Consider the following 57671-nt stretch of genomic DNA (forward strand, 5'->3'; position numbering starts at 1 on the left):
AAAAAAGGCTTTTCCGAATTATATACAAATGTTTGATGATAAGCACGGTTTTTTACCAAATTTATCAATTTTAGATCTTCTTTTTATGGAAGGCCCAAATACCATCTCTTATTTGTAAAAATTTTAGTAATTTGCAGTATCCTTACTTGTTGAAAAAAATCCCCCCAAATATACAAGTAGGTAGTAGTTTATGGAAACTTTACTTAACCTTCTAGATAGTTTTGGTGAAATACCAAATACATCTAAACAAAAATTAGCATCTCTTGTAAACTCAAAAAAGTTTAAAAAAAAAGAGATTATAGCCAAAGCTGGCGAAATTCCTGAAAATGTATACATTTTAAAATCTGGTCTAGTAAGGTCGTATTTTACAGATGACAAAGGAAAAGAATACATAAGAAACTTTATAACAAAACACAGAGCTGCTGGTGCTTTAGGATCATTAATTTTAAACAAACCTTCAAGATTTTCGTACGATTGTTTGTCTGATTGTGAAGTATATTTTTTAAATTTTAAAGCTTTTAAAAAATTAGCAAAAGAAGATAAATCTATAGCCTATTTATATGCGAGTGTTTTAGAACAAATATTTTTACGATTAGAAGCTAAAGTTTATGATTTATCTCTTTTAAACGGAACAGAAAGGTATTTAAAGTTAAAAAAAGAAATACCAGATATCGAGAACTTAACACCACTATATCATATTGCTTCGTATTTAAACATTACAGCTGTTCAGTTGAGTAGAATTCGTAAAGAAATATATTCTAAATAATTACATTACTAAACATAAGTTTAGCTTAATTATTGATATTATGAGTAAATTTGTGTTAGTATTATTTCCCCCAAATTTATTCTAAATTAATTAAGAAAAGGCTTATTGTTTATATAATAAGCCTTTTTTAAATATTGCATGACTTTAAAATTTAGCATACATTATAGTTTGCATTTTATTGCGCCTTTTTTTATTGCTTTTTTCTTTTACAAGAAAAATTGGAAAAAGGTTTACCTTATTTTTATTGCAAGTATGCTAATTGATTTAGATCATCTTTTGGCAACTCCTATTTTTGAAGAATTTAGATGTAGTATTAATTTTCATCCACTACATTCTTATGCTGCTATTGCTTTTTACTTTTTAGGTTTATTTTTTAAAAAAACAAGAATTTTAGCTATTGCACTTCTATTGCACATGGCAACTGATTACTTAGATTGTCTCTTATAAAATTTTTGTAGCAATAAATCAAACTCGTTAGAAATATTTAACTTGAAGATTAAATACAAATAAATAGAAGTAATTAAAATACTCTTTAAAATAATATTAATAATTGGGTGTATAGGAAACTTCCATAAATAAATATTAGAAATTGGAAAATCCCAAAAAATAAAACCAAAATACAAACCTGCAATTATAAGTATCATTTTAAAAGTTTTATTGGTAAAAGGTGTGATTGAAAATTTCTTTTTTACAAAATACAACTTAAAAGTATTGGCAAATACTATAACTATTAAAGTTGCTAAAGCCAAACCATTCGTACCCATGTTCCATTCATAATAAAACAATTTGTTTAATAAATATACAGAAATTGCCATTATTAAGCTTGCTGGTAGTGTTATTTTATAAAATTTAGAATTGTTTATAATAGCACCATTATTTCCTAAAAAACCATTGTACATCTTTAAAAAAGAAATCATTAAAACTACCAAAGCTCCACCTGCATATTCTTTTGGCAATAAATTAAATAATTGATTTACATTCGCATTTACCAACACAAAAAACAAGCCACTAATTAATAATAAATTTATAGAGCTTTTTTTGTACAATGAAGCAACCTCTTTATGATTTTCTTCATTTAAAGTTTTAGATGTTAATGGTTGTAAAATATTTAACATGGCTCTACTTGGTGCTTCAATGAATGAACCAATAAAAACTGCTACTGAATAATAAGCAGCCTTTTCTATGGCTTCTTTTCCAGGAATCATAAATTTATCAATATCTAAAATTATAGCTCCAGCACTACCTGCCATAATTATATATAACGAAAAACGTAATACTTCATTAAAATTTTTAGGTTTTGATAAACTGAATTTAGGAAAGTATAATGAAAATGCATAAAACATCATTACAAACATTCTTAAAAAATAGGCACCTGTTAAATAATAAATAAATTCTGGTTTGGTTATCCACTGAAAATAAACAGCAAATAGTAAAATCATAACCACTACTCTATTCCATAATTCTTTTAAAATATTGCCAAAAACCGATTGAAATTGAACTTTTGCCCAAGCATAAAAAACCTCGAAATAAGCACATGTAAAAGCAATCAAATAAATGATATACGTGTAATTTTTAATGATTGGGTTTTCAACAGAAAGGTAATTGCTTATTTGCTCATAAAAATAGTTACCTATAAAACCAATTGGTAAAGCTATTAATAATGGCAAAAATAGTACTGCAGATAAAAACTGATCTTTTTCTAATTTTGTAAAATAACTCGAATAAAACTTTATGATTGTATGGTGTATACCAAAAGCAATAAAGGGCATTAATAAATTAGAAGTTGATAAAAGAAAGGTAACCAACCCATAATATTCATCTTCTAAAAAACGCGTGTATAAAAATAATGTGTTTATACCTCCGAAAGCAAAACCTAGATAAATAAAGAGTGTATTTCTAAAAGATTGTTTTAATACAATACCCATTTATGTAATTATTTTTTTAATGATTTTTGCTAATTTTCTAGTTAACTCTTTACGATGATATTGTTGAATGTTTTCAGGGTTTACCTCCAATTTTCCAGATTTATATTTTTCATACAATCGTAAAATCTCGGTAGTAAGTTTTTTTTCATTTTCGTAATTTACAACAATTCCAGCGTTTGTGTCTTTTAATATTTTTGACAAGTCACTATTTTCATTTCCAATTGCTAAAATAGGACGTTTTGCTGTTAAATACTCAAATAACTTTCCTGTTAAAATACCTTCATTATTAGGTACATTTGGAATTAGCAATAATAATACTTGTGATTTTTTTTGATATAAAATAGCTTCTTGATGAGAAACATATCCTTTAAAATCAGACAAAATTTCTAAATTATACTTTTGAATTTCGTTTTTTACACCTTCAGAAATATCGCCTATAAAATTTAATTGCAAATCATTTTTTAACTCTTCATTTTCTTTCAATAGCTTTTGCAAAACTTTAAATAACACTTTTGGATTACTTTGTTTTGGCAATAAACCAATATAAGAAATTGTAAATTTATTATCTAAAGCAATTGATTTTTCTAATAAAACCTCATCATCAAAACCATTGGTAATTACTTTTACATTTGTGCTATTTTTCTCAAAAGCCTTTTTTAATGAATTACTAACTGTTAAAATACAATCTGCATTATTTAAAACCTCTTTTTCTAGTTTTATATTTTTTTTAAGTGCAAATTTTCCTTGATTAAAATCTTTGGTATAATACAAATCTGTCCATGGATCTCTAAAATCTGCTATCCATTTTATATTGTTTTTAGCACGTAGTTTTTGAGCAATCAAGTGCATGCTGTGTGGTGGTCCAGATGAAATAATTACATCAATATTATTTTCTAAAAGAAAGTGTTGAAGAAACTTTACAGAAGGTTTTACCCAAAATATTTTTGGATCAGGAATAAAAACATTTCCTCTTATAAAAGACAAAATTTTATTATTACTAAGGTTTGAAACTCCCTCTTTTTTTTGATTTTTCTTTTTCCAAAAAAATATATTTTGAGGATTCCAAATAGGTTGTTTTAAAACTGTTATTCCTTTTGGAATTTCATTTATTAAAGAAGCATCTTCTTTCGGGTAATTCTCATTATCTACTGTGTAAACAATAGGTTCAATATCAAAATCTTGTAAATACTTTACAAATTTCAGCCAACGTTGAACACCAGAACCACCTGCAGGAGGCCAATAATATGTAATTATTAAGACTTTCAATTTTCTAAGTTATCGTATAAATCGATTAATTTTTTGGAAGTTTGTTCCCAGTTTAAATCTCCATTAAAAGCAATGTCAAAACCTATTTCTGCTTTTTTGGTTGCGTATTCGTAATCTTTATGAATATTAATTACCTCTTCAGCAAAACTTTCCGCTTTTCCTGCTTTGAAAATCGAACCTATTTCGTGTGTTTTAATAATTCTTTTTAAAGGAGCACAATCTGAAACTAAAATTGGTTTTTTAGATAATAAAATTTGAAATAATTTATGAGGAATTGTACTTTCTGTGTGCAAATTAGATATATGAGGAATAATATTTATTGATGAGCTTTTCATGATCTCAACAACTTTTTCAAAAGGTTGACTTCCATAAATAACAACATTCTCTCGAACATTAAATTTATCAATTAAATTTTCTAAATATTCTTTTACATCTTTATTTGCAGGGCCAATTAAAGCCAATAATACATTAGGAATCTCTTTAGAAACTTTTTGTATACCCTCAATAGCAGTTTGCAACCCTCTATGAGGACCAAAACCACCAACGTAAGAAATTATAAATTGATTTTTAAAATCTTTAAAGAAGTAATTTTCTACAGAAGAGAAAATGGTTGCGAAATCCTTTTTTTCTGAATTGGTAATTACTGTAATTTTTTTAGAACTAATAGAAGTATCTTTAATAATTCGTTCTTTCATTTCCTCTACAACAGCAATAATATGATCGTACTTTGTTATAATATTATTCTCATAATTTTGCCATCGATTATAATTAAAAAACAATTTATTTTTTAATCTAATAATTGGATTTTTTCTCCAAGAAAACCAAGTAAGTAAAGCAGCTGCATAGTTTTCATGCAAATCTAAAACTGATTTTAAATTGTATTTCTGAGCTGCTAACATTCCTGTTTTAGCTAGTGGCAAATCATGCACGTGCAAAACATCAATTGCTTTGTTTTTAATAATCTCTGGTAAAATTTGATGAAATTTTGGATGGATAAAATTAATTGCAATTCTAATATCTATAATTCCTTTTTCGGCAAAACTTTTATAATGTATTTTCCTTAAAACAGAAACTTTATTAATAATTTCTTCTTGTTCATCGTTATTTTTTCTAACACAAAGAATATATACATTATGTTTTTCCGCTAAAGATTCGGCTTCCTTACGAACTCTAATATCAGCTGGATAAAACCCATCTAACAAAATTAAAATAGTATGTTTTTCGTATTTATTTTGTTGCATATACAGCGTAATATCTTGGGATAAACTTTCTTAAAATTGGTCTAAATCCTATTTTATTAATCGGACTTGTCCACTTTTCTTTTTCCTGAATTTTCCAACCCGTTTTTACTAAAAGCCAGTCGAACTGCCAATCTTCGAATTCATGATAATGTCTATCCCAAATATCAGTTTTACTTTTATATGCTTTTGCGAACCACAAATTTAAAGGAATTGTAGTTATTAGTTTTGTCGCTTTAATTTCTTTTAAAACACTAAAAGGCGACAGTAAATGCTCGAAAATTTCGAAAGCTGTAACTGCATCTACATCATATCTATTTACAAGTTCTGGCAATAAATCTAAATCTTCTCCCTCAGTATTAATAACAATATAGCCATTTTGTTCCATAATTTCAGAAAAAGGATTTCTAATACCCAAATCTAAAACTGTAGCTGGACTTGGTAGTGTTTTTTTTAAAAAAGCTAATGTGTGCTCGTATCTTTTATGAGGTATTTTAGTGTACATTTAAAATTTTATAGAAATTAGTTTGATTAATATAGTCTCAAAATATTTGAAGGAATTTATAATATTATTTTCTTAATAAACTAAAATGTCCTCTTATAAATAAAGCTTTGTTACTTAAATCCAAGACTTCCAGAAGATACCAATAATCATCAGAAGGCATTTTTTTATTCATATAAGAACCATCCCAACCTATTAATGGATTAACTTTTATTAAAAATTTCCCATACCTATTAAAAATGGAAATTTTAACATCTTTGTAATTATCTATTCCTTCTATTAACCAAAAATCATTAATATTATCTCCATTTGGTGTAAAAAAAGAAGGTATATCTAAATCAATTCTTTCTATGATTTTTATATTACTAACAAAAATGCTTCCACATGATTGATTAGGAGTAAATATATATTTAGATGTTCCAATCAGATTATTATTAAATTTCGGAAACCAATTCCCTGAAAGCCCGTTATCTGAAACTTTAGGTAAAACATAAACATCACCTTTAAATATCTCTTTTGGTAATGATGCAAAATTTGGTTTTAATTCTTTAACAATCTTAATTGAATGTGTAAAATTATTTCTACATTTTCCTGAATCTGATATAAAAGTGTAAACAGTGGTTCCTATTAAGGAATTATTAAATACTGGAGACCAAGTTCCTGTTATTCCGTTCGTAGAAGTTGTAGGTAAAGAAAAATTAGAGTTTTCACAAAGTTCTTTAGGTAAATCTGAAAAATTTGGAGCTCTGTTAACTGTTACTTCTATAGAATGGTTAAAACTATTTGCGCATTGTCCTGTGTCTGGCTCAAATGTATAATTTTTAGTTCCTAAAGTAGTAGAATCAAACGCTGGAGACCAAGTTCCTGTTATTCCGTTCGTAGAAGTTGTAGGTAAAGAAAAAGTAGAGTTTTCACAAAGTTCTTTAGGTAAATCTGAAAAATTTGGAGCTCTGTTAACTGTTACTTCTATAGAATGGTTAAAACTATTTGCGCATTGTCCTGTGTTTGGCTCAAATGTATAATTTTTAGTTCCTAAAGTAGTAGAATCAAACGCTGGAGACCAAGTTCCCACTATTCCATTCGCAGAAGTTGTTGGTAGAGAAAAAGTGGAGTTTTCACAAAGTTCTTTAGGTAAATTTGAAAAACTTGGGGTTAAATTATTTGTTATTTCAATTGAATGATTAAAACTAGTTGCGCATTGTCCTGTGTTTGGCTTAAATGTATAATTTTTAATTCCTAAAGTAGTAGAATTAAACGCTGGAGACCAAGTTCCCACTATTCCATTCGCAGAAGTTGTTGGTAGAGAAAAAGTGGAGTTTTCACAAAGTTTTGTAGGTAAGTTAATAAAAGTTGTATTCTTAACAGTTGGAATAATTTCTCCTTTATAGTATTTAAAATCATCCAAAACACCTTTAAAATAATAACTTGCTATTCCACTACTATTTTGATCATGCCTTCCTAAAGAGCCAGGGTTAGAGGAATAACTTAGTTTTGATCCAAATCCTGAATATGTTCCACCAGTTTCTACACAATCTAAATATACTTTTATATTATTACTCGATAAGATAACAATATGAATTTGATGCCAAGCATTAGACTTTATAACATTATTACTAAGATAGCCTCTCCTATTAGAACTTGTAAAGCTTGATGACCCATCTCCATAACCAACAGCAAGTTTACCTGTAGAACTTTGCGATGTTAAATAAACTCCTGAATTTACATCTTCCTTAAATGATGTATTAAACACAACTCTATCTTGAACATTATCGCTTTCATATTTTATCCAAAAAGAAAAAGATACTGGTAAGGTTGGTTTTAATTTTAATACATTTGGGAAATCAATAAAGTCATTAATGCCGTCAAAAGAAACTGCGGAATTAGCATTTCCATTTCTATCATTTACATAAGTTACTCCACTTGGATTTCCATTAAAATTATTACCACTTACATCATTTACATTTCCATCAAAAGTATAATGAAGTAGCAATTCTTGACTATAATTCTGAATACTAAAAAATATTATTATTAAAAAAAAATTTTTCATGACTTCTTGTTCTTTTTCTCGTCATAAAAACACCACCCAATTGTGATTAAAAATAATAATCCGTATGAAGAAAGTGAGATAATTTTACCTTGCTGAATAATTTTTGGCTCAAACTTAAATTCAATTTTATGATTTCCAGCAGGGACTTTTAAACCTCTTAAAACATAATTTACGCGATAATGAGGTGTTAATTTTCCGTCAATATAAGCATTCCACCCGTTTTTGTAATAAATCTCAGAAAAAACTGCAAACTGTTCATTATTGGTATTAGCTTGAAACGTTAATTCATTTAAACTATATTTTAAAAGTTTAATGGTTGCTAAACTATCTTTTTGGATAGATGTATCAATTTTAATTTTCTCAAAATCTTCTTGTCTAATAACAACTTCCTTTTTAGTTTGTAAACTATCTAAAGCTTTTATTTCATCATTTGCTGTTGCTACTGGAATGATTTTATTTACAAACCAAGCATTACCATTTGCATCAGGATTTTGTTGTGCTTGTAAACTTCCTTTATCGTCTGCAAAAATAAAATACTTGGTATTTAGCATGTTTAAAACCTGCATATTATTTTTAGCTATTTGATATTCAAAAAGTTCTTGATAACGCATCATTTTTGCTGCATGATAACCTCCAATAGAATTGTGAAAATAAGAAGTACTTCCATCGTTTATAGGATTTACTGCAAAATTTGCCACTCTGTAATGACTCTTGTCTTGGTTTATTAATTTATCTGCCTCAGAAGCAATAAACGGTTTTTCTATTTTTCTTGCAGGTTTAAAATCATCTTCATTTACATACTTTTTATCAACTGAAATTAAATCAAAAATCACAAAACCTAGTAAAGCCAAAATAGCAAAATTTTGTTTTAACTTTCCTTTTAAAAACATCCATAAAATTCCACCAGAAATAATTACAAGTACTAAAGATCGTAGAGTATCCATTAAAAGCAATCCTTTTCTATCAGCAATTACAGCATCTAAAAAACCAGGAATTTCGTTATATTGTTGTGCATCTCTTAAACCTTCAAAAGTTCCAAACAAATGTGCGAATACAAAACCAGTAAGTATCAATCCTCCAAAAGTAATTACTGCTTTTTTAAGTGCTTCTTCTTTTTCTTTTGAAGATATTTTAGTTGAGAAAAAAGCTTTTAAAGCTAAAATACCTAAAATTGGCACACATAATTCTGCAATTACTTGTATAGATGAAACTGCTCTAAATTTATTGTATAATGGTACATAGTCAATAAAAAAATTAGTGACTATTTCAAAATTTCTTCCCCAACTTAAAATTATCGAAAAAACAGTTGCTGCAACCAACCACTGTTTTAATCTTCCTTTTACAATAAAAAAACCTAGGAAAAACAGAAAGAAAATTACAGCTCCAATATAAGCTGGTGCTTCTATTATTGGTTGATCTCCCCAGTAAGTAAATACTTGTTGCGAATAATCATCTGCAACTTTTTTTCCTGCTTTTTCTTCAATAAATTGATGAAAGTTTGAATTTTCACTCAACTTTTCCACAGTTCCTCCACCCATAAAACGTGGAATAAAAAGATTAAATGTTTCTAGTTTTGCATAACTATATTCAGTTATATATGCTTTATCTAACCCTTTTGTTGCTTCTTTTTTAGTTCCATTTGGAGTAATTGTTAATTCAGATTTACCTCTAGTACTGACTTCAGAATATTGCTTCATTGCCATTAAACGTGGTGCGTTGGCTCCAATTCCTAAAACAATGGCTGCTAAAATTACAGCTGCTTTTCTTATAAATGTTGGCAAGCTTTTTTCTTTAAGAGCATTTATAAATTCTACAATTCCTAAAATTAAAATACAAAAACCAAGATAATATGTCATTTGAATATGGTTTGCATAAACTTCTAGCGCCATTGCCAAACCTGTAACAATAAAACCGAGTACATATTTTCTTTTAAAAATCCATATAATACCTGCTAAAACCAAGGGCATGTAAGCAATTGCATGTGCTTTTGCGTTATGACCAGCTCCAAAAATTATAATTAAGTAAGTAGAAAAACCAAAGCCTAAAGCTCCAAAAATGGCCAACCTCCAATTCACTTTTAAAGCCATCATTAAAACAAAAAAGCTTAAAAAGTATAAGAAAGTATAATCTGCTGGTCTTGGTAAAAAACGTAAAAGTTGATCTAAACTTCTTACAAAATCATTTGGGTAGTACGTACTTATTGGATAAGCTGGCATTCCACTAAAGGAAGATCCTGTCCAGTAAGGTTCTGTATTATTTTCTGCTCTAAAATCATTAATATCTTTCACCATTCCTCTAAACTGAGTAATGTCTGATTGATTTAACTTTTCACCTTTTAAAACTGGATGAAAATAAATAATAGAAGCCAATACAAAAACAATAATTGCAATTGCAAATGGTAATATTTTTTTGATGTTCATGGTTAATCTATTTCTTCAAAATCCACATATTCACCAACTGTTTTTTTACTTTCTTGCTGGCTTCCTGGTTTTTTATCTATAATTGTTTCTCCTTCTCTAACAGTAGATGATTGTTGCCTTTGTTGACCTCCAAATTGCTGCTCCGCTTTTTTTTGCATAGTTTCTGCAGCTTTTTTTATTAAAAAAGGCGCAAAAAGTCTTGCTAAAAATTTTAATCCATAATAAACTGCTAGTAAAATAAATAGTGTTCTAAGTAAACCCATTTTAAAATCTTTGTATAAAAATAAATCAAAAATAACAATTTGAGTACAATTGGCACGTTAAGTACTTATAAAACTTTCACAAACCTAAAAAAGCAATGAAAGCTTTTAAAAAATAGCTTTTTTACAGTATGTTTGTGTTATATGCTAAATATAAATTGTAAAAAAACTTCATCTTTTATGAACAACTGGCAAAAAGCACTTTTTTTTATATTTTTTCTAGTTAATTTCACTTCTTTACATGCGCAATATACAGACGTTATAAACTCTAACAAACCTGGTTTTTCTGAGAGTCCATATAGTGTTGGAACTGGTGTTTATCAATTTGAGAGTAATTTATTTTTTAGAAACACTAGTATTGAACCTACTTTTTCTAGACCACAATCTTTTGGAGTAGATTTACTTTTTAGAACTAGTTTTTTTTTAGAAAAATTAGAAATCAACACTCAATTTTCTTACCAAAACGACAAGGTTGCTTTTAAAAATATATATACCTCTCATTTTTATGATGCTGGTTTTAGCAGAATGACAATTGGTGCTAAATACCTAGTATATCAACAAGAATATGAAGATAAATCTAAAGAAGTTAGAAGCTGGAAAAGAAGAAATGCTTTTGATAAAAAAAGATTGATTCCTTCTGTGGCAATTTATGCAGGAATGAATACAGATTTTGTAAATGAATTTTATAAAGTTGGAGGAATAACACCTAAAGTTGGTATTTTATTGCAAAATAATTTAACTAATGATTTTAACGTAATTACAAATGTATTTTATGATAAAATAGGAAGTGATTTTGCGGAATTTTCCTACATAATTACTGCTACTCAAAACTTTAGCAATCAGTGGTCTGCTTTTTTTGAAAATCAAACCATTTATGGTAAAAACCAAACAAACACAAATTTAGGCGCTGGTTTTGCTTATCTTTTTAATAGAGATTTACAAATAAATACTTCTGGTAGGTTTTTAATTGAAGGCGATGCAAAAGGCTTTTATGCAGGTTTAGGAGTTTCTTACAGAATAAACAATCATGAAGATTCTTATATAGAATTAGGTGAAAATGGCGAAAAGTTAAAAGACACACCTATTTCAAGATACAACAAAAAACAAAACAGTTTTTTCAATCGTCTTTTTAGCATTTTTAAGAAAAAAGAAACAAAAAGAACAAGACCTAAAAGAACAAGACAATCAGAAACTAAAAATAAAAAAGGAGGCTTTTTCTCACGTTTATTTGGCAAAAAAGAAGCAAAACAAAAGAAAAAAGAAACCGAAGTTGAAAAACTAGAAAGAGAAATAAAAGAGCTGGAAGAGGAAATGGAAAAGGAAGAAAAGAAAAAGAAGAAAAAAGGGAATAATTAGTAGCAATTTTTAAATGATTACACTAAAAAAAATAACATCAAAAAAGGAAATGAAGCAATTTGTAACATTTCCTTTTTCACTTTATAAAGACAATAAATACTGGGTACCACCAATTATTAAAGACGAAGTTGACAATTTCGATCCAAAGAAAAATCCTGTTTTCGAAAATGCAGACGCTCAATTTTTTGTTGCTTTAAAAAATGGTGAAATTGTAGGTAGAATTGTTGCGATTATCAATTGGTTTGAAGTAGAAAAACAACAAATTAAAAAAATGCGTTTTGGTTGGTTTGATGTGATTAACGATATTGAAGTAACCAAAGTCTTACTTGAAAAAGTAAAAGAAATTGGTTTAGAAAATAATTTAGAATATATAGAAGGCCCAATTGGTTTTAATAATTTAGACAAAACAGGGGTTTTAATTGATGGTTTTGATCATTTAGGAACCATGATAACTTGGTACAATCACCCTTATTACAAAGAGCATTTAGAGCAATTAGGTTTTGTAAAAGAAAAAGAATATTTAGAAAATAAGTTTAAATTCGAAAACGTAGATGCAACGTATTATAACAGAATTGCAAATATTCTAAAAAGACGTTTCAAACTAAAAGCTTTAGATTTTACCAAGACAAAAGATATTTTACCTTATGTAGATGAAATGTTTAAAGTATTTGATAAAGCTTACTCTAAACTTTCTAGTTATGTACCTATTTCTGATGCACAAATTGCTTTTTTCAAGAAGAAATATATTGGTTTTATAAATCCTGAATACATAAAGTTTGTAGTAGACGAACATAACAAATTAATAGCTTTTGCCATTGTAATGCCTTCATTTTCTGAAGCTTTGCAAAAAACGAAAGGAAAATTATTTCCTTTTGGTTTGTTTCATTTATTAAATGCCAGAAAAAATGCAAAAGATGTTACCTTTTATTTGATTGGTGTAGATCCAGAATATCAAAATAAAGGTGTGCATGCAATTATTTTCGACCAATACACAAAAACTTTTGAAGAAAAAGGCATTGTAAATTGCATTAGAACTCCAGAATTAGAAGACAATGAAGCCATTAAGAAAATTTGGGAGAATTTCGATCCTGTAACGCATAAAAGAAGAAGGACTTATAAGAAAAGTATTTAAGTTGGGAGTTGGAAGATGGAAAATGGCAGTAAAGTTTTCAAACAATTGTCATTTCGACTTTTCCCGAAATTTCGGGAGAGAAATCTTAACCTTGAAACCTTGAAACTTTGAAACTTTGAAACTTTGAAACTAATTTCCCTAACTTTGAAATTTAAATAAAGAACTTTGAATAAACAGCATGCAACTATTTTATAATTCAGAAATTTCTACAGAAACAAAACAAATTACTTTCGATAAAATTGAGAGTAAACACATTGTGCGTGTTTTGCGTAAAAAAGAAAATGACGTTTTAAAAATAACCAACGGAAAAGGTTTTTTATTTGATGCTAAAATTATAATTGCAAATGATAAAAAATGTCTTGCCGAAATTATTTCTTTTGAAGAAAAGCCAAAACCTTGGTCTTACTACTTACATATTGCAATTGCACCCACAAAATTAAACGACAGAACAGAATGGTTTTTAGAAAAAGCCACAGAAATTGGTATCGATGAAATTACGCCAATTATTTGTAGCAATTCCGAAAGACGTGTGGTAAAGCAAGAACGTTTCGAGAAAATTATTCAGTCTGCCATGAAACAATCTTTAAAATTCACCTTACCAAAATTGAATCCAGCAGTAAAATTTAAAGATTTTATAAATAACGATTTTGATGGAAAAGTTTGTATTGCACATTGTGAAGATCTCCTAAAAAATCATTTAAAATCTGTTATAAAACCTTCAGAAAAAACTACGATTCTTATTGGTCCTGAAGGTGATTTTTCCATTGAAGAAATTAAAAAAGCGTTGGATAAAAAATGCATTCCTATTTCTTTAGGCGAAAGTAGGTTAAGAACAGAAACTGCTGCATTGGTTGCTGTGAATATTGTTTCGTTTGTAAATCAATAATTCTTATATTGCAAAAAAGCTAAATCTTGAATACAGAAGAAATCTTCAATTTATTCTTACTAATTAGTGCTTTACATGGTTTTTTATTCTGTTTTGTTATTTTATTTTCCAAAAACGGAAGAGAGAAAAGTATGTTATTTATCAATTTATTGGTATTAATTATTTCTTTAAACAACATGCAATCTTGGATTCTCGCCAAAAACTTTTTTATTGAATATTTCTTTTTAGATTACATACACATTCCCTGGCATTTCTTAATTGCTCCTTTCTTTTATATGTTTCTAATCCATTATTTAGAGATAGAAAAGCGGAGTAAAAATCTGCTAAAAATAATTTTACCCGTTTTTGTATTAATTATTACCATAAGAATTGGTTTTGTTTCCTTTTTTAGTGATAAAAACACGACAGACGTTGCTTATCTTTTTGAAAAATATACATCCTTTGAAGAAATTTTCTCTTTAATTGTTTCGTTAATTATTTTTGGATATTCCTTTAAAATACTATCAAAAAAAGAAAAATTATTTATCAAAATACTATCTTACGATAATTTAAAATGGATTTATACTTTCTTTAAATTAGGTTTATTAACCTACATTTTTTGGATTATAGCATTGGCAATAACAGTGGCATTAGATTTTAAAGAATTTATATATTCTTACTATCCATTAAGAGTTTTAACTACAGTTTTAATTTATTGGATTGGTTATCAAGCGTTATTGCAACTTCGTTTATTAAAAGAGCGTAAAGATTTAAGAAAACAATTAAACTTCGCTCCTATTACTGATGCAAATAATATTATCAAAGAAGAAAAAGATGCTGATAAAAAAATAGTTTTCGATAAAATACAATCAACTATACAAGAAAAAAAGCTTTTTATAGAACCAAAGTTAAATGCCGAATTTTTAGCAAATGAAGTAGATATCAGTTCTACCAAATTATCTACCATCATAAAATTATTTACCGATAAAAATTTTAACGACTATATAAATGAATTTCGAATTGATTTAGCCAAAGAACTTTTAGCACACCCAGAATATAAAAATTATACAATTACTTCTATTGGATTAGAATCTGGCTTTAATTCGAAATCCACCTTTTATTCTACGTTTAAAAAACATACTGGTGTAACTCCTGCTCAGTATCAAAAATCGTTAAATAGATAATCTTTAGCTTCTAAAAAGAGGAATCGTAAATTTTAGTCATTCGATTTTTTTTTAAAATAATTTTAGATTTAAGATTTCTCCACAAGATCAAAATGACAGTTTTGTTACTATAAATTAGTCCAGAATTTCACAAATGAGTCCAGAATTTCACAAATAAGTCCAGAATTTTCTAAAAACGAGAAATTCTGGACTCTTTTTTTTACCTAACGATTAGTTTAGCAAAGAACTCAAAAAGATAATTCGAAATGGATGTATTCAATAAATTTAAAATATCTAAAGGGCCAATTGGAGATTTTCAAAAAATAGTTGAGGGTAAATGCGCTTTCCCAAAATTTTCAGGAACAATATCTAATAAAATCAAATTTAATAATGAAAAAGTAATTACCTGGAGTTATAATAACTATTTAGGTATTGCAGGTTCCAAAGAATTAAAAATGATAGATACAAACTCTCAAAAAAAATGGGGAATGACTTTTCCTATGGGTTCTAGAATGATGACTGGAGATACATTATTACATGAAAAATTTGAAAACAATTTTGCAAAGTTTGTAAACAAAGAAAGTGCATTGTTATTAAATTTTGGTTATCAAGGAATGTTATCAATAATAGATACTCTTCTTGATAAAAATGATGTTGTTATTTCGGATGAACAATGTCATGCTTGTATAATTGACGGAATAAGGTTACATAAAGGGAAACATTTTATTTTTAAACATAACGATATTTCAGACCTAGAAGAAAAGTTAATTTTAGCTACAAAACATATTAATATTTCTAAAGGTGGAATTTTAGTAATTACTGAAGGTGTTTTTAGTATGTCTGGAGCTCAAGGTAAATTAAAAGAAATTTGTAAATTAAAAACAAAATATAATTTTAGATTTTTGGTAGATGATGCCCATGGTTTTGGCGTTCTTGGTATTAATGGTTCTGGAACTTTATCTGAGCAAAAAATCCAGAACAAAGTAGATTTATATTTTACAACCTTCACAAAATCTATGGCTTCTTTTGGTGCTGTTATAGCTGGTGAATCTTACCTAATAAACTATTTTAAGTACAATTTAAGGTCACAAATTTTTTCTAAATCTTTGCCAATGCCAGTTGTAAATGGATTGATTGAACGTTTAAAAATTATAAGAAAAGCAAATAGCAATAGACTAAGGTTATTTAAAATAACAGCGGAGTTACAGCATGAATTATTAAAACGCAAGCTCATTTCTAAAAATATTAAATCGCCAATTACTCCTGTTGTTTTAAAAATGAGTTCAAAAAAAGCTATGGAACTACAAGCAGAAATGGTTCGTGACTACAAAATATATTGTTCTATAATTATTTACCCTGTTGTTCCAAAAAATACTGTAATATTTAGACTAACTCCTACAAGTTTACATACCTCAAATGATATTGAAAAAACTCTATTAGCATTTGATATTCTTTTTCCTAAATACGTGCAATAACATGAAAAACAAAATTAGTTTTCCTAAAGAAAAAGATGCATTTTTAAGAACTTTAAATAAAAATGTTGAAGATTATTTTAAAATAGAAAACAAGAAAAAATATGGTAACATGATAATTATTAAAAGATACTTAATTCTTAAAACTTGTATCATTATTTGTTACTTAATAATCTTATTATCTAAAAATGTATTTTTATCATTTGCCTTATTTGCTTTATTAGGCCCACTTTTTATTATTCTATTACTTAATGTTTCTCATGATGCAATTCATGGAATTGCACATTCAAATAAAAAAATAAATACTTATTTAAAATTTCAAATGGATTTATTTGGTGCAAATTCTTATGCATGGAAAAAAAGACATAAAAAAGGACATCATGCTTTTCCTAACATTTTAAATAAAGATCCAGATTTAAAACAAACTGTCATAGTAAAAATTTTTCCTAATGCAAATAAGCTATCTTTTCATAAATATCAACATATTTATGTTCCAATACTTTATTCTTTTTACACCATAAACTGGGTATTCGTAAGAGATTTTAAAGATTTTTTTACAAAATCTTTAATTGGTAAAATTCCTTCAAAAGAATTTTTGAAGTTCTTTATTTGTAAATTATTATATGTGATTATTTTTTTTGTTATACCTATAAGATATAGCTTTTTATCTTTCAGTGAAGTTTTATTGACAAATATACTTATGCACATTTTTGCAAGCTATTTTTTAACAATAGCATTAGTTCCTTCTCATGTTTCAGAAAAATCTATTTTTCCACTACCCAACAATGAAGGTTTAATGCCATATTCTTGGTCAGATCACCAAGTAATAACAACAAGTGATTTTGCCACAAAGAATAAAATTACAACTTGGTTATTAGGTGGTTTTAATCATCATATTACTCATCACCTATTTCCTTCAGTTTCTCATATTCATTATTTTGAATTAACTCCAATAGTAAAAGCGGCTATAGTCAAATTTGAACTACCATACACTCATGTAAATAGTCTTTTTGAAGCCTATAAGTCTCATTATAAACTCTTAAAAAAGAACGGAAGTGAATAAACTAAATCTCTCAAAAGAAGATAAAAAGTTTTATGTAAATTTAATTACAGAAAGGTTTCTATCAAACCCAAGAATGATTTTGTTTTTTGAAAACAAAAACAAAGAAAAGTATTTTAGGAATGTAAAAAACCTAGTGAAATACTGCTTCAATTTGGCTTCAAAACTAAACGGATTATACATTTCAAAAAATAAAAAAACGATTGTATTGTTCTACGAAAAAAAGCTTTTTAAGCAAAGTTTTAAAGATTATATCAGATACCTACAAATTCTTTCAAACATTAAACTCAAAAAAATAATTACAATTCTAAGAAATGAAAAAAGAATTAAAAATAGTAGAATGAAAATTGATAATTATATTTATGTATGGTTTATTGCGCAAGAAAAAAACTATGGGAAATTAGATGGTTTAATAGAAATAAATAAAATACTCATAAATTATTCAAACAAAAAAAACTTACCAATTCTTTTAGAAACCTCAAACATAGAGGTTTTAAATTTATATAAAAGAGCAGGTTTTAGAATATATAAGACAAAAAAAAGTAATGGAGAAATTCTATATTTTTTTACTAATAAATTAATTACTGAATAATAAAAGGTAATGGCTGTATAATGTACAGAGTAAAATACTTGAAAAAGAGAATGTAAATTCCGAAAAACGTCATTAAATTTTTTAATGGCGTTTTTTAATACTCAAATTCTATTTTATTATCTTGCTTCAAATTCTATTGAGAATAATTTATGAAGCAAATTCTAAGTATTTTTTTTACTTTTTTATTTTTTACAATAAATGCGCAAGATGTTGCGATTTTAAAATACAATGGTGGTGGAGATTGGTACTCCAACCCTACTGCAATTCCTAATTTGGTGGACTTTGCCAATACAAACATTAAAACTAATATTTCTAAAAATCCGCAAACGGTAGAAGTTGGTAGTCAAGATATTTTTAACTTTCCAATGGTTTTTATGACTGGTCATGGAAATGTATATTTTTCTGATGATGAAGCCGAAAACCTAAGAAACTACTTAATTTCTGGGGGCTTTTTGCACATTTCCGACAATTATGGTTTGGATAAATTTATTAGAGCCGAATTAAAAAAAGTTTTTCCAACATTAGAGTTTCAAGAAATTCCTAGCAATCATCCTATTTATAACCAGACTTTTAAATTTCCAAAGGGAATTCCGAAAATTCACGAACATGACAAAAAACCAGCTCAAGGTTTTGGTATTTTCTACGAAGGAAGGTTAATCGTTTTTTATGATTACGAAACCGATTTAAGTGATGGTTGGGAAGATGAAATTATACACAACAACCCTAAAAGTGTTCGAGAAAAAGCCCTAAAAATGGGTGCGAATATTATTGAATTTGCTTTTAAGAATTAGTTGGAAGTTGGGAGTTGGGAGTTTGAAGGTGGAAGATGGAAATTAGAAGCTGGAAGTTGGGAGTTTGAAGTTGGGAGATGGGAGTTTGGAGCTGTTAGTAAAAAATTAAATGAAAAGATAAATGTTATTTCGAAATGAGCTTTTTAAAGCGATTAAGAATCCTCAACTTTGAAACTTTGAAACTTTGAAACCTTGAAACCTTGAAACCTTGAAACCTTGAAACTTAAAAAAACATGCAAAACCAAATAGATATAGACTCCATAAAAATAAACTTCGATTCTAGTGGTTTGTGGGTTTTAAATATTGCGATTGCCATAATTATGTTTGGTGTGGCTTTAGGAATTTCTGTAGAGGATTTTAAAAGGTTGATAAAAAATCCTAAAATTTTATTTGTTGGAGTTTTATCTCAATTTATATTATTACCCGCATTTACTTTTTTAGCAATTTTAATTATAAAACCCCACCCAAGTTTTGCTTTAGGAATGATGATGATTGCAGCATGCCCTGGAGGAAATGTATCTAATTTTTTCAGTAAAATGGCTGGTGGAAATGCAGCATTATCTGTAAGTTTAACTGCTTTTGCCACATTAATTTGCATTTTTATGACGCCTTTTAATTTGCAATTTTGGGGAAGTATGTATGCACCAACAAATGAAATTTTAAAAACGGTAGAACTAAATTGGGTAGATTTATTAAAACTCGTTTCTTTAATTTTAGGAATTCCACTATTTTTTGGAATGTTGATAAAACATTACCATTCAGAAATGGCAGATAAAATAGAAAAGGTTTTAAAACCATTATCTATGTTGGTTTTTATTGCATTAATTTTTATTGCTTTTTCTCAAAATTTAGATGTTTTTGTAAATCATATACATCATGTAATTTTCTTGGTTATCTTTCACAACATTTTTGCTTTTATATTAGGCTTTTTTACTGCAAAATCTTTTAGGCTAAATAAAAAAGATACCAAAACAATTGCTATGGAAACAGGAATTCAAAATGGTGGTTTAGGCCTGTTGTTGATTTTTGGCTTTTTTGATGGTTTGGGCGGAATGGCTTTACTAGCAGCTTTTTGGGGTATTTGGGACGTTTTCTCAGGAATTCTTTTAGCTACTTATTGGGGTAGAAAAAGTGTTCAGACAACTCAAATTAAACAAAACGTATAATTTATGATTCAGAAAATTTGGTTCAGACTAGTTTGGTGTTATATAAAATTAGGATTGTTTTTTTACACAAAAAAAATTACAGTTTTAGGGCGTAAAAATATTCCTAAAAAAGGAGCGGTTTTATTTGCTGTGAATCATCCAAATGGACTGATAGATCCTTTATTTGTAACCACAACAAACACAAGGCAAAATCATTTTTTAGTAAGAGCTGCATCTTTTAAGAAACCTTGGGTTAAAAAAATTTTAGAGTCTTTATATTTAATGCCTATATACAGAATTCGTGATGGTATTCAGCAGTTGGCAAACAATCAAGAAATTTTTAATAAATGTCATACTATTTTAAATAAAGGAGAAACTTTAATGATTTTTCCTGAAGGAAGTCATGATAAAAAAAGAAGCATAAGACCTTTAAGCAAAGGTTTTACAAGAATTGTTTCTGGCGCACTAGAAAAATATCCGAATATAGATATTCAAGTGGTTCCTGTAGGAATAACCTATCAACATATTTCTGATTATCCTGCAAAAGTTTGTATAAATTATGGAAAACCAATTGCAACAAGATCAATTTTTGAAGCAAATACTTCTGCAAAATCAATTAATATTTTAAAAGCAGAAGTTACTGAACAACTAAAAAAATTGGCTGTACACATTCCTGATGATGAAAACTACGAAGCTACTTTACAAAAATTAAATAATGCTCAAGTAGATTTTACAGAGGTAAATAAAGTAAATGCGATGATTGAAAATAAGGTGTTTCCTGCTGAAAAACCACCGAAAAAAAACTACTTACAACCACTGCTATATTTAATTATTTTAAACAGTTTTGTTCCTTTTTTAATATGGAAAAAAGCTGAAAAAAAAATTGATGAAATTGAGTTTTTAGATACGTTTCAATTTAGTTTAAATTATGCAGCTTGTTCTATCTTTTATTGTTTACAGGCATATATAATTAGTCTTTTTTACGGAGATTTAATTGGTTTTTTCTACTTAACAGTTGCTGCTTTTTTAATTGTAGTTTACACGAAACTTGCTCCTACAAATGCAAAAAAGCATAAAGAATTAGCGGAAGTTAGCAAACAAGTTTAGCCCTGATTGAATGGCATGTTTGAGCTCTTTTTTATTTTATTTCAAAATAAAAAAAGCGAGTAATGAAAGCAGGAAACAGCTACTCATTTATAATGGCATCTTGTATTGCTTGCTGAATTTTTGTACGCATATTGCTTTTTATTAAGCCTTTATTATCCATATGCGGAAAAACTCTGTTAGATAAAAATACATATACAATTTGACTTTCTGGATCTGCCCAAGTATAGGTTCCTGTAAAACCAGAATGCCCAAAACTTGTATCGGAAACACAACCACAGGTTGCTTTTACATCTGGATTTAGCTGGGGTTTGTCAAAGCCTAAACCTCTACGAACTTTTTTATCAGCGTAATAACGTGTGTTAAATTTATTTATAGTTTCTGGTTTTAAATAACGTTTTCCGCCATAAAAACCTTTCTGCAAGTACATTTGCATAATTTTACCAACATCGTTTGCGTTTGCAAATAAACCTGCATGACCTGCAACACCACCTAACATTGCTGCGCCCATATCATGAACATATCCTTGTAAAAGTTGGTTTCTGTAATAATCGTCTATTTCTGTAGGAACAATATCATTTCTGGTAAATTTTTCTAAAGGTAAATATGTGGTTCTGTCTGCTCCTAAAGATTGATAAAAAGTTTCATCTACCAATTTATCTAATGGTTTTTCGTATTTTACTTCTAAAGCTTCTTTAAATAAATAATATCCTAAATCACTATATTTATACCCTTCTCTTTCTCTTTGGTCTGCATTTTTTATGTATTTGTATATGCTATCTTTATAACTTTTGGTGATAAATAGTTTTTCGGCAACTTTTATTTGAAATTTGTTTGTTTTTTTATTACTGTAAAATGTTGGTAAATTTTCACCTGTTATACTATCTTGTGTATCAACATAAAAAGGTATCCACGCTTTTAAACGACCGTAATGAGATAAAATTTCTTTTACAGTTATGGTTTCTTTATTTGAATTTGCAAAACTTGGTAAAATGTCTCGTAAACTTGCTGTTAAAGGAATTTTCTGTTCTTCTTCAGCTTTCATAATTAACGGTAAGGATGCTAAAATTTTTGTTAGTGAAGCTAAATCATACAAATCAGAGTTTTTCACCTGAAATGTTTTTTCATAAGTATGATATCCATAGCTTTTTTGCAATACAACTTTGCCTTTTCTAGCGACAAAAACCTGAAAACCAGGTGCCATTTTTTCTTTTAAAATTGTATCGGCAAATTGGTCTATTAATGCTAACTTTTTTGAAGATAATCCTACCTCTTCAGGAATCGTATATTCAAATCGACTTAATTTATTGGTAATTAAGCCATGATTTACCTTAAAATTCTCACCAATTGACACTGGTAATTTTCCTTTGGCATCAAAAGCACCAAATAATAATTGTGCTGATAGTTCTTGTGAAAGTTTACTATTTTGATACGAAACTACAATACCTTTTATATTGGTAAAACTTTTTAATTGCAACAAACTATAAGGACTTGTGAATACATTTAAAATAATTTCTTTTTGACGTGCAATTTCCTGTAACCAAACCAACTCTTTGTTGGTAAACTTATAACTTTTCCAAGGATGATCATTCGATTTATGAAAACCTACAATAACAAGGTTATAAGGCTTTAGTTTTTTTGATAAATTAGCTAAATTCAAATCTGAAACCACATCTACTTTTGTATAATTTTTCAACATATTTACAAACGCATCGTTTTCAGCATCACCCAACTTTACATATGCAATTTTTCTATTTTCCAAATTTGTAACAGGTATATTTCCTTTTTCATTTTTAACTATTGTAATGGCATTTTTAATTAACTTTCTATGCAATAATTCATCTTCAACTGCATTTAAATCTTCATGAATATGTTCTTCTTCAATTGGTTTGTAGTTATTTAAACCTGCCCAATATTTAGCTTTTAAAATTTTTCTGACAGAAAAATCTATACGCTCTTCTGTAAGTGTGTTTAATTCTAGTGCCTTTTTAAATAAAGCTATGGATGCTGGAACGTTTTGCGGAATTAACAACAAATCGTTTCCTGCTTGTATGGCTGCCAAATCTATCTCTGCTGAAGTTGCGTAGTTGGTTGCACCTTTCATGTTTAAACCATCAGTGATAATTAATCCGTTAAAGCCCATTTCTTGTTGCAGCAATTTTGTTACTACATTATTAGAAAGTGAAGTTGGTAAACTAGTATTTGGCTCTAAACTTGGTATGTTCAAATGCGCAGTCATAACACTTGCTACACCTGCATCAAAAATTTTTCTGTAAGGATATAATTCTATGGAATCTAAACGCGCTTTATCAAAATTTAAAACTGGTAAAGTGTGATGAGAGTCAGATGCTGTATCTCCATGTCCTGGAAAATGTTTCGCATTTGCCATAACTCCATAACTTTGCATTCCTTTTGTAAAAGCTATTGCTTTTTCTGTAACGTTTTCTTTACTTTCTCCAAAAGAACGGTTTCCTATAATCGGGTTTGCAGGATTTACATTTACATCTACAACTGGTGCAAAATTTACGTGAATACCTAATCGTTTACAGTGTTTACCAACTTGCGCTCCAAATTCTTGAATTAAAGAATCGTTACGAATTGCTCCTAAAGTCATGTTCCAAGGAAATTTATAGGTATTGTCTAAACGCATATTCAAACCCCATTCTCCATCAAAACCAATTAAAAGTGGAACTTTAGCAGCTTCTTGATATTTATTGTTTAGTGCTGCTTGCTTTTCTGGAGTTCCTTGCATAAAAATTAAACTACCCACATGATATTTTTCAATCATTTCTGTAATAAAATCTTCATGTTTTTTATCTAAATTAGAATAAGCTTGCACCATAAATAACTGACCAATTTTCTCATCAATCGACATATTTTTTAAAATACTATCCACCCAAATATTCTGTGCTTCCACATCTTTTGCTAAAAGTGGATCTACAGTTTGTGCGTTTGCATACGATACAAATAATGTAAATAATAAAAGTGCTAACTTTTTTTTCATTCTTTTTTAAATATTTTTTTTGATGTATTTTTTGGGCGTTTTAACAGGCTTTCGCTACTCGCTTTTCGCTAAAAAGCGAAAGAGCTCAAACAAACCGCTCAATCCTTAACGCAACTTATTTATAGACTATTTTTATAATTTAAAATCAATAGTTATACCAAAAAACGTTTGTGCCAACTTTCTTTTGCTGGAACTTCCCAATTATTTTCAAAATCTTCTTTAGAGTTAACCATATTATTAAAAACGATGGTTTCTGAAGTTATTTTCTTTTCTTTTGCAAATTGCTGAAAATCAGACAACTTTACCAAATTAATATGTTCATTATTTTTAAAAGTAACATTCATTTTATTCATTAAATCTACTTTTAATTCTTTTTCTAATTGTTGCACAAATCGTACAGAACTATCAATAGAACAACCAGAAACATTGTTAAAACTCTCATCTACTGCCAATACCAAAAACTGATTGTACTTTATCGTAAACGAACCTTTTAAATCGTCTCCATGACGCGTCCATTGATTGATAAAATCTTCTGCCTTTTTTGAAATTATTGCAATTTCATCTGCTGTAAACTCTCTATCTGATTGATAAATCCAAACTCTAGAGTTATTTGGTAAATTTTTATATTCTGTAAACATATTCTTAGCTATTTTAGATTGTTCTCTTTTTAGGTAATTTGGTTTTTACAAACCTTTTTTCTAAAAATCTTAAAATCTATCTTAAATTAAACTTTTGTTGCAAAGCTTGTAATTTATCTGCATCAGACATAGTATCTTTTGGTGCAGACATTCTTTCTTTTATTTCTTTTAAAACTTTTTTGGTGTACAAAGGGAAATCTGCATTTTGTATCCAATTATTATAGCCAGGGTTTTCTTTAAAAACTTCTTCTACAGTTCGTCCTTTGTATTTTCCAAATGAAAAAATTTCTTGTTTTTGTTCGTTCATTAAAATAAAACCAGCAAAATCTGCCCTTTCTCCATGTGTAGAAAATTCGCTTAACGCATCTACGGAGTTTTCAATGTCGTCGTATTTTTCTAACTGAGCTAACAAAATTTCATAGGTTGCGTTGGTATCTGCTTCTGCTCCATGAGCCCCCTCTAATTCTTTTCCGCAGTAAAATTGATATCCAGCACTTAATGTTCTTTGTTCTTTTTTATGAAAAATCACCTGTACATCAATTGCTTTTCTATTTTTCATATCAAAATCAATTCCTGCACGCATTAGTTCTTCCGCTAATAAAGGAATATCAAATCTATTTGAATTGAAACCAGCTAAATCACAACCTTCAATCATTTCACTTACTTTTGGAGCCAATTCTTTAAAAGTAGGTTCTGTTACTACTTTTTCGTTTGTAATTCCATGAACATCTGTTGCGCCTTGAGGAATTTCAATTTCAGGATTTACCAACCAGGTTTTGCTTTCTTTATTTCCATTTGGAAATACTTTTAAAATTGCAATTTCTACAATTCTATCTGTGGCAATATTTACACCTGTTGTTTCTAAATCGAAAAATACGATTGGTTTTTCTAGTTTTAAATTCAAAATTTAATATTTAAGGTTTTGCTCAACTTTGAATTTTCAATTCAAAATTTTGAACTTTTTATGTTTATTCGTTATTTAACCCCTCGACTGAGCTCGAGGAGACAAACATTTGTCAGTTCGAGCGCAGTCGAGAACAGTTTTGTTCTATTCGTTATTTAGTTGTTCTTTAAATTCGTCTATTCTGTCAGCTACTTTTTTTGACAACACAGGCTCTTTAAAGTCATATTTTTCTAATTCATTTACCAAAATTTCTGCAAAAATTAATCTTGCAGAAGGTTTATCGTCTGCTGGAACAATAAACCAAGGAGCGTTTTCTTTAGATGTTCTATTTAAAACATCTTCATAACAAAATTGATACTTACTCCACAACTTGCGCTCTTTTAAATCGCCTTCAGAAAATTTCCAGTTTTTATGAGGCAAATTTAGCCTTCTTAACAACCTGTTTTTTTGTTCTTCTTTAGATAAGTGTAAAAAGAATTTTAACACGATAGTTCCACTTTTTACTAAATGATTTTCAAATTGATTGATTCTTTCCATTCTGTCATGGTAAAAATCATCATTAATATCATTAACAGTTTTTATATTCGGAATATTTTCACTCAAAATATATTCTGGATGAACTCTAGTAACCAACACGTTTTCATAATGTGTTCTATTAAATACACCCAATTTACCTTTTGCAGGTAAGGCAATGTAATGCCTCCACATAAAATCATGTTGCAGTTCCAGTTCTGTTGGTACTTTAAAACTGTGCACCACTACTCCACGCGCATTTACATCTTTAAAAACTTCACGAATTAAACTATCCTTTCCAGAAGTATCCATACCTTGTATACAAATTAAAGCACCATATTTACCTTCTGCATACATGGTGTTTTGAATTTTACTTAACTTTTTTCGAAGTTTTTTTAATTGTTTTTCGGCATTTTCAATTACTTCTTCAGTACTAATGTTCTGTAATTTTATTTTTTGAGAAACCCTATATTTTTCTAAATTCATTATGAAGATAATTAATTTTTAAAGATAAAAAAAATATCGTTTTGCAAGGTAAAATAAGCATTGTTTAACATAACATTTTTCTTTTAAAAAAAAGTTTTAAAGTTATGTTAACACAATAGTTGTTTTCTAATTTTTATCTTTGAGATAACTAACTAAATGGCAACTTTTATGAAAAAAATATTTTTTACAAATATTATTTTAATCCTTCTTATATCTGTTTCTTGTAAAAACAAAAAAGAAACTAAAAATAATACCGAAACAATAGCCGTTTCTGAAAAACAGAGCGATACTTCAGTAAAAATAACACCTATTTCTCATGCAACTGCTGTTATTTCTTTTGATGAAACTATTATTTATTTAGATCCTACAAGTGGCAAAGAGGCATTTGCAAATTTTGAAAAACCAACATACGTTTTAATTACTGATATTCATGGCGATCACATGAATTTAAGTACATTAAAGGAACTAAATTTAACAGAAACTAAAGTTATTGCTCCTAAAGCAGTTATTGATAAAATTTCAGACTTATCTGCCAAAGAATTTATAACCCTGAATAATGGTGAAAAAAAAAGCATGAGTAATTTTGCAATTGAAGCAATACCAATGTACAATTTACGTAAAGAAGCTTTAAAGTTTCATGAAAAAGGAAGAGGAAATGGTTATATACTATCAGTAAATAATGAGCGCATTTATTTTTCTGGAGACACAGAAGATATTCCTGAAATGAGAAATTTAAAAAATATAGATAAAGCTTTTGTTTGCATGAATTTGCCATATACAATGACTGTAGAAAGTGCTGCTGATGCTGTTTTGGCATTTGAACCAAAACAAGTTTTTCCTTATCATTATAGAGGTACAGGAGGTTTAAGTGATGTAGATAAATTCAAACGCTTAGTAAATGAAAAAAATAATTCTATTGAAGTGATTCAATGGAATTGGTATCCAAAAAAATAACAACTATCAAAAACTAAATAATTATGAAAATTTTAAAAAAAATTAGTCTTTTAGTATTTGCAATTACAACCTTAAGTTCTTGTGATTCAGATACTAAAATTGCAAAAGCAACGATTGAAGCAAAAAGTGGAAGCAATGTTTCTGGAACTGTAACTTTTACAGAAGTGAATGGAACAGTAACTATGAAAGCAGAACTTTCTGGACTTTCTGAAGGAAATCACGCAATTCATATTCATGCAATTGGAGATTGTTCTGCTCCAGATGGAACTTCTGCTGGTGGACATTGGAACCCAACTGATAAAAACCATGGAAAATGGATGCAAGAGCCTTTTCATATTGGAGACATTGGAAACTTAGTTGTTGGTGCAGATGGAAAAGGAACTATTGAAAGAGAAACTGATTTATGGTCTGTTGGTGGAGAAGATGCTAACAAAAACGTAGTTGGACATGCAATAATTATTCATGAAGGTCCTGACGATTTTAGCTCACAGCCTTCTGGTGCTGCAGGACCAAGAATTGGTTGTGGCGAAATTATTAGAAAATAAAACTATCTTTAAAAATAAAAAACCGAGCTTAGTGCTCGGTTTTTTATTTTTAAAAGTTTTTTGCTTTATATATTTTATTTACATATTACTCAGTTGCTTTTTTAAAGTTTTTAAGCAGACTTTTAATTTTCTTTTTTTCAGATACAGTTGGAAAAAGTTCTTTTAATATGTAATTATAGTCATAATCTATCTTTAAACCATTAATTAAATGACTAAAGCCGTGTTTTTCTTTATTAAACAAATAAAATAAACCTGCTAACCTGTACTCTACTTCCGCAAAATTTTTAAATATTTTTTGAGCCTGTAAAACAATTTGAAAAGCTTCGTCAAATTCACCTAAGAAAATTAAAACATCAACTAAACCTATATAAATTTCTAAAGAGTTATCATTCAGTTTTAAACATTCCTTAAAACCCGTAACTGCTTCTTCAAAAAAACTTAACTTCAAATTTATTTCAGCATAATGCTTCCAATGTAAAGAGTTATCATCATCAATTTTTAAGGCTTTTGAAATATAATAAGTTGCTTTTTGGTAATTTTCTTTTTCGTAATATAGGTTCGCAAGCAAAACCCAACCTTTGTCCAATAAAGGATCTTCGTGAACTGCTTTTTTGTAATAAGAAATAGCAGCATCGAACTTGCCTAATTTTTCATAACACTCTCCAACTCTTGTATAAACATATGCTGTTGGATCATCCAATTCTATCGTAATTAAATAATTATCAATAGCATCTTCAAAATTACCCAATTGTTCTAAAGTTTTAGCTTTTTCTAAATAACCACCAATAAAAGATTCATCAATTAAAACTGCATAATCAAATGACGTAAGCGCTTCTTTGTACATTTTTAAAATAAAATATTGCCTTCCTAACTGATGCCAAGCGACTTCGCAATACGGGTTTGCATTTATATATATATTTAAATAATCGATTGCCATTTCATGTTGTTGTTCCATATCAAAACAATACACAATGTTATAAAGTGCAGAATAATCTTCAAAATCTACATCAATACATTTTGCGAAGTTTAAACGAGCATTTTCAAAATCATCTAAATACAAGTATTCCATTCCTATTAAAGACCATACATCTAACTTATCATCAGTCAAATCAAGTGCTTTTTGTAACTGAATTATGGCTTGTTTATGTGCTCCTTTTTTAGAAGCTATGGCTGCTTTTTGTATAAAAACCTCATCGTTATTGGGTGCAACCATTTCAATTCTTTTCAAAAGTTTAGAAGCTTCATCAAATTCATTATCACACAAATGCAATTCTACTTTTAATAATTTTAAATCTATTGAAGCTGGGTGTTGTTCTAATCCAAGTTTTATAGCTTTTTTTGCTAAAGCGATTTTGCCAACATCTAAATAGTGAATAATAATTTCTTCAAATTCAACCAAATCGAAAAAGAAAACACTATTGGTTTTAAGCATGGATTCAAATTTTAATAAAGACATAATTAAGATATTTGAATGAATACTTAAAGGTACTATAAGTCTTAAGAAACCTTGGGTGTTAAAACAATTGTTTTTAACAATTTAATTAACAACAAATCTGTTTTAATTAATGGTATTTAAATTTTGTGTATAGATATATTTACGTTAATTTTGATTTTCGATAACTATCAAACTAAACTGGTAGCATTCTTATGAGCAGAAAAACCTTATTAAACTCAAAAGATATTGAAATTATTCTTCATAGATTGGCTTGCCAGCTAATTGAAAATCATAATGATTTTTCTAATACAGTTTTAGTAGGATTACAACCAAGAGGTACATTTTTAGCCAACAGGTTAACAAATTTGCTAAAAACGGAATATGCTATAAAAGATTTAAAATTAGGCCTTTTAGATATTACTTTTTACAGAGATGATTTCCGCAGAAAAAGCAAACCTTTGGCTGCAGAAACTAATGAAATGAACTTTTTAATTGAAGATAAAAAAGTAGTAATTATTGATGATGTTTTATTTTCTGGAAGAAGTATTAGGGCAGCTTTAACCGCTTTACAATCTTATGGAAGACCTGAAAATATAGAATTATTAGTATTAATTGATAGACGTTTTAGCAGGCATTTACCTATACAGCCTAATTATAGAGGAAGACAAGTTGATGCTATAAATGAAGAGAAGGTTTTAGTAACTTGGAATGAAACTCATAAAAAAGATGCTGTTTACATAGAGTCTCTATAAATTTTAGGAGTATTAATATTGATAAAAGACTATACTGTAAAAAAATAAAGTAATAAAAAAGAATATTTAATTTAAAAAAAATAAGGTGTCAGAATTAAGTGTAGAACATTTATTGGGTATTAAATATCTGAAACCTAATGATATTGATGTTATTTTTAAAACTGCAGATCATTTTAAAGAGGTTATAAACAGACCTATTAAAAAAGTACCTTCATTAAGAGATATTACCATTGCCAACTTATTTTTCGAAAACAGTACAAGAACAAAACTTAGTTTTGAACTTGCAGAAAAAAGACTCTCTGCAGACGTTATTAATTTTTCAGCAGGCCAATCTTCCGTAAAAAAAGGAGAAACTTTAATTGATACTGTAAACAATATTTTATCTATGAAAGTAGATATTGTAGTAATGCGTCATGGAAATGTTGGTGCTGGGGTTTTCTTATCAAAACATGTGAATGCAAAAATTATAAATGCTGGAGATGGCACACATGAACACCCTACACAAGCCTTATTAGACTCCTACTCTATAAGAGAAAAATTAGGTTCTGTAAAAGGAAAAAAAATAGTAATTGTTGGTGATATTTTACACTCTAGAGTAGCATTATCAAATATTTTTGCGCTACAATTACAAGGTGCAAAAGTAAAAGTTTGCGGCCCAACAACCTTAATTCCAAAATACATTACAAATTTAGGGGTAGAAGTTGAAACCAACCTAAAAAAAGCATTAGAATGGTGTGATGTAGCCAATGTTTTACGTGTACAACATGAAAGAATGGACATTAAGTATTTTCCATCTACAAGAGAATACACACAACTTTTTGGAATAAATAAAGAAATTTTAGACAACCTTGGCAAGAAAATTGTGATCATGCATCCAGGTCCAATAAACAGAGGTGTAGAAATTACAAGTGATGTTGCAGATTCAGATCAATCCATCATTTTAAATCAAGTGGAAAATGGAGTGGCTGTAAGAATGGCTGTTATTTATTTATTGGCGCAACAAATAAAAAGATAAAATGCAATTCGATAAAAAAGAAAATTACACGTATGTTTCTTCAGACGAAAATTCTTTTCAAGAATTTTATAATACATTTATAAAACAAGAAAAAGAGTTTAAAAAAGAACATGTAATCGTTCATATTTCTAATGAAATAAGCGTTTCTACTGAAGATTTTTTATTATTTTTGAAAGTAGCAGAGCAAAAAAATGAAAATGGTACATCTTTTGTAATAATAAATACAGTAGTAAATGTTGATGATTTTCCAGAAAACTTAAATATTGTACCCACATTACAAGAGGCAGAAGATATTTTAGAAATGGAAAATATTGAACGAGAATTAGGATTTTAAAAAATAATTATGATAAAAAAAATACTTTTCATTTTATTATTAAGTGTTTCTTTTATTGGTTTTTCACAGCAAAAAGTAGAAAAATCGATAGAAAATTTATCAGCTGCCCCAAATCCATTCACAAATTCAACAAAAATCACTTTTAAATCTAAAAAAGCGTCAACTATTTATTTTAGCGTTAAAAATGTTTTAGGAAAAACAGTTTTTAAAAAAACTTACAAAACAAAAAAGGGCAACAATAGTATTGATTTTCATAAAGACGATTTAGCTACAGGAATGTACATTTATAGTATTCAAGACCAAAAGAAAGTAATTTCTAAACGTTTTGTTATTAAATGAGTATAAAGCTAACCATTTTAGGTTGTCACTCTGCAACTCCACGTGTTAACGCATTTCCAACTTCACAATATTTAGAAATAAATAATTGTCATTTTTTAATAGATTGTGGTGAAGGCACACAACGTCAAATGCGAAAATACAAAGTTGGATTTTCTAAAATTAACCATATTTTTATTTCACACTTACATGGTGACCATTTTTATGGTTTAGTAGGTCTATTATCTACATATGGAATTTTAAGTAGGGAAAAAGACATGCACATTTATGGTCCAAAAGGTATTAAAAAAGCTACTTTATTAATGTTGAAAATTTCGGAATCTCACGCGAAATTCAACATGATATTTCATGAATTATCATCAAATGAAAGTGAACTTATTTTTGAAAATGATAAAGTTACTGTAAGCACAATTCCCTTAAATCATAGGGTATACACAAACGGATATTTATTTAAAGAGAAAGAAAAACCCAGAAAATTAAACATGCTAAACATTTCTGGATATCCAGAAATTGACAAAGCTGATTATTTAAACATAAAAGCTGGTAAAGATGTGACTTTGGCTTCTGGTGAAATCATTAAAAATGATGTTTTGACCAAAAACCCACCAAAACCATTAAGCTATGCTTTTTGTAGTGATACCTCTTACAAACCAGATATTGTAACTATTGTAAAAAATGCAGATATACTATATCACGAAGCTACCTTTTTATCAGACAGACAAGATTTAGCAAAAAAAACAAAACATAGTACCACACTTGAGGCTGCTCAAATAGCTAAAGATGCTAATGTAAATAAATTAATTATTGGTCATTATTCTGGAAGGTATAAGGATATAAATTTATTTCAAAAAGAAGCTGAAACTATTTTTGAAAACGTTTTTTTAGCAAATCCTGGAGAAGTTTTTACTGCAAATAGTTAATTTAATACTGGTTTGTAGCCAATAAAACCAAAGTACAAGCAATTTCACTTTTAATATTATTTTCTTTCAGTAATTTTAGAAACTCCATATTTTCTGTCCCAGGGTTAAAAATAACTCTTTTTGGTTTCAAGCCAATTATAAACTCATAATACGCTTCTTGTCTTGATGGGTTTAAATATAAAGTAACTGTATCAATATCTTTAAATTCTACTTTTTCGGTTGCAATTGTTACGTCTGCTACTACTCCAACTCGTAAACCAATTGCAACTACAGGTATTTCATTTCCACGCAATCTTTTAATAGCAATGTTCGAATATCTGTTTTCATTTAGGGAAGCTCCTAAAACTAAGGTTTTCTTTTTCATTTGTTAATTATATGTTAAAGACAGTTAAATAGAGTAACAAATATAATAAATGAGACGTCTCTAATACATCAATTCAACGATTAATCAACCAAAATGAAAAATTTACTACTACTTGTACTGTTTTGTTTCTCTATAACTCTACAAGCTCAATTACCAAAAAATAAACTTTTAAAACCGGGAACTATTTCTGGAAAAGTCGTGGATAAAATATCCAAAGAGCCTTTACCTTATGTAAATATTGTTGTGAGAGATTTTTCAAAAAAAATACTTACTGGTGGAATTACAAACGAAAACGGACTCTTTAACATCAAAGACATTCCTGAGGGAAATAGCTTGGTAGAAGTGCAGTTTATTGGTTACAAAACATTTTCAACAAAAATAGAAATCTCTAATAAAAAAAATAAAATCGATTTAGGAACTATATCTCTTTCTGAAGACAATGCTCAATTAAACGAGATTGTAGTGAGGGCAGAAACTTCGCAAGTTGTACAAAAAGTAGATAGAAAAGTTATTAATGTTGGTAAAGATTTAACTGCGACAGGAACCACAGCTTCCGAACTTTTAAATAATGTACAATCTGTAAGTGTAGATAGCCAAACAGGTAGTATTAGTTTACGTGGAAATGACAATGTTCGTGTTTTAGTAGATGGAAAACCTACAAATATTTCTGCTGCTCAATTATTAAAACAAATTCCTTCCACTTCTATAAAAAGTATTGAATTAATTACAAATCCTTCTGCAAAATACAATCCAGAGGGAATGAGTGGAATTATAAATATTATCTTAAATAAGAACGCAAACATGGGCTTTAATGGTTCTGTGGATACAGGAATTACTGCTGGACATTATGTTCGTTACAATGCTTCTACCAATATGAACTATAAAACTGGGAAAGTAAATTTCTTTGGAAATTATGGTTATAATGGAGGAAATAATTACAATTATGGTTTTGTAGATAGACCTACCGCAAACAGATTGCAAGATTTTATTTTTCAAAATGATAATCAATCTCATTTGATAAAAGCAGGTGCAGATATTTATTTAGATAAAAAAAATACACTTTCTTTTTACACTACCCAAAATTGGTTCGATGGCGATGGAAATGGAAGAACTTTAGTAACAGAGAATGGAACTATTGTTTCTAATGCTCCTAACATTCAGCTAAAAAACAACCAAACTGGGGCTTATAATGTAAATTACAAAAGAGAGTTTGAAAAAGAAGGACACAATTTAGAATTCGAAGCAACATATTCGAACACGAGAGCTCCTGAAGATGCAGAAAATAAAGATTTGACAAAAAACCCAAATGACGCAGATTTTAAAGTTTTAAACTTCTTTAATGATATTACAAACAAGAGTAACAATACATTATTAAACGTAGATTATACAAATCCTGTTTCAGAAAAAGGAAAATTAGAATTAGGCTTAGAATATAGAGAAGATAATACTTCGAATATAAATATTACAAATCAAGATGAAATTGTTTTCGATAATCAAGGAAATTCTATGATTCAACCTCTGGGAAATTCTGATTTTGACTATGGAAGAAAAATATATTCGGCATATGCGAATTATGGGCATCAATTTGGAAAATTAACCATGCAATTAGGTGCACGTTTCGAGCAATTTAAAGCAGAAGGAAATTTTAATCGCGATGGAAATCCGTCAGAAAATGTAAAACAAGATATTTTTAGTGTGTATCCTTCCGCCTTTTTTACTTTTAATCCTTCTGATAAAAATCAATTTCAAGTAAGTTATAGTAGAAGAGTCGATAGACCTGGAATTTCTCAAGTAAATCCAATTAGAGAATGGAGTACACCTTTAATTACTTCTATTGGAAATGCAGATCTTCTGCCACAGTTTACCAACTCTTTTGAAGCAAATTATACACGTCAAATTAAAAACGGGTCTGTTACTTTTGGGACTTTTTATAGAGCCATTAACGATAATATTTCACGTGTAACTTACAAAGATCCTAACGATCCATCGAACGTAAAACAGGTTTTATCTTGGACAAATTTTGAAGACACTAGTGCTTACGGATTGGAATTTTCTTTAAATTATAAAATTGCAAATTGGTGGAGAGTAAATTCTAGTATGGATTTCTATTCCCAAAAACAATTTGGAACTGTAGATTTAGTAAATGCAAACGCACAAAGAATAGAAGTTACCAACGAAGTGTTTAATGCAAGAATTAGCAATAATTTTAAAGTTTCTAAAAGGGTTAACATACAATTATTTGCAATGTATAGAGGCCCACAAGAAGACATTCAATGGAAAACAGAAAACATGTGGATGGTAAACACAGGTGCAAGTCTACAAGTTTTAGATGGAAAAGGTAGTATAAATTTTAGGGTAAATGATATTTTTAGAGGTATGAAATTCGCTTTTAATTCTGAAAACCCTTTTGTACAAAATGGACAATTTAATTGGGAAAGCCAGACTGCTTATATTGGTTTTAACTACAGATTTGGTAGTGGAAAAAACAAAGCAAAACAAAGAAGACAACGTGATGATAATATTAAAGAAGGTGGTGCTGGTTTTTAAATAATTATGATAAAAATTCTTTAAACAAATTTTAAAAAATCGAAGTTTTTACTTCGATTTTTTTTGTTAAAAATTTTGCCTATATTTAAAATTCATAATGCTATGTAAAATTAAACCAAAAATCCCCGCAATGAAGAAACGAATCGCGTTTTTGCTTCTTTTTTGTTCTTTAACTATTTTCTCACAAAAAAATAACACCAAATTAAATGTTGGTGTTTTAAGCGGTAAAATATTAGACAGCAAAACGAAACAGCCCTTACCTTATGTAAATATTATTTGTAAAAACTTAAAACAAGAAATTATTTCAGGTGGAATTTCCGACAAAAAAGGAAAATTTAATATTAAAAAACTTCCTTTAGACTCTTTGTTTATAGACGTTCAGTTTATTGGATACAAAACCATAAAAAAGAAAATTAAGTTCTCTAAAGAAAGTAGTATTTTTAGTTTGAATACCATTTTTTTAGAAGAAGACACTACTCAATTAAAAGAAATAGAAGTCGTTTCTGAAACCTCTTCTATGGTTCAAAAAATTGATAGGAAAGTTTTTAATGTTGGTAAAGATTTGGCTTCTGCAGGTACAAATTCATTACAAATGTTAGAAAATATTCCTTCTGTTCAAGTAGATTATCAATCTGGAAATATCAATTTAAGAGGAAACCAAAATGTTCGTGTTTTAATCGATGGAAAACCTTCAAATTTATCAGCCTCACAACTTTTGAAGCAACTACCTTCTTCAGCAGTAAAAAGTGTTGAAATTATTACGAACCCTTCTGCGAAATATTCTCCTGAAGGTATGAGTGGAATTATCAACTTTGTGCTTAAAAAGAATGTAACCATTGGTTTTAATGGTAGTTTTTCTGCTGGTCTGGAACATAGTATAAACACAAGACCTACTGCTTCTTTAGATTTAAATTACAGATCTGGAAAGTTTAATTTTTATGGAAGTTATTATTTAGATTGGGGCGATTTCGAAACGTTTTCTAATTTTGAAAGATTGGATAAAAACCTAAATCAGGATATAAAATTTTTAGACAATACAACTTCACATTATATAAAATCGGGAGTAGATTATTACATCAATAAAAAAAATACGTTGTCTTTTCATATTACCAAAAGTATTGCTGATACTGATTTTCATGTAGATACAAGAACATTTTTAAATAACAATTTAATTTTTGATGCTAAAAACATTTCAGTATTTGATATCCAAGAAACTTCCTATAATTTAGATTATAAAATCGATTTTAATGAAGAAGGCGAAAATTTAGAGTTAGAAATTAATTATTCTAAAAACACGAATCCGCAAGAAGACAATAATAACGAAATTATAAATCCGAATTCGAAAGTGTATAACTATACAAATTCCATCAAAAATAATAATGATATTTTTTTAGTGAATTTAGATTATACAAAACCTATTAAAAACGGAACCTTAGAATTGGGTTTAGAAACAAGAATCCAAAATGCATTCAATAAAATAATAACCAATCAAGAAGTTGAAACCAATGGAAATCCGCCAACAAAACCCAGAGGAAATTCGAATTTTACGTACGATAGAGATTTGTATTCTGCTTATATTAATGTACATAAAGAGTATAAAAAATTTAGTTTTCAAGCGGGTTTAAGATTAGAGCAATTTAATGTGGATGGTTTATTTTCCAATACTGAACAAACAAATTTAGAGCCTTATTCAGATGAGATTTTCAGTTTGTATCCTTCTGCTTTTGTTACTTATGCTTCCTCAGACAAACATCAATTTCAAGTTGGATATAGCAGAAGAGTAGACAGACCAGGAATAGATCAAGTAACACCAATTCAAGAATGGAATACACCACTATCTATTTCAGTTGGGAACCGTAATTTAAGACCGCAATTCACAAATTCGTTCGAATTCAATTATACGAATTCTTTTAAAAAAGGATATTTTACACTCGGTACATTTTATAGAGAAACGAAAGATATTATTGGAAGAGTTTTTGATATTGACAATACAAATGCAGACAGACAATTACTTTCCTACACAAATTACAATACCTCTAAAAGTTATGGTTTTGAATTTGCCTCGAGTATAAAAATGACAAATTGGTGGACATTAAGGCCTAGTTTTAACAGCTATGTACAAGAAAACCAAGGTGTGGTAAACAACAATTTTATTCAGGTTGAAAACGTTTTAACAACCGCAAGAATTAGCAATAGCTTTAAAGCGAGTAAAAAGTTGCGCTTCCAACTTTCTAGTTCTTATAGAGGAACTTATAAAAATGTGTTGGTAAAAGTTGAACCTTATCTTTTGGTAAATGCTTCTGCTAGGTATTCTATTTTAAAAGGAAAAGGCTCTCTTTCTTTAAGAGCAACCGATATTTTCGATAATTATAAATTAGATTTTTCTACCACAAACCCTTTTCCCCAAAATGGACAATTTACTTTGGAGTATAGTTCTATTTATTTTGGATTTTCATACAATTTCGGGCGTGGAAAAAATCGCGAACGAGATAGAAAATATAGAGAAAATAACGAAACCGAAAGTAGTGGTGGCATTTTATAAAGATAAATTATATATTCGATTAATCAACCAAAAAAATATGAGTAGTGAGATTAAAATATGATTTAAAATTCACATCTTGTGCGCTATTCATATTTGTTATTAGCGACTTCATGTACTACTCCAAAAAAAACACAAACTCCTCCAAATATTATTGTTTTTTTAGTAGATGATATGTGATTAATGGATTCTTCTGTTCCTTTTTTAACGGATGAAAATGGGAATGCTAAAAAATATCCGTTGAATAATTACTACAGAACTCCCAACATGGAAAAATTGGCAAAAAACGGAATACGTTTCACAAATTTTTATGCACATTCCGTTTGTTCGCCTTCTAGAACTTCTATTTTAACTGGGCAAAATTCTGCAAGACATGGTGTTACGAATTGGATTAATTCCGAAAATAATAACAAAACAGAATTTGGGCCTAAAGATTGGAATTGGAAAGGACTTACCAAAGAAACTGTGACATTGCCGAAAATTTTACAAAAAGCTAGTTACAAAACCATTCACGTTGGAAAAGCGCATTTTGGACCGTTTAATAGTGATGGAGAAGACCCTTTAAATTTAGGTTTCGATGTAAATATTGCTGGAAGTTCTATTGGACATCCAGAAAGTTATTATGGAAAAGAAGGTTATGGACATATTGCTGGTCAGAAATCAAGAGCGATTCCTGATTTAGAAAAATACCATGGCAAAGATATTTTTTTAACAGAAGCATTAACTTTAGAAGCAAATTCTGCGATTTCGCAAGCCAAAAAAGAAGGAAAACCTTTCTATTTAAATATGGCACATTATGCTGTACATGCACCTTTTCATTCAGACCCACGTTTTGCGGATAATTATAAAGATTCAGATAAATCTAAAAGAGCACAAGCGTACGCTACTTTAGTAGAAGGTATTAACAAATCTTTGGAAGACATTATACAACATGTAAAAGATTTAGGATTGGGAGAAAATACGTTGATCTTATTCCTAGGAGACAATAGTTCTGACGCTCCATTATCAATTGAAAATGACTATAGCAGTTCTTCTCCATTAAAAGAAAAAAAGGAAATCATTGGGAAGGTGGAATGCGAGTTCCGTTTATCACTTCTTGGGTTACTCCAGATAAAACTCAACCATACAAGGAAACTTACCAATTGAACAAAGTGGAGTTCAACAACAAATTGGTACAATTTTAGACTTTTCCAACATTATCTCAACTTGCTAAACTAGAAGTTCCAGAAAATATTACTCTAGATGGTTTTAATTTGAAAGAACAATTTTCTGGAAAAACAAACCTAAAACGAAACGAAGAATTTCTTAATCATTTTCCACATGGAATACATCGCTCGAATTATTATACAAGTTTTGTAAAAGCCGACTGGAAAGTTGTATATCATTATCCTGTTGTTAAAGACGAACCTAAATACGAACTTTTCAATCTAAAACAAGATCCTTTTGAAGCTGAAAATTTAGCAAAAAAAATCCTGAGAAATTAAAGGAAATAATGAAGGTTTTAACAAACGAAATAACTGAAAAAGGAGCTAAATACTCTAAAAAGAAGGTGCTGTTTTAGAATTGATTGTTCCTGAATAATTTGCAAATACATAGAACACCCATTTTCTTTAATTTAAAAATAAAGAAAGTAGGTGTTTTTTTTCATATTTACTTCTTAAGCTACTGGTTATTAGTTGCCTCAAATGAAGCTTTCAAAGCAATTACAATATTTATAATACAGAAAAAGAAAATAAGCACACCATTAATCCAAGAATTTGGAAATGGAATAAATTTTACAAAAGCATTTAAAATAAACACTAAGAGGAAAATATTTGAAAGAAATAAGAATAGTTTGTATTTTTTTTTCATTTTAAAAATTGAAATACAAATATCATAAAAAAAAGTATTAACCTCTTCTTCTACCTCTATTGTTTCTCATATCTAACATTTTTTCACGTACAGTTAAAGAATATTCATTTTTTGTTACTTCTTTTCCATTATCTGGAGCCTCAATTTCTAAAGTAGCATTTCTGTTAATGGTAATTTCAGTACATAGCAATGTGGTATTATCTGCACTTACTTCTAATATAAAACCTGGTAACCCCCAAAATTCTGCAGGACCATGTGCCAAAGGAATTTCTGGTGTATACCAAGCTTCTACAATTACCATTTTTTCTTCTTGTTTATCATCTTCATTTGTTCTTATATCGCTCCAAGAAAAATTATACCAATTCAGTTCTTTATAGGGTACAAAAGCTTTAGCTTTATAACATGTATAATTACCAATTTTTTTTGTTTCAGAACCCATTGTCCATTCTATTTTATACAAATCATCTTTTACTAAAAAACGCTTTCCATAAAATTCTTGACTTTGTACAATTTTATTCTCTAAAATATTTTTATACTGGTCACCTCTAGAGAAATAACCTCCCCAAGAGTCTGTTGCACCAGAAATAGCATCAATTTTTTCTTCCTCTAAGAAAGTAGCTTCTTGTTTGTTAAATTTTAATACGTAACTCTTTTCTAATCTATTTTTTAAACGAGCTGCAACTTGTTTTTTTTGAGCTTCACTTAACCTAGCTCCCCAATTTCCAAGTTCCATTTTAGATTTTGAAACATAGGTAGCTTCACCACTAAAATTTTGACCATTTGCATTTAGAGTAATTGATATTATTGCTAATAAAAAGAAGTATTTTAGAATATTTGATTCCATAATTGCTTGTTGTTTAACTTTTTTGTAAAATTAATAAACAATTATTTTTAATCTGTTAAAATATACACAATGTTTTTTGTAGAATATAGAAACAAAAAAAGACTCGTAAATACAAGTCTTTTATAATAAAAATTTATATTTATTTACCAGCGAATTATAACACTTCCCCAAGTAAAACCACTTCCAAAAGCTGCTAAAATAACCAAATCGTTGTCTTTAATTTTGCCTTTTTCCCAAGCTTCTGTCAAAGCAATAATTACAGAGGCTGCTGTAGTATTACCATATTTCATGATATTGTTATACACTTTATCATCTGCTAATTGAAATTTCTTCTGAATAAATTGTGCAATTCGCAAATTTGCTTGATGCGGAATTAACATATCTATATCTTCTTTTTGTAAATTATTAGCTTCTAAACCTTCTACTATTGCTTCAGAAAAACGACCAATTGCGTGTTTAAATACAAATTGTCCGTTCATATAAGGATAGTAAGAAGTATCATTAGGATCATTATTTTCCATAATTTCTGGCACCCATCTTTGAGTTGAAGGGCCTTCTAAAACCAATTCTTTTGCATGTTTTCCTTCCGAATGCAAATGAGAAGATAAAATTCCTTTTCCTTTTTCTTCACATCTGGACAAAACAGCTGCTCCTGCTCCATCTCCAAAAATTACAGTAACTCCTCTTCCTCTCGTAGATTTTTCTAAACCACCTGAATGATTTTCTGCTCCAATAACCAATATATTTTTATACATTCCTGTTTTTATAAACTGGTCTGCAACAGACATTGCATAAATAAAACCAGAACATTGGTTACGTACATCTAAAGCACCAATTGTTGGCATATCTAATAAATCTTGCACCTGCACTCCACCTCCAGGAAAATACATATCTGGACTCAAAGTGGCAAAAACAATAAAATCTATATCATCTTTTGTTAAACCTGCTCTTTCAATGGCAATTTTAGCAGCTTTAGCTCCCATAACTGCAGTTGTATCTCCAGTTTTTGGATCAATCCAGCGTCTTTCTTTAATTCCTGTTCTTTCTTGAATCCATTCATCAGAAGTTTCCATAAATTCCTTTAAATCGTTGTTGGTTACAACATTTTCTGGAACATAATAACCAAGACCTGTTATTTTTGAGTTATACATAATTTATTGGGATGTATTTTAATTATTAGCTATTTGTTAATATCAAAAATAGTGATTAATTAATATCTTTACAAAATCGACTAAGAACAATTCAAAACTAATATTTCATGAACAGAAAAGATTTTTTGTCACTTTCTACTAAAGCAGCTTTATTTTTAGGACTTACTACAGCAGTTTCTTGCAAAGAAAAAACTATAGAAAAAACAAATAATTTACTTAATAAATCAGCAAAAGGAACAGCATTTGGTTTAAAATCTCCTAAAATTGATAACGTAAGAGTTGGTATAATTGGTTCAGGAAATAGAGGACAAACATTAATACAAATGTTTGATTGGTTGGTAAAAAATAATAATGCTACAATTGTTGCAATATCAGATTTAAAAAAAGAAAAAGCTGATAAATTAAACGAACATTTAAAAAAAACACATAATAAAACTGCTGAAGTCTATTCTGGAAATCAGAATGAATGGAAAAAAATTGCAGAAAGAGATGATATTGATTTGTTAATAATTGCGACTCCATGGGAAATGCATACTGAAATGTGCTTATATGGAATGGAGAAAGGGAAACACGTAGCTTCTGAAGTACCAATTGGCTATACTTTAGAAGATTGCTGGAAGTTGATAGAAACTGCAGAACGCACCCAGAAACATTGTATGATGATGGAAAACTGTTGTTTTAACAATGAGGAACTATGGGTTTTAAATATGGTAAACCAAGGTGTTTTTGGAGATTTAACTCACGCAGAAGGTGCTTATATACATGATTTAAGAAAACACTTATTAGATGAAACCTATTATGAAAATCAATGGAGAATAAAACATCACTTAAAAAAAGATGGTAATTTCTACACAACTCATGGTTTGGGTCCAATAAGTCAGTATATGGATATTGGACGTGGAGATACTTTTGACCATCTTGTTTCTATGAGTTCAAGAGAAAAAAGTTTAAGTGATGCTGCGAAAAGATCCAATTTACCACAATTTCAAAATGTAAAATGTGGAGATATGAATACCACAATGATTAAAACCAAGTTAGGCAAAACTATCATGCTACAATTTGACGTTCATACTGGAAGACCTTACGATCGTTTAAATACTTTAGTTGGTACAAAGGCAGTTCATGAAGGATATCCATCAAAATTATATATAAATGATGATGAATTGGCTTGGTGGGGGCACAATTGGTTAGATAGTGAAAAATATACTGAATACAGAGAAAAATACAATCACCCACTTTGGAACAAATTAAAAACTCAAATCTCTGATAATTCTGTGGGTCATGGAGGTATGGATTTTGTAATGATTTACAGATTAATTAAGTGCTTAAATAAAGGGTTGCCATTAGACATCAATGTATATGATAGTGTTTTGTGGAGCGCAATTACACCGCTTTCAGAATTATCAGTAGCTCAAAATAGTGCTTCTGTAAAAGTTCCAGATTTTACTGGTGGAACTTGGAAAAATAAGAACAAAACAGAAATGCTGAGAAATATTTAATTTTAAAACCTTATGACTCTCGTAATTTTAGCAGCTGGTTTGGGCAGTAGATATGGTGGCTTAAAACAATTAGATATTATAGGCGAATTTAATGAAACAATCATAGATTTTTCTTTATTTGATGCAATAGATGCTGGTTTTAAAAATGTAGTTTTTATTGTAAGAGAACAGATTTTAAATCAGGTAAAAGAATTTTATCTATCTAAATTAGAAGGTAAAATTAACGTAACTTTTGTTTGTCAAGAAGTTACTAAAATTCCAAATAATTTCAAACCAAACTCAAGAGTAAAACCATGGGGAACTGCTCATGCACTTCTAATGGCTAAAGGTGTTGTTAAAACTAATTTTTGCGTAATAAACGCAGACGATTTTTACGGAAAAGATGCTTTTTTACAAATGATTAACTTTTTAAAAGGAACCAAAAAAAATACTTTTAACTATGCTATGATTGGTTATTTAGTAAAAAACACATTATCAAAAAAAGGTACAGTTTCTAGAGGAGAATGTACAAAAAATAAAGATAATTATTTAAAAAAAATTATTGAAAGAACTGATATTTTCGCAAAAAATAATAACATTTATTATACTGAAAATAACCTAGAAATTCAATTAAAAGAAAATACCATTGCATCTATGAATTTTTGGGGCTTTACAACTACTATTTTCAGTGAAATTGAAAAACAGTTTCAAGAATTTTTGAGTAAAAACTACAAAGAGCAAAAGAAAGAATTTTATTTACCATTAGTTATAAATAATTTAATTACAACAAAAAAAGCTACTGTAAAAATTTTAGAAACAGAATCTAACTGGATGGGGGTTACCTATATAGAAGACAAAAAAACAGTAGTTAATAACATAAAAAAGCTTAAAGAAAACAACATTTATCCTACAAAATTATGGGATTAAAAAGTCAGCTTCAAAATATTTTTGAACAATTCAATGTAAGTGAAAAATTTACTGATTTTCAAATATTTTACTCTGGGCACATTAATAATACCTACTTAATTTTAACTAAAGAAAAGCTGAATTATGTACTCCAAAAAATTAATGGAAATGTATTTAAAAAAGCTAAAGAAGTTATAGAAAACAAAGTGAAAGTGACTTCTTTTTTACAAAATTCAAACTATAAGACATTAGAATATATAAAATCTAAAAACGGTAATTTTTACATAAAAGACTTAGAAAATAATTATTGGAATTTATGTTATTATATAAAAAACTCGCAAACGTTTACGCAAGTAACATCTTTTAAAATATCTTTTGAAGCAGGTAAAATAACAGGTGGTTTTCTAACAAAAATGAGAGATTTTGAAGAGACCTTAGTAGATATTTTACCAAAATTTCACAACATGTCTTTTCGATTTTTACAATTTGAAGAAGCTCTAAAAAATGCTTCTTCTAAAAGAGAAGAAACGGCTTTAGAATGGATAAATTTTTGCATTTCTAAAAAAGAAGAAATGACAATACTTGACAAAGCAATTTTGAATAAAGAAATTCCTTTAAGAGTAATTCACAGTGATACTAAAATTTCTAATATTTTATTTGATAAAAATGAAAAAGCGATCTGTTTAATAGATCTAGATACTGTTATGAAAGGCGTTCTTCATTTTGATTATGGTGACGCGCTTAGAACTATCTGTAATACTGCAAAAGAAGATGAGAAAAATAGCAAACTTATTAATTTTAATTTCAATTATTTTAAAAACTACACAAAAGGTTTTTTAGAATCTACAGGAAATCAACTCACAAAAAATGAGTTAAAATACCTATCTATCAGCCCCAAAATCATAACATTTATTATGGGACTTCGTTTTTTAACAGATTATTTAAATAATGATGTTTATTATAAAACAGAGTATAAAGAACACAATTTAATTAGGGCTAAAAATCAATTTATTTTAGTAAATAAAATTCTTGAAAATCAAGAAAAAATAGAAAACTTCATTCAAAAAACAACATCTTAAAAAGTTGTAAATTTTAATCTGCCATCTTGTCACAAAACTCTTTTTGGTATTTTTTTTGACTATTGTGTTAACACAATTAATAATTTAATTAAAATAAATATAAAATGGCAAAAGGAAACATTAATGTATCAGTAGAAAATATTTTTCCACTGATTAAAAAATTCTTGTATTCTGATCACGAAATCTTTTTACGTGAATTAATTTCAAACGGAACAGATGCAACTACAAAATTAAAACACCTAATTTCTATTGGTGAAGCTAAAACCGAATTAGGTGATGCTAAAATTGAAATTAGCTTAGATAAAGACGCAAAAACCTTGACAATTAAAGACCAAGGTTTAGGAATGACAATGGATGAAGTTGAAAAATACATCAACCAAATTGCATTTTCTGGTGCCGAAGAATTTTTAGAAAAGTATAAAGATGATAAAAACGACACAGGTGTAATTGGGCATTTTGGTCTTGGTTTTTACTCAGCGTTTATGGTCGCAGAAAAGGTAGAAATTTTCACAAAATCTTTTAAAGACGAACCTGCAGCACATTGGACTTGTGATGGTTCTCCAGAATATACTTTAGTTGAACACGATAAAAAGGATAGAGGAACAGAAATTGTTTTACATATCGCTGACGATTCTACCGAATTTTTAGAAGAAGGTAAAATTAGAGGTTTGTTAACAAAGTATAATCGTTTTAATCAAGTACCAATTAAATTTGGAACTAAAAAAGTAAACGACCCAACTCACGAACCAAAGACTACCAAAGATAAAGACGGTAAAGAAACTACAGAACCTCACAGACAAATTGAGGTTGATGATATTATAAATAATACAAATCCTGCTTGGACAAAAGCTCCTGCAGATTTAGAAAAGGAAGATTATGATAATTTCTATAGAGAATTGTATCCAATGCAATTTGAAGAGTCATTATTTCATATTCACTTAAATGTTGATTATCCTTTTAATTTAACAGGAATTTTATTTTTCCCTAAGTTATCTCAAAACTTAGATATGCAAAAAGATAAAATTCAATTATACCAAAATCAAGTTTTTGTAACAGATAATGTAGAAGGAATTGTACCTGACTTTTTACAAATGCTAAAAGGTGTTATTGATTCTCCAGACATTCCTTTAAACGTTTCTAGATCTTATTTACAAGCAGATGGTGCTGTAAAAAAGATTTCTGGCTACATTACCAAAAAAGTTGCTGATAAATTATCATCATTATTTAAAAAAGATCGTGAAGATTTTGAGAAAAAATGGAACGATATTAAAGTAATTATAGAATATGGAATGCTGTCTGAAGACAAGTTTTTTGACAAAGCCAAAAAATTTGCTTTATATCCAACTGTAGACGATTCTTTTTTCACTTTTGATGAATTTATTGAAAAAACAAAAGACAATCAAACAGATAAAGACGGAAACCACGTTATTTTATACGCAGCAAATAAAGATGCGCAACACAGTTATATACAAGATGCAAAAGCAAAAGGATATGAAGTGCTTCTTTTAGATTCGCCAATCATATCTCATTTAATGCAAAAGTTAGAAGGTGGAGATGGTAAAATAAAATTTACAAGAGTAGATGCAGATCATGTAGATAATTTAATTAAGAAAGACGAAAATGTAATTTCTAAATTATCTGACGAAGAAAAAGAAAAATTAAAACCAGTTATTGAAAACGCTGTAAATTCTAAATCATATACAGTTCAGTTAGAAGCTATGGACTCTAACGCATCACCGTTTTTAATTACAGTTCCAGAATTTATGCGTAGAATGAAAGAAATGCAAGCTTCTGGTGGTGGTGGAATGATGGGAATGGGTAATTTTCCAGACATGTACAATTTAGTTGTAAATACGAATAGTCCATTGGTTTCAGAAATTTTAGCAGCAGATGAAGACAAACAAAAAGAGTTAATTTCTCAAGCTTTTGATTTGGCTAAATTATCTCAAAACCTTTTACATGGTGAAGAATTAACAAAATTCATCAAAAGAAGTTATGAATTAATTAAATAATTATTTTGCTACTTTCATACTGGTAGAAATCAACAAAACAAAAACCTTTTTGCAAAAACAAAAAGGTTTTTTTGTTTTTTAAATGTAACTTTGATTAAACACAAATAACTTACAAAAATGATTATAGACGTTCATACACACATTAATAATTATCATGAAGATAAAGTAACATCTATAAACGAAAGTTTAGATTTACTTACAAAAAACATGAACGAAAACAATGTAGATTATGCACTAATTTTATCTTCTTACAAGGTTAACGAACACAGACCAAGCACTAAACAAGTTGTAGAAGCTGTAAAAGGCTATAAAAACTTAGGCGTTGTAGCAGGTATTAGTTATTTGCACTACAACTATAAAGATGTTATAGAAATTAGTAAGTATTTGTCTGAAGGCCACATCAAAGGATTAAAGTTTTATCCTGGTTATGAACCTTTTTACCCAAATGATATTCGTTTTAAATTAATATATGAAATGGCTATTGAGTATGATGTTCCTGTAATGTTTCATTCTGGTGATACGTATGCTCCAACTGGAAAAGTAAAATACTCTCACCCTTTACATATTGATGATTTAGCTGTAGATTACCCAGACTTAAAAATCGTAATTTGTCATGTTGGTAACCCTTGGATTAAAGATTGTATGGAAGTAGTTTATAAAAATAAAAATGTTTTTGCAGACATTTCTGGACTAGTTTTAGGTGACTTTAATGAAAAGTTTGAACGCTACATGAAAAAAGAAATTGAAGAAATGATTACGTATGCTGGTGACCCAAAATATTTACTTTATGGTACAGATTGGCCAATATCTAACATGAAATCGTATTTAAAGTTTATGAATCAATTAGATTTAGCTGAGGAGAAAAAAGAATTAATTCTATGGAAAAATGCTGCAGAACTTTTTAAAATAAATGTAAACGATTTAAAATAAAACTAACTCAAAAAGCTACTTTACCTAAAAAACAAACTAGTTAACTCAATATAACTTTCTTGTTAATAATCTAAAATGACTTTCAATGAAATTATAGCCAGTTGTATAGTACATGTTACAAATTAATTTTTTTGTTACTATTTCCATTTTATCAACTTAAAAATAAATAGTAGTTTTATATCGTTTTAAAAACGAAACGTATGAAATGGAGAAATAGAAGAAAAAGTACTAACGTAGAAGATAGAAGAGGAATGTCTTCTGGTAGAAATTCTGGTGGCGGACTTAACCCAATGTTAATTGGTTTATTATTAAAATTAGTTACCTCTAAAAAAGGGTTACTAATTGTAGGTGTGGTTGTTGCAATTATGTATTTTACAGGCAACAATCCTTTAAATTTCTTAACAGGAAATAACAGTAATCAAATACAAAATACTACATACAAAGGTACTGCTAAAGAAAACGAGCTTGCCGAATTTAGCAACCAAGTTTTAAGAGATACTGAAGATGTTTGGAATGGTTTATTAAGTAATTACCAAGAACCTAAATTGGTTTTATTTACAAACGCTGTTTCTTCTGCATGTGGTTCTGCTTCAAGTGCTACAGGACCTTTTTACTGTCCTGGAGATAATAAAATTTATATAGATTTAAGCTTTTTTGATGAAATGGCAAGAAAACTAAATGCTCCTGGTGATTTTGCACAAGCCTACGTAATTGCTCACGAAGTTGGGCATCACATTCAAAATTTAACAGGAATCAGTAGAAAAGTACAATCTATGAGAGGTAAAATTAGCAAAACAGAATACAACAAATTATCTGTTATGTTAGAATTACAAGCAGACTTTTACGCAGGTGTTTGGGCACACCATTCTCAAAGAAACAATTTAATTTTAGATGATAATGACTTGCAAGAAGCCTTAAATGCGGCAAATGCTATTGGAGATGATCGACTTCAAAAAAAATCTACAGGAAGAGTTGTACCAGATTCTTTTACACACGGAACCTCTGCACAAAGAATGCGTTGGTTTAAAAAAGGTTTTGATACTGGCGATATTAATCAAGGTGATACTTTTAACGCAAAGACACTATAATTATTTAAATGATTTCAATTAAAAAAGCAACTATTAAAGAAGTAACTGATTTAGCTTTAGTTGGTAAAAAAGCGTTTATAATTCCGCATAAAGATGCCATACCTTCTAAAATTATGGTAAATTACTTAAATCATAGTTTTAGTGAAAAAACGTTGTTAGAAGAAATTACGAACCCCAATTATCAATACAATTTAATATTTGTTGATGATAATTTAGCCGGATTTTCAAAAATTATTTTCAATCATAAAAACGATAATATTACACAAACAAATGTTACAAAAATGGAACGTTTGTATTTATTAGAAGAATATTATGGTTTAGGTTTAGGAAACAAGTTATTTCAGCACAACTTACATCTAGCAAAAGAACAAAATCAAAATGGAATTTGGTTATACGTTTGGATAAAAAATTTTAGAGCCTTAGAGTTTTACAAAAAAGTTGGTTTTAAAAAAATTGCTATGTACGATTTTCCTATTTCTGAAACGGAAAAAAGACCAAATGATGTTTTATACTTAAAATTTTAATATCGTTAAACCTTATTCGGTTTGAGTTAACCTTCACTTTAATCATAAGCTATCTTTGTAAAGAAGATATAAATTATGAAAAAAACAGCATTAATTACAGGAGCAAGTAGTGGTATTGGAAAAGAGTTTGCAAAAATTCACGCAAAAACAGGTGGAAACTTAGTGATTGTGGCTAGAAGTAAAGACAAACTTTTAGAATTGAAAGAATCACTAGAAAAAGAATATGACATTCACGTAAGTGTTATTGAAAAAGATTTAACTGAAAAAAATGCTGCACAAGAAATTTACAATTTTGTAAAATATAGTAAAATTGAAATCGACTATTTAATAAACAATGCTGGTTTTGGAGGTATTGGAAAATTTCATGAAAGAGAGCTAGAAAAAGATATAAATATGATTCAGTTAAACATTGTTGCGCTAACAGCTTTAACACATGTTTTTTTACCAGATTTCGTAAAAAGAAACAGTGGTAAAATATTAAATGTATCATCTACCGCAAGTTTAATGGCAGGTCCAATGCAAGCAGTTTATTTTGCAACAAAAGCGTATGTAACTTCATTTAGTAATGCAATTGCTGAAGAATTGGCAGATACAAACATCACTGTAACCACATTAATGCCAGGAGCTACAGAAACTGATTTTGGAAAAACTTCTGGAATGGATAAAACTTCTTTATTTAAAAACACTGCAGATGCAAATGCTGTTGCAACTGACGGTTACAATGCAATGCTAAATGGAGATTTAGATGTAATCTCAGGAGTAAGCTTTTCACAAAAAGTAATGATGAAAGCAATACCTTTTACACCAAAAAAAATATTACTAAAACAAGTTAAAAAAATGCAAGATCCTAGCAATAGCTAATTCTATAAAAAATATAACTCATAAACCTTTCTGTTTTTCAGAGAGGTTTTTTGTTTTTACTATCTTTGGTAAAAACAATTGTTTTATGAAAAATATCATATTTATAACACTTTTAATTTCATCAACAATTTTTGGTCAAGTTGATACAGAAGTTCATGTTTTTGACATCGAAAAAATTGAGAATGGATATAATTTAATAAATGGAAAAAACATTTCTAATAACAAGGGTTATGACAATCAACCTTCATTTTTTGATGATTACAGAGTCGTTTTCTCATCATTTAGAACTTTTAATGTAGATATTGCTTTGTATAATTTAAGAATGAATAATCCTGAATTGTACTACATTTCTGAAACGCAATATGGTGGAGAATATTCTCCACAGAGAATTCCATATTCTAGTGATGTTTCTGCTGTAAGACTAAATAAAAGTGGTTTACAACGTTTTTACAGGTATCATTTTAAAAGTAAAAAACATACTTTATTAATTGAAGATTTAAAAGTAGCCTACCCAACTTGGTATGACAGAAACACAGTAATAGCATCTGTAATTGTAAATGATTCTCTAGAACTTTTCATTTGTGACATACCAAACAAAAAAAATATTTCGGTTGCTAAAAATGTAGGACGCTCTGTTCATAAAATTCCAAATTCTGATTTGATAAGTTTTGTAAGTAAAGAAAACAAAGATTATTGGTTACTAAAATCATTAAACCCGAATACAAAAGAAATAAAAACAATTACTTCGTTAGGCAAATCTGAAGATGTAACTTGGTTTCCAGATGGAACTTTATTAATATCTAAAGGAAAATCTATATATAAATTCAATCCAACAACTGATAAAAAACCAAGTTTATTTTATGCCTTTTCTGATGAAAACATCAACAATATCACTAGAATGGCAGTAAATAAATCAGGTACAAAAATAGCCATTGTTGCAGAAGTTTCTCCAAGACATTTGGCTCAAGAACAATTAGATGCTTATAATAACAGAGATATTGATGCTTTTTTAAAACCATTTGCAGATAATGTAAAAGTTTATAATTTTCCGAATGAACTTAGTTATGAAGGTGTAACAAAAATGAGAGAACGTTATGAAAATTTCTTTAAAAACACAACAGATTTACATTGCGAATTGTTAAATAGAATTGTTTATGAAAACAAGGTAATAGACCACGAATTAGTAACCGTTAATGGACAAAAATTTAAAGCAGTTGCTATTTACACCATCCAAAATGGTAAAATTGCTTCTGTTACTTTCATGTAAATTTTAAAAAACTATAATAAACATTACGGATTTAAAAAAAGCCAAAAAAATTGCTGAAGATTTTTTGTTAGACTATTTTCCTGAAGCAAAATCTATAAAATTAGAAGAAATTGAACTTACAGAAGATAAAGAGTTTTGGTATGTTACCTTAAGTTATTACGAGACAAAAAATCCACCAGAAGAAAACTCCAATAACTTATCCAATTTTAAGAAAAAGTATTTGAAGTTTAAAATAGAAAACGAAACGTATATTGTATTTTATATGAAAACAAGAGAGTTTAAAACTCCTCTTTAGAATTCTCTGAGTACGTTCTCCATTTTTCTAAACAATCTACCATATCTTTAGGAACTTCAGAATCAAACTGCATGAACTTGCCTGTTTTTGGATGTGTAAACCCTAAAGTTTTTGCATGTAAAGCTTGTCTTGGTAATACTTTAAAACAATTATGTACAAATTGTCTGTACTTTGTAAACGTTGTACCTTTTAAAACAGCATCTCCTCCATAACGTTCGTCATTAAAAAGTGTGTGACCAATATGTTTAAAATGAGCTCTAATTTGATGTGTTCTTCCAGTTTCTAATTTACATCGTACTAAAGTAACGTAAGTAAGTCTTTCTAAAACCTTAAAATGAGTAACAGCATGTTTTCCAAAATCTCCATCAGGAAAAACTGCCATTTGCAAACGGTTTTTTAAACTTCTTCCTATGTTTCCTTCAATTGTACCTTCATCTTCTTCAATATTACCCCAAACCAAGGCATAGTAAAAACGCTCTGTAGTTCTATCAAAAAATTGCTTTGATAAATGTGCCATGGCAAACTCACTTTTTGCAACTACTAACAAACCACTAGTATCTTTATCTATTCTATGCACCAAACCTGGACGCTCATTAGAATTTGTAGGTAAATTTTCTATATGATGAATCAAACCATTTACTAGGGTTCCAGAGTAATTTCCATGACCAGGATGCACTACCATTCCTGCAGGTTTATTTACAACGATAACTGTATCATCTTCAAAAACAATATCTAATGGAATGTCTTCAGCAACCAACAAATTTTCTGCTGGCGGATATGATAAAACAACTCTAACAATATCTTTTGGTTTTACTTTATGATTTGATTTTACAGCAACATCATTCACCAACACATTTCCAGCTTTTGCTGCCTGTTGTATTTTATTTCTAGTTGCATTTTCAACAAAATTCATCAAAAACTTATCTACTCTCAGTGGCTCTTGTCCATCACTTGCTACAAATTTATAATGTTCGTATAAATCGTCGTTTTCTATGTCTTGATTTTGTTCTTCCTGCAAAATAATTTTCTTAAATGTTTATATCTTCAACTCCTCTCTTCACACTTACAACTTCAAACTCCTAACTCCTAACTCCAAGCTATCTCCCATTTCCATCACCCAAAACCAAATTTACAATAGAGTTTAGTGGTAGTTTATCACCAGGATTTATAATTTTTCCTTCAAAACGTAAACCTCTAACAACATCTTTACCAATATCACTAACATAAGTAAATTTAGTACCAACATTTAAACCAATGGCTTGTAATTGAGAACTTGCTTGCCTTTTCGTACGTCCGTTTAAATCTGGTATCGTAACATCTCTGTATTTAGATGGATTTAGCGTTAAATAAATTTTACGTTTTTCTTTTACGAAATCTCCAGCTTGAGGTGTTTGTTCAATCACAGATTTTTTTGGATACTCTGGATTGTAACTTGCACTATCAATTATTTTAAAGTCTAAATTTAATTCTTTTAATTTTCTATCTACTTCTTCTAATGACAATTTTTGCAAATCAGGAACTTGTATTTTCTGATTGTGATTTGTAGTTACACCCAACCAAAATTTTAGAGCAAAAACAAATACTAACAAACCAATAATAGCAATTGCTATTTGAACAAAAAAAGTTTTACTTTTTAAAAATTGAAGGAAACTCATAATTATTTTTTTAATCACACAAATATATAAAAACTAAACGTTGCTATTTCTATTTATATTTTGATAAATTTGTTTTATTATTTTTAAATAAATGAAAAAAAATATTGCCATTGTTATGGGTGGTTATTCATCCGAAAGTCACATTTCTATAAAAAGTGGAAATGTTGTTTACAATCATTTAAACAAAAACAAATACAACGCTTTTAGGGTTTTAATTCTAAAAGATAAATGGGTTGCTTTAAACGAAAATGATCAAGAATTTGCAATTGATAAAAACGATTTTTCTTTCATTTTAAATGATAAAAAAATAACTTTCGATTGTGTTTTTAATGCTATTCATGGTGCTCCAGGAGAAAATGGACAGTTAATAGCCTATTTAAAATTAATTAATTTAAAGCACACTTCTGCCCCATTTTATCAAATGGCATTAACGTTTAATAAAAGAGATACTTTAAGTGCTGTAAAAGCTTATGAAATTAAAACAGCAACATCAATATATTTAAATCAAGGAGATGAAATTCATCTTGATGAAATTATAAACAAAGTAGGTTTGCCATGTTTTATAAAACCAAATAATGCAGGTTCTAGTTACGGAATTTCCAAGGCGCATAAAAAAGAAGATATTTTACCAGCCATAAAACTGGCTTATAAAGAAGATTCAGAAATTTTAATTGAATCTTTTTTAAACGGAACAGAAGTTTCAGTTGGTGTAATTCAATACCAACAAGAAACCAAAGTTTTACCAATTACCGAAATAGTTTCTGAAAACGATTTTTTCGATTACGAAGCAAAATACGAAGGAAAATCACAAGAAATTACACCTGCAAGAATTAGTAAAACACAACGAGAAAAAGTAGAAAAAGTTGCTAAAAAAGTATATCAAATATTAGGAATGTCTGGTTTTTCTAGAGCTGAATATATTTTTGTAAATGACGAACCTTATTTTTTAGAAATTAACACAGTACCCGGATTAACAGAAAAAAGTATTTTACCTCAACAAGCACAAGCAGCAGGAATTTCTTTAGAGAAATTATTTGAAAATGCTATAGAATCTGCTTTAAAAAACGAATACTAAAAAATATTTACCAAAATAAAATACATTATTTTTTTTGGTAGTATCACTCAAAATAAAAACAATGAAAAGAGCAATTTTTCCAGGGTCATTTGATCCTATTACATTAGGTCATTTTGATATTATAGCAAGAGGAGTTACGCTTTTCGACGAATTAATTATTGCCATTGGTGTAAATGCCGATAAAAAATACATGTTCACTTTAGAAGAGCGTAAAAATTTTATTGAAGAATGTTTTAAAGACAATCCAAAAATTAAAGTAGTTACTTACGAAGGCTTAACTGTAGATTTTTGCCAGAAAAACAATGTAGATTTTATTTTAAGAGGACTTAGAAACCCTGCAGATTTTGAATTTGAAAAAGCAATTGCACATACAAATAGAGATTTAGCACCCATAGAAACCGTATTTCTATTAACAGCTGCAAGCACTTCTTATATTTCATCATCTATTGTTAGAGATGTCATTAGAAACAATGGAGATTACACAAAATTAGTTCCAAAACCTGTACGCGTAAAATAATAAATGATGAAAAAACTTTTACTTTTATCCATCCTTACACTTGCATTTTCATGTAATAATTCGTCAAAAAGCGAAATTGATTTTACAACACAATTCGAAAAATCTGAAGGAAAAGAAACACCAGAATATAAAGATGTAATTTCTTATTACGAAGATTTGGCAAACGAATATTCAGAAGTTTCTATGTTTTCATTCGGGCAAACAGATGCTGGAGAACCACTACATTTAGTAGTTTATAATGAAGGGAGTATTTATAACATTGAAGAAATTACAAATTCTAAGAAAAATAGAATTTTAATAAATAACGGAATTCATCCTGGAGAATCAGATGGTATTGATGCTTCAATGATGCTTTTACGTGACATTGTTCAAAATGATTCTTTGAAGAAAAAATATAAAAACACTTTAATAGCTGTAATTCCTGTGTATAATATTGGTGGTGCTTTGAATAGAAATTCACATACGAGAGCAAATCAAAATGGACCTCTAGCATATGGTTTTCGAGGAAATGCAAGAAATTATGATTTGAATAGAGATTTTATCAAACAAGACACGAAAAATGCAGCTGCTTTTGCTGAAATTTTTCATGCGGTAAATCCTGATATTTTTATAGATAATCACGTGAGTAATGGTGCAGATTACCAGTACGCAATTACACACTTGTTTACACAGCACAATAAATTGGGTGGTAATTTAGGTGCATTTTTAGAAAACGAAATGCGTCCTCAAATGGAGGCTTCTTTACAACAAAAAAACATAATAATTACGCCATATGTAAACGTTTGGGGCAATACACCAGAAGCTGGTTTTTCTCAATTTTTTGATTCTCCAAGATATTCAACTGGCTACACAACTTTGTTTAACACACTAGGTTTAATGGTAGAAACGCACATGCTAAAGCCTTATAAAATTAGGGTTGAGCAAACCTATGAATTGCTGTTTTCTGCACTAGATTTTGGTGAAAAAAATTCAGAAAAAATTAAAGATTTACGTGCTAAAGCTGTTGAAGAAGTTCTTTCTAAAAAAACATATCCAATTAGCTACAAAGTAGATCAAGAAAATCCAACTACTTTACAATTTAAAGGATATGAAGCCACTATGATTGAAAGTAAAGTAACCAATGGAAAACGGCTATTTTACGACACCAACAAACCGTTTACGAAAGAAACAAAATACTATAATAATTTTATTGCTGATAAAGAAATTACCATTCCTAAAGCATATATTTTACCTCAAGGTTGGCATGAAGTAATAGAAAGATTAGATATAAATAATATTGAATATACACAGTTTAAAAAAGATATTACAATTTCTGTAGAAGTGCATCATGTTGTAGATTATAAAACAAGAAACTCTGCTTACGAAGGTCATTATTTACATTACAATACAACTGTAGAAAAATCTACAAAAGAAATACATTTCAGAAAAGGAGATTTGTACATTCCAACCCAACAAAATGGTGTTCGTTATTTGTTAGAAACGCTGGAAGCCGAAGCTACAGATTCTTTTTTCAACTGGAACTTTTTCGATACTGTTTTACAAAAAAAAGAAGGTTATTCTGCCTATGTTTTTGAAGATATTGCAGAAAAAATATTAACTGACAATGCTGATATAAAAAATGCGTTTGACGAGAAAATGAAAAATGATGAAACGTTTGCAAAAAACCCAAGAATGCAATTAGATTTTGTGTATAAAAATTCACCTCATTACGAACCAGCACATTTAGTTTTACCTGTTTTTAAACAATA

General features: G+C 28.7%; 55 protein-coding genes (2 of these 55 cut by a window edge). 38 read left to right on the forward strand and 17 right to left on the reverse strand.

Features of this window, described 5'->3' with window-relative positions:
* From FDT66_RS00470 to FDT66_RS00480, 3 genes are all read left to right on the forward strand, one after another.
* A protein-coding gene (locus FDT66_RS00470) for a WbqC family protein (protein ID WP_138534185.1) crosses the window boundary here: on the forward strand, positions 1-118 show its final stretch. Its footprint begins 479 nt before the window's first position; the window shows 118 of its 597 coding nt (coding positions 480-597); the start codon falls outside the window, past its left edge; the stop codon is at positions 116-118.
* Between the two features lie 72 nt (positions 119-190).
* Complete coding sequence (locus FDT66_RS00475) at positions 191-766, forward strand: Crp/Fnr family transcriptional regulator (protein ID WP_138534186.1); 576 nt, start codon at positions 191-193, stop codon at positions 764-766.
* Between the two features lie 138 nt (positions 767-904).
* Positions 905-1213, forward strand: coding sequence for a DUF6122 family protein (locus FDT66_RS00480; protein WP_138534187.1), 309 nt, complete (start codon positions 905-907; stop codon positions 1211-1213).
* On the opposite strand, the gene FDT66_RS00485 is transcribed toward FDT66_RS00480, so the two are convergent.
* The 7 genes from FDT66_RS00485 to FDT66_RS00515 all read right to left on the reverse strand — a co-directional run bounded on the left by FDT66_RS00485 (position 1192) and on the right by FDT66_RS00515 (position 10427).
* Positions 1192-2691, reverse strand: coding sequence for a lipopolysaccharide biosynthesis protein (locus FDT66_RS00485; RefSeq protein ID WP_138534188.1), 1500 nt, complete (start codon positions 2689-2691; stop codon positions 1192-1194). The two genes, FDT66_RS00480 and FDT66_RS00485, sit on opposite strands and share 22 nt — an antisense overlap.
* Positions 2692-3957, reverse strand: a complete 1266-nt coding sequence (locus tag FDT66_RS00490) for a glycosyltransferase family 4 protein (protein WP_138534189.1) — start codon at positions 3955-3957, stop codon at positions 2692-2694.
* Positions 3954-5198, reverse strand: a complete 1245-nt coding sequence (locus tag FDT66_RS00495) for a glycosyltransferase (protein ID WP_138534190.1) — start codon at positions 5196-5198, stop codon at positions 3954-3956. Before FDT66_RS00495 ends, FDT66_RS00490 begins: the two co-directional genes overlap by 4 nt.
* On the reverse strand, positions 5185-5700 hold the full coding sequence (locus tag FDT66_RS00500) for a methyltransferase domain-containing protein (RefSeq protein WP_138534191.1): 516 nt from the start codon (positions 5698-5700) through the stop codon (positions 5185-5187). The genes FDT66_RS00495 and FDT66_RS00500 overlap by 14 nt, the downstream gene beginning before the upstream one ends.
* A gap of 64 nt (positions 5701-5764) precedes the next feature.
* Positions 5765-7744, reverse strand: a complete 1980-nt coding sequence (locus FDT66_RS00505; protein ID WP_138534192.1) for a T9SS type B sorting domain-containing protein — start codon at positions 7742-7744, stop codon at positions 5765-5767.
* Positions 7741-10164: a YfhO family protein gene (locus FDT66_RS00510; RefSeq protein WP_138534193.1), complete on the reverse strand. Its 2424-nt coding sequence runs from the start codon at positions 10162-10164 to the stop codon at positions 7741-7743. Before FDT66_RS00510 ends, FDT66_RS00505 begins: the two co-directional genes overlap by 4 nt.
* Before the next feature lie 2 nt (positions 10165-10166).
* Positions 10167-10427 carry a DUF4834 family protein gene (locus FDT66_RS00515; RefSeq protein WP_138534194.1) on the reverse strand — a complete coding sequence of 87 codons (261 nt, stop codon included), beginning with the start codon at positions 10425-10427 and terminating at the stop codon, positions 10167-10169.
* A gap of 177 nt (positions 10428-10604) precedes the next feature.
* Here FDT66_RS00515 and FDT66_RS00520 point away from each other — a divergent pair, with 177 nt between their 5' ends.
* The 11 genes from FDT66_RS00520 to FDT66_RS00565 all read left to right on the forward strand — a co-directional run bounded on the left by FDT66_RS00520 (position 10605) and on the right by FDT66_RS00565 (position 21107).
* A complete protein-coding gene (locus tag FDT66_RS00520; protein WP_138534195.1) occupies positions 10605-11780 on the forward strand; it encodes a transporter in 1176 nt (391 codons plus the stop codon).
* A 13-nt stretch (positions 11781-11793) separates the two neighbouring features.
* Entirely contained in the window at positions 11794-12912 is a 1119-nt protein-coding gene (locus FDT66_RS00525) for a GTP cyclohydrolase (RefSeq protein ID WP_138534196.1), read from the forward strand.
* Between the two features lie 178 nt (positions 12913-13090).
* Complete coding sequence (locus tag FDT66_RS00530) at positions 13091-13798, forward strand: 16S rRNA (uracil(1498)-N(3))-methyltransferase (protein ID WP_138534197.1); 708 nt, start codon at positions 13091-13093, stop codon at positions 13796-13798.
* Between the two features lie 26 nt (positions 13799-13824).
* Entirely contained in the window at positions 13825-14961 is a 1137-nt protein-coding gene (locus FDT66_RS00535; protein WP_138534198.1) for a helix-turn-helix domain-containing protein, read from the forward strand.
* A gap of 245 nt (positions 14962-15206) precedes the next feature.
* The gene (locus tag FDT66_RS00540) at positions 15207-16415 is read left to right on the forward strand and encodes an aminotransferase class I/II-fold pyridoxal phosphate-dependent enzyme (protein ID WP_138534199.1); all 1209 of its coding nucleotides are present in this window, start codon (positions 15207-15209) and stop codon (positions 16413-16415) included.
* Position 16416: 1 nt separating this feature from the next.
* Positions 16417-17475 (forward strand): fatty acid desaturase family protein, encoded by a 1059-nt coding sequence (locus tag FDT66_RS00545; RefSeq protein WP_138534200.1) that lies wholly within the window; start codon positions 16417-16419, stop codon positions 17473-17475.
* A 337-nt stretch (positions 17476-17812) separates the two neighbouring features.
* Positions 17813-18064, forward strand: coding sequence for a hypothetical protein (locus tag FDT66_RS00550; RefSeq protein WP_138534201.1), 252 nt, complete (start codon positions 17813-17815; stop codon positions 18062-18064).
* A gap of 149 nt (positions 18065-18213) precedes the next feature.
* On the forward strand, positions 18214-18855 hold the full coding sequence (locus FDT66_RS00555; protein ID WP_138534202.1) for a DUF4159 domain-containing protein: 642 nt from the start codon (positions 18214-18216) through the stop codon (positions 18853-18855).
* Complete coding sequence (locus tag FDT66_RS13960) at positions 18856-18993, forward strand: hypothetical protein (RefSeq protein WP_171032284.1); 138 nt, start codon at positions 18856-18858, stop codon at positions 18991-18993.
* A 95-nt stretch (positions 18994-19088) separates the two neighbouring features.
* Positions 19089-20021: a bile acid:sodium symporter family protein gene (locus FDT66_RS00560; RefSeq protein WP_138534203.1), complete on the forward strand. Its 933-nt coding sequence runs from the start codon at positions 19089-19091 to the stop codon at positions 20019-20021.
* A gap of 3 nt (positions 20022-20024) precedes the next feature.
* On the forward strand, positions 20025-21107 hold the full coding sequence (locus FDT66_RS00565) for a lysophospholipid acyltransferase family protein (RefSeq protein WP_138534204.1): 1083 nt from the start codon (positions 20025-20027) through the stop codon (positions 21105-21107).
* A gap of 79 nt (positions 21108-21186) precedes the next feature.
* Here the strand turns inward: FDT66_RS00565 and FDT66_RS00570 are convergent, their stop codons facing one another.
* From FDT66_RS00570 to FDT66_RS00585, 4 genes are all read right to left on the reverse strand, one after another.
* The gene (locus tag FDT66_RS00570; RefSeq protein WP_138534205.1) at positions 21187-24108 is read right to left on the reverse strand and encodes a glycoside hydrolase family 3 N-terminal domain-containing protein; all 2922 of its coding nucleotides are present in this window, start codon (positions 24106-24108) and stop codon (positions 21187-21189) included.
* A 152-nt stretch (positions 24109-24260) separates the two neighbouring features.
* Positions 24261-24746: an ABC transporter ATPase gene (locus FDT66_RS00575; protein ID WP_138534206.1), complete on the reverse strand. Its 486-nt coding sequence runs from the start codon at positions 24744-24746 to the stop codon at positions 24261-24263.
* 76 nt (positions 24747-24822) lie between these two features.
* Positions 24823-25650 carry a 3'-5' exonuclease gene (locus FDT66_RS00580; protein WP_138534207.1) on the reverse strand — a complete coding sequence of 276 codons (828 nt, stop codon included), beginning with the start codon at positions 25648-25650 and terminating at the stop codon, positions 24823-24825.
* 144 nt (positions 25651-25794) lie between these two features.
* Positions 25795-26649: a PPK2 family polyphosphate kinase gene (locus tag FDT66_RS00585; protein WP_138534208.1), complete on the reverse strand. Its 855-nt coding sequence runs from the start codon at positions 26647-26649 to the stop codon at positions 25795-25797.
* Between the two features lie 168 nt (positions 26650-26817).
* On the opposite strand from FDT66_RS00585, the gene FDT66_RS00590 reads away from it, so the two are divergent.
* Entirely contained in the window at positions 26818-27603 is a 786-nt protein-coding gene (locus FDT66_RS00590) for an MBL fold metallo-hydrolase (protein ID WP_138534209.1), read from the forward strand.
* 23 nt (positions 27604-27626) lie between these two features.
* The gene (locus FDT66_RS00595) at positions 27627-28148 is read left to right on the forward strand and encodes a superoxide dismutase family protein (RefSeq protein ID WP_138534210.1); all 522 of its coding nucleotides are present in this window, start codon (positions 27627-27629) and stop codon (positions 28146-28148) included.
* Positions 28149-28233: 85 nt separating this feature from the next.
* On the opposite strand, the gene FDT66_RS00600 is transcribed toward FDT66_RS00595, so the two are convergent.
* Positions 28234-29604, reverse strand: coding sequence for a tetratricopeptide repeat protein (locus FDT66_RS00600; RefSeq protein WP_138534211.1), 1371 nt, complete (start codon positions 29602-29604; stop codon positions 28234-28236).
* A 191-nt stretch (positions 29605-29795) separates the two neighbouring features.
* Here FDT66_RS00600 and pyrR point away from each other — a divergent pair, with 191 nt between their 5' ends.
* From pyrR to FDT66_RS00625, 5 genes are all read left to right on the forward strand, one after another.
* Complete coding sequence (pyrR, locus tag FDT66_RS00605) at positions 29796-30335, forward strand: bifunctional pyr operon transcriptional regulator/uracil phosphoribosyltransferase PyrR (RefSeq protein WP_138534212.1); 540 nt, start codon at positions 29796-29798, stop codon at positions 30333-30335.
* Between the two features lie 85 nt (positions 30336-30420).
* Positions 30421-31350, forward strand: coding sequence for an aspartate carbamoyltransferase catalytic subunit (locus tag FDT66_RS00610; RefSeq protein WP_138534213.1), 930 nt, complete (start codon positions 30421-30423; stop codon positions 31348-31350).
* Between the two features lies 1 nt (position 31351).
* Positions 31352-31684: a hypothetical protein gene (locus FDT66_RS00615; protein WP_138534214.1), complete on the forward strand. Its 333-nt coding sequence runs from the start codon at positions 31352-31354 to the stop codon at positions 31682-31684.
* A 9-nt stretch (positions 31685-31693) separates the two neighbouring features.
* On the forward strand, positions 31694-32023 hold the full coding sequence (locus tag FDT66_RS00620; RefSeq protein WP_138534215.1) for a T9SS type A sorting domain-containing protein: 330 nt from the start codon (positions 31694-31696) through the stop codon (positions 32021-32023).
* A complete protein-coding gene (locus tag FDT66_RS00625) occupies positions 32020-32940 on the forward strand; it encodes a ribonuclease Z (RefSeq protein WP_138534216.1) in 921 nt (306 codons plus the stop codon). The genes FDT66_RS00620 and FDT66_RS00625 overlap by 4 nt, the downstream gene beginning before the upstream one ends.
* Before the next feature lies 1 nt (position 32941).
* Here the strand turns inward: FDT66_RS00625 and FDT66_RS00630 are convergent, their stop codons facing one another.
* A complete protein-coding gene (locus FDT66_RS00630) occupies positions 32942-33304 on the reverse strand; it encodes a CoA-binding protein (protein WP_138534217.1) in 363 nt (120 codons plus the stop codon).
* Between the two features lie 93 nt (positions 33305-33397).
* Between FDT66_RS00630 and FDT66_RS00635 the strand changes: the two genes are divergently transcribed.
* The 4 genes from FDT66_RS00635 (at position 33398) to FDT66_RS14095 (ending at position 39874) form a co-directional block, all read left to right on the forward strand.
* Complete coding sequence (locus FDT66_RS00635) at positions 33398-35851, forward strand: outer membrane beta-barrel family protein (RefSeq protein WP_138534218.1); 2454 nt, start codon at positions 33398-33400, stop codon at positions 35849-35851.
* 130 nt (positions 35852-35981) lie between these two features.
* Positions 35982-38393, forward strand: coding sequence for an outer membrane beta-barrel family protein (locus FDT66_RS00640; RefSeq protein ID WP_171032285.1), 2412 nt, complete (start codon positions 35982-35984; stop codon positions 38391-38393).
* Positions 38394-38573: 180 nt separating this feature from the next.
* The gene (locus tag FDT66_RS00645) at positions 38574-39536 is read left to right on the forward strand and encodes a sulfatase-like hydrolase/transferase (RefSeq protein WP_222927902.1); all 963 of its coding nucleotides are present in this window, start codon (positions 38574-38576) and stop codon (positions 39534-39536) included.
* A gap of 107 nt (positions 39537-39643) precedes the next feature.
* On the forward strand, positions 39644-39874 hold the full coding sequence (locus tag FDT66_RS14095; RefSeq protein ID WP_222927903.1) for a hypothetical protein: 231 nt from the start codon (positions 39644-39646) through the stop codon (positions 39872-39874).
* Positions 39875-40278: 404 nt separating this feature from the next.
* Here the strand turns inward: FDT66_RS14095 and FDT66_RS00650 are convergent, their stop codons facing one another.
* Positions 40279-41085, reverse strand: a complete 807-nt coding sequence (locus FDT66_RS00650; protein ID WP_138534220.1) for a GLPGLI family protein — start codon at positions 41083-41085, stop codon at positions 40279-40281.
* Between the two features lie 143 nt (positions 41086-41228).
* Complete coding sequence (locus FDT66_RS00655; RefSeq protein ID WP_138534221.1) at positions 41229-42236, reverse strand: 3-oxoacyl-ACP synthase III family protein; 1008 nt, start codon at positions 42234-42236, stop codon at positions 41229-41231.
* A gap of 107 nt (positions 42237-42343) precedes the next feature.
* Here FDT66_RS00655 and FDT66_RS00660 point away from each other — a divergent pair, with 107 nt between their 5' ends.
* The 10 genes from FDT66_RS00660 (at position 42344) to FDT66_RS00705 (ending at position 52676) form a co-directional block, all read left to right on the forward strand.
* Positions 42344-43735 (forward strand): Gfo/Idh/MocA family protein, encoded by a 1392-nt coding sequence (locus FDT66_RS00660; RefSeq protein WP_138534222.1) that lies wholly within the window; start codon positions 42344-42346, stop codon positions 43733-43735.
* A 12-nt stretch (positions 43736-43747) separates the two neighbouring features.
* Entirely contained in the window at positions 43748-44641 is an 894-nt protein-coding gene (locus FDT66_RS00665; RefSeq protein WP_138534223.1) for a nucleotidyltransferase family protein, read from the forward strand.
* Entirely contained in the window at positions 44632-45699 is a 1068-nt protein-coding gene (locus FDT66_RS00670) for a phosphotransferase (RefSeq protein ID WP_138534224.1), read from the forward strand. Before FDT66_RS00665 ends, FDT66_RS00670 begins: the two co-directional genes overlap by 10 nt.
* Before the next feature lie 104 nt (positions 45700-45803).
* Positions 45804-47711, forward strand: a complete 1908-nt coding sequence (gene htpG / locus FDT66_RS00675) for a molecular chaperone HtpG (protein ID WP_138534225.1) — start codon at positions 45804-45806, stop codon at positions 47709-47711.
* A 117-nt stretch (positions 47712-47828) separates the two neighbouring features.
* Entirely contained in the window at positions 47829-48641 is an 813-nt protein-coding gene (locus FDT66_RS00680; RefSeq protein ID WP_138534226.1) for an amidohydrolase family protein, read from the forward strand.
* Positions 48642-48841: 200 nt separating this feature from the next.
* The gene (ypfJ, locus tag FDT66_RS00685; protein ID WP_138534227.1) at positions 48842-49729 is read left to right on the forward strand and encodes a KPN_02809 family neutral zinc metallopeptidase; all 888 of its coding nucleotides are present in this window, start codon (positions 48842-48844) and stop codon (positions 49727-49729) included.
* Between the two features lie 8 nt (positions 49730-49737).
* On the forward strand, positions 49738-50253 hold the full coding sequence (locus tag FDT66_RS00690; RefSeq protein WP_138534228.1) for a GNAT family N-acetyltransferase: 516 nt from the start codon (positions 49738-49740) through the stop codon (positions 50251-50253).
* Between the two features lie 75 nt (positions 50254-50328).
* Complete coding sequence (locus FDT66_RS00695; protein ID WP_138534229.1) at positions 50329-51114, forward strand: SDR family NAD(P)-dependent oxidoreductase; 786 nt, start codon at positions 50329-50331, stop codon at positions 51112-51114.
* Positions 51115-51199: 85 nt separating this feature from the next.
* A complete protein-coding gene (locus FDT66_RS14100) occupies positions 51200-52381 on the forward strand; it encodes a nuclear transport factor 2 family protein (RefSeq protein WP_222927904.1) in 1182 nt (393 codons plus the stop codon).
* Positions 52382-52445: 64 nt separating this feature from the next.
* On the forward strand, positions 52446-52676 hold the full coding sequence (locus FDT66_RS00705; protein ID WP_138534230.1) for a hypothetical protein: 231 nt from the start codon (positions 52446-52448) through the stop codon (positions 52674-52676).
* Here FDT66_RS00705 and FDT66_RS00710 read toward each other — a convergent pair.
* Together FDT66_RS00710 and FDT66_RS00715 are read right to left on the reverse strand one after the other, a co-directional pair.
* A complete protein-coding gene (locus tag FDT66_RS00710) occupies positions 52660-53694 on the reverse strand; it encodes an RluA family pseudouridine synthase (RefSeq protein WP_138534231.1) in 1035 nt (344 codons plus the stop codon). The two genes, FDT66_RS00705 and FDT66_RS00710, sit on opposite strands and share 17 nt — an antisense overlap.
* Positions 53695-53773: 79 nt before the next feature.
* On the reverse strand, positions 53774-54331 hold the full coding sequence (locus FDT66_RS00715; protein WP_138534232.1) for a PASTA domain-containing protein: 558 nt from the start codon (positions 54329-54331) through the stop codon (positions 53774-53776).
* 91 nt (positions 54332-54422) lie between these two features.
* Here FDT66_RS00715 and FDT66_RS00720 point away from each other — a divergent pair, with 91 nt between their 5' ends.
* The 3 genes from FDT66_RS00720 to FDT66_RS00730 form a co-directional block, all read left to right on the forward strand.
* Positions 54423-55406 (forward strand): D-alanine--D-alanine ligase, encoded by a 984-nt coding sequence (locus tag FDT66_RS00720; RefSeq protein ID WP_138534233.1) that lies wholly within the window; start codon positions 54423-54425, stop codon positions 55404-55406.
* 61 nt (positions 55407-55467) lie between these two features.
* Positions 55468-55923 (forward strand): pantetheine-phosphate adenylyltransferase, encoded by a 456-nt coding sequence (coaD, locus tag FDT66_RS00725; protein ID WP_138534234.1) that lies wholly within the window; start codon positions 55468-55470, stop codon positions 55921-55923.
* Between the two features lie 6 nt (positions 55924-55929).
* Positions 55930-57671: the 5' portion of a M14 family metallopeptidase gene (locus tag FDT66_RS00730; protein WP_138534235.1), read on the forward strand. Its footprint extends 4 nt past the window's final position; 1742 of the gene's 1746 nt are visible here — the first part of the coding sequence; the start codon lies at positions 55930-55932; its stop codon lies beyond the right edge, outside the window.

The organism is Polaribacter aestuariivivens (assembly GCF_005885675.1).
Taxonomy (GTDB): domain Bacteria; phylum Bacteroidota; class Bacteroidia; order Flavobacteriales; family Flavobacteriaceae; genus Polaribacter; species Polaribacter aestuariivivens.

Coding starts and splice junctions, on each gene's coding strand:
- FDT66_RS00475 (WP_138534186.1), top strand. CDS start 191: ATGGAAACTTTACTTAACCTTCTAGATAGTTTTGGTGAAATACCAAAT.
- FDT66_RS00480 (WP_138534187.1), top strand. CDS start 905: ATGACTTTAAAATTTAGCATACATTATAGTTTGCATTTTATTGCGCCT.
- FDT66_RS00485 (WP_138534188.1), bottom strand. CDS start 2,691: ATGGGTATTGTATTAAAACAATCTTTTAGAAATACACTCTTTATTTAT.
- FDT66_RS00495 (WP_138534190.1), bottom strand. CDS start 5,198: ATGCAACAAAATAAATACGAAAAACATACTATTTTAATTTTGTTAGAT.
- FDT66_RS00500 (WP_138534191.1), bottom strand. CDS start 5,700: ATGTACACTAAAATACCTCATAAAAGATACGAGCACACATTAGCTTTT.
- FDT66_RS00505 (WP_138534192.1), bottom strand. CDS start 7,744: ATGAAAAATTTTTTTTTAATAATAATATTTTTTAGTATTCAGAATTAT.
- FDT66_RS00510 (WP_138534193.1), bottom strand. CDS start 10,164: ATGAACATCAAAAAAATATTACCATTTGCAATTGCAATTATTGTTTTT.
- FDT66_RS00515 (WP_138534194.1), bottom strand. CDS start 10,427: ATGGGTTTACTTAGAACACTATTTATTTTACTAGCAGTTTATTATGGA.
- FDT66_RS00520 (WP_138534195.1), top strand. CDS start 10,605: ATGAACAACTGGCAAAAAGCACTTTTTTTTATATTTTTTCTAGTTAAT.
- FDT66_RS00525 (WP_138534196.1), top strand. CDS start 11,794: ATGATTACACTAAAAAAAATAACATCAAAAAAGGAAATGAAGCAATTT.
- FDT66_RS00530 (WP_138534197.1), top strand. CDS start 13,091: ATGCAACTATTTTATAATTCAGAAATTTCTACAGAAACAAAACAAATT.
- FDT66_RS00540 (WP_138534199.1), top strand. CDS start 15,207: ATGGATGTATTCAATAAATTTAAAATATCTAAAGGGCCAATTGGAGAT.
- FDT66_RS00545 (WP_138534200.1), top strand. CDS start 16,417: ATGAAAAACAAAATTAGTTTTCCTAAAGAAAAAGATGCATTTTTAAGA.
- FDT66_RS00550 (WP_138534201.1), top strand. CDS start 17,813: ATGAAAATTGATAATTATATTTATGTATGGTTTATTGCGCAAGAAAAA.
- FDT66_RS00555 (WP_138534202.1), top strand. CDS start 18,214: ATGAAGCAAATTCTAAGTATTTTTTTTACTTTTTTATTTTTTACAATA.
- FDT66_RS00560 (WP_138534203.1), top strand. CDS start 19,089: ATGCAAAACCAAATAGATATAGACTCCATAAAAATAAACTTCGATTCT.
- FDT66_RS00565 (WP_138534204.1), top strand. CDS start 20,025: ATGATTCAGAAAATTTGGTTCAGACTAGTTTGGTGTTATATAAAATTA.
- FDT66_RS00570 (WP_138534205.1), bottom strand. CDS start 24,108: ATGAAAAAAAAGTTAGCACTTTTATTATTTACATTATTTGTATCGTAT.
- FDT66_RS00575 (WP_138534206.1), bottom strand. CDS start 24,746: ATGTTTACAGAATATAAAAATTTACCAAATAACTCTAGAGTTTGGATT.
- FDT66_RS00585 (WP_138534208.1), bottom strand. CDS start 26,649: ATGAATTTAGAAAAATATAGGGTTTCTCAAAAAATAAAATTACAGAAC.
- FDT66_RS00590 (WP_138534209.1), top strand. CDS start 26,818: ATGAAAAAAATATTTTTTACAAATATTATTTTAATCCTTCTTATATCT.
- FDT66_RS00595 (WP_138534210.1), top strand. CDS start 27,627: ATGAAAATTTTAAAAAAAATTAGTCTTTTAGTATTTGCAATTACAACC.
- FDT66_RS00600 (WP_138534211.1), bottom strand. CDS start 29,604: ATGTCTTTATTAAAATTTGAATCCATGCTTAAAACCAATAGTGTTTTC.
- pyrR (WP_138534212.1), top strand. CDS start 29,796: ATGAGCAGAAAAACCTTATTAAACTCAAAAGATATTGAAATTATTCTT.
- FDT66_RS00615 (WP_138534214.1), top strand. CDS start 31,352: ATGCAATTCGATAAAAAAGAAAATTACACGTATGTTTCTTCAGACGAA.
- FDT66_RS00620 (WP_138534215.1), top strand. CDS start 31,694: ATGATAAAAAAAATACTTTTCATTTTATTATTAAGTGTTTCTTTTATT.
- FDT66_RS00625 (WP_138534216.1), top strand. CDS start 32,020: ATGAGTATAAAGCTAACCATTTTAGGTTGTCACTCTGCAACTCCACGT.
- FDT66_RS00630 (WP_138534217.1), bottom strand. CDS start 33,304: ATGAAAAAGAAAACCTTAGTTTTAGGAGCTTCCCTAAATGAAAACAGA.
- FDT66_RS00635 (WP_138534218.1), top strand. CDS start 33,398: ATGAAAAATTTACTACTACTTGTACTGTTTTGTTTCTCTATAACTCTA.
- FDT66_RS00640 (WP_171032285.1), top strand. CDS start 35,982: ATGAAGAAACGAATCGCGTTTTTGCTTCTTTTTTGTTCTTTAACTATT.
- FDT66_RS00645 (WP_222927902.1), top strand. CDS start 38,574: ATGGATTCTTCTGTTCCTTTTTTAACGGATGAAAATGGGAATGCTAAA.
- FDT66_RS00650 (WP_138534220.1), bottom strand. CDS start 41,085: ATGGAATCAAATATTCTAAAATACTTCTTTTTATTAGCAATAATATCA.
- FDT66_RS00655 (WP_138534221.1), bottom strand. CDS start 42,236: ATGTATAACTCAAAAATAACAGGTCTTGGTTATTATGTTCCAGAAAAT.
- FDT66_RS00660 (WP_138534222.1), top strand. CDS start 42,344: ATGAACAGAAAAGATTTTTTGTCACTTTCTACTAAAGCAGCTTTATTT.
- FDT66_RS00665 (WP_138534223.1), top strand. CDS start 43,748: ATGACTCTCGTAATTTTAGCAGCTGGTTTGGGCAGTAGATATGGTGGC.
- FDT66_RS00670 (WP_138534224.1), top strand. CDS start 44,632: ATGGGATTAAAAAGTCAGCTTCAAAATATTTTTGAACAATTCAATGTA.
- htpG (WP_138534225.1), top strand. CDS start 45,804: ATGGCAAAAGGAAACATTAATGTATCAGTAGAAAATATTTTTCCACTG.
- FDT66_RS00680 (WP_138534226.1), top strand. CDS start 47,829: ATGATTATAGACGTTCATACACACATTAATAATTATCATGAAGATAAA.
- ypfJ (WP_138534227.1), top strand. CDS start 48,842: ATGAAATGGAGAAATAGAAGAAAAAGTACTAACGTAGAAGATAGAAGA.
- FDT66_RS00690 (WP_138534228.1), top strand. CDS start 49,738: ATGATTTCAATTAAAAAAGCAACTATTAAAGAAGTAACTGATTTAGCT.
- FDT66_RS00695 (WP_138534229.1), top strand. CDS start 50,329: ATGAAAAAAACAGCATTAATTACAGGAGCAAGTAGTGGTATTGGAAAA.
- FDT66_RS14100 (WP_222927904.1), top strand. CDS start 51,200: ATGAAAAATATCATATTTATAACACTTTTAATTTCATCAACAATTTTT.
- FDT66_RS00715 (WP_138534232.1), bottom strand. CDS start 54,331: ATGAGTTTCCTTCAATTTTTAAAAAGTAAAACTTTTTTTGTTCAAATA.
- FDT66_RS00720 (WP_138534233.1), top strand. CDS start 54,423: ATGAAAAAAAATATTGCCATTGTTATGGGTGGTTATTCATCCGAAAGT.
- coaD (WP_138534234.1), top strand. CDS start 55,468: ATGAAAAGAGCAATTTTTCCAGGGTCATTTGATCCTATTACATTAGGT.